This window comes from Microbacterium sp. MRS-1 (assembly GCF_000585455.1).
GTDB lineage: Bacteria > Actinomycetota > Actinomycetes > Actinomycetales > Microbacteriaceae > Microbacterium > Microbacterium laevaniformans.
Genome location: NZ_JAUF01000037.1, coordinates 1 through 55444, shown reverse-complemented (window position 1 = coordinate 55444; position 55444 = coordinate 1). Strand labels below are relative to the sequence as shown.

The 55444-nt window shown below is 69.4% G+C and carries 56 protein-coding genes, 1 tRNA gene and 2 pseudogenes; 25 read left to right on the top strand and 34 right to left on the bottom strand.

What is annotated here, in order from left to right; translation table 11 throughout:
* Positions 1-134 precede the first annotated feature (134 nt).
* Both AS96_RS08415 and AS96_RS08410 read left to right on the top strand, forming a co-directional pair.
* Positions 135-1454 carry an HNH endonuclease signature motif containing protein gene (locus tag AS96_RS08415; protein ID WP_036288264.1) on the top strand — a complete coding sequence of 440 codons (1320 nt, stop codon included), beginning with the start codon at positions 135-137 and terminating at the stop codon, positions 1452-1454.
* Between the two features lie 42 nt (positions 1455-1496).
* On the top strand, positions 1497-1823 hold the full coding sequence (locus AS96_RS08410) for a hypothetical protein (protein ID WP_036288261.1): 327 nt from the start codon (positions 1497-1499) through the stop codon (positions 1821-1823).
* 22 nt (positions 1824-1845) lie between these two features.
* On the opposite strand, the gene AS96_RS08405 is transcribed toward AS96_RS08410, so the two are convergent.
* The gene (locus AS96_RS08405; protein ID WP_036288258.1) at positions 1846-3717 is read right to left on the bottom strand and encodes a DUF2207 domain-containing protein; all 1872 of its coding nucleotides are present in this window, start codon (positions 3715-3717) and stop codon (positions 1846-1848) included.
* Between the two features lie 50 nt (positions 3718-3767).
* On the opposite strand from AS96_RS08405, the gene AS96_RS08400 reads away from it, so the two are divergent.
* Entirely contained in the window at positions 3768-4196 is a 429-nt protein-coding gene (locus AS96_RS08400) for a MarR family winged helix-turn-helix transcriptional regulator (RefSeq protein WP_005049698.1), read from the top strand.
* Between the two features lie 19 nt (positions 4197-4215).
* Here the strand turns inward: AS96_RS08400 and AS96_RS08395 are convergent, their stop codons facing one another.
* Positions 4216-5247, bottom strand: coding sequence for a DUF2804 domain-containing protein (locus AS96_RS08395; RefSeq protein ID WP_036288255.1), 1032 nt, complete (start codon positions 5245-5247; stop codon positions 4216-4218).
* 118 nt (positions 5248-5365) lie between these two features.
* Positions 5366-5821: an Hsp20/alpha crystallin family protein gene (locus AS96_RS08390; RefSeq protein WP_036288252.1), complete on the bottom strand. Its 456-nt coding sequence runs from the start codon at positions 5819-5821 to the stop codon at positions 5366-5368.
* Positions 5822-6118: 297 nt separating this feature from the next.
* Here AS96_RS08390 and AS96_RS08385 point away from each other — a divergent pair, with 297 nt between their 5' ends.
* Positions 6119-7108 carry a hypothetical protein gene (locus tag AS96_RS08385; RefSeq protein WP_155947542.1) on the top strand — a complete coding sequence of 330 codons (990 nt, stop codon included), beginning with the start codon at positions 6119-6121 and terminating at the stop codon, positions 7106-7108.
* Positions 7109-7196: 88 nt separating this feature from the next.
* On the opposite strand, the gene AS96_RS08380 is transcribed toward AS96_RS08385, so the two are convergent.
* Positions 7197-8702: an L-serine ammonia-lyase, iron-sulfur-dependent, subunit alpha gene (locus AS96_RS08380; protein ID WP_036288250.1), complete on the bottom strand. Its 1506-nt coding sequence runs from the start codon at positions 8700-8702 to the stop codon at positions 7197-7199.
* A 63-nt stretch (positions 8703-8765) separates the two neighbouring features.
* On the opposite strand from AS96_RS08380, the gene AS96_RS08375 reads away from it, so the two are divergent.
* A complete protein-coding gene (locus AS96_RS08375) occupies positions 8766-10655 on the top strand; it encodes an amylosucrase (RefSeq protein WP_036288248.1) in 1890 nt (629 codons plus the stop codon).
* Between the two features lie 20 nt (positions 10656-10675).
* Here AS96_RS08375 and AS96_RS08370 read toward each other — a convergent pair whose 3' ends face one another.
* From AS96_RS08370 to AS96_RS08355, 4 genes are all read right to left on the bottom strand, one after another.
* Positions 10676-11200: a DUF4395 domain-containing protein gene (locus AS96_RS08370; RefSeq protein ID WP_036288247.1), complete on the bottom strand. Its 525-nt coding sequence runs from the start codon at positions 11198-11200 to the stop codon at positions 10676-10678.
* A 150-nt stretch (positions 11201-11350) separates the two neighbouring features.
* Positions 11351-11423 (bottom strand) — tRNA-Arg (locus AS96_RS08365).
* Between the two features lie 40 nt (positions 11424-11463).
* Complete coding sequence (locus tag AS96_RS08360; protein ID WP_036288234.1) at positions 11464-12066, bottom strand: asparagine synthase; 603 nt, start codon at positions 12064-12066, stop codon at positions 11464-11466.
* A 61-nt stretch (positions 12067-12127) separates the two neighbouring features.
* The gene (locus AS96_RS08355; protein ID WP_036288230.1) at positions 12128-12412 is read right to left on the bottom strand and encodes a DUF5684 domain-containing protein; all 285 of its coding nucleotides are present in this window, start codon (positions 12410-12412) and stop codon (positions 12128-12130) included.
* Between the two features lie 138 nt (positions 12413-12550).
* Between AS96_RS08355 and AS96_RS08350 the strand changes: the two genes are divergently transcribed.
* Positions 12551-12751 (top strand): hypothetical protein, encoded by a 201-nt coding sequence (locus AS96_RS08350; protein ID WP_036288227.1) that lies wholly within the window; start codon positions 12551-12553, stop codon positions 12749-12751.
* A 75-nt stretch (positions 12752-12826) separates the two neighbouring features.
* Here AS96_RS08350 and AS96_RS08345 read toward each other — a convergent pair whose 3' ends face one another.
* The gene (locus AS96_RS08345) at positions 12827-13807 is read right to left on the bottom strand and encodes an aldose 1-epimerase family protein (RefSeq protein ID WP_036288223.1); all 981 of its coding nucleotides are present in this window, start codon (positions 13805-13807) and stop codon (positions 12827-12829) included.
* Positions 13808-13823: 16 nt separating this feature from the next.
* Complete coding sequence (locus tag AS96_RS08340) at positions 13824-14654, bottom strand: sulfurtransferase (protein WP_036288220.1); 831 nt, start codon at positions 14652-14654, stop codon at positions 13824-13826.
* Positions 14655-14799: 145 nt separating this feature from the next.
* On the opposite strand from AS96_RS08340, the gene AS96_RS08335 reads away from it, so the two are divergent.
* Positions 14800-16419 carry an MFS transporter gene (locus AS96_RS08335; protein WP_036288217.1) on the top strand — a complete coding sequence of 540 codons (1620 nt, stop codon included), beginning with the start codon at positions 14800-14802 and terminating at the stop codon, positions 16417-16419.
* Between the two features lie 10 nt (positions 16420-16429).
* On the top strand, positions 16430-17275 hold the full coding sequence (locus AS96_RS08330) for an NAD-dependent epimerase/dehydratase family protein (RefSeq protein WP_036288214.1): 846 nt from the start codon (positions 16430-16432) through the stop codon (positions 17273-17275).
* Positions 17276-17416: 141 nt separating this feature from the next.
* Here AS96_RS08330 and AS96_RS08325 read toward each other — a convergent pair whose 3' ends face one another.
* Positions 17417-18013: a PadR family transcriptional regulator gene (locus AS96_RS08325; protein ID WP_005049672.1), complete on the bottom strand. Its 597-nt coding sequence runs from the start codon at positions 18011-18013 to the stop codon at positions 17417-17419.
* A gap of 372 nt (positions 18014-18385) precedes the next feature.
* On the opposite strand from AS96_RS08325, the gene AS96_RS08320 reads away from it, so the two are divergent.
* Together AS96_RS08320 and AS96_RS08315 are read left to right on the top strand one after the other, a co-directional pair.
* Positions 18386-19087: a GTP pyrophosphokinase gene (locus tag AS96_RS08320; RefSeq protein WP_036288210.1), complete on the top strand. Its 702-nt coding sequence runs from the start codon at positions 18386-18388 to the stop codon at positions 19085-19087.
* Positions 19088-19112: 25 nt separating this feature from the next.
* The gene (locus AS96_RS08315) at positions 19113-19694 is read left to right on the top strand and encodes a J-domain-containing protein (protein ID WP_036288207.1); all 582 of its coding nucleotides are present in this window, start codon (positions 19113-19115) and stop codon (positions 19692-19694) included.
* Between the two features lie 78 nt (positions 19695-19772).
* Here the strand turns inward: AS96_RS08315 and AS96_RS08310 are convergent, their stop codons facing one another.
* Entirely contained in the window at positions 19773-20750 is a 978-nt protein-coding gene (locus AS96_RS08310; RefSeq protein ID WP_036288192.1) for a Gfo/Idh/MocA family protein, read from the bottom strand.
* A gap of 96 nt (positions 20751-20846) precedes the next feature.
* Here AS96_RS08310 and AS96_RS08305 point away from each other — a divergent pair, with 96 nt between their 5' ends.
* From AS96_RS08305 to AS96_RS08295, 3 genes are all read left to right on the top strand, one after another.
* Positions 20847-22157 (top strand): O-acetylhomoserine aminocarboxypropyltransferase/cysteine synthase family protein, encoded by a 1311-nt coding sequence (locus AS96_RS08305; RefSeq protein ID WP_036288189.1) that lies wholly within the window; start codon positions 20847-20849, stop codon positions 22155-22157.
* Between the two features lie 76 nt (positions 22158-22233).
* Positions 22234-22833: a flavin reductase family protein gene (locus AS96_RS08300; RefSeq protein WP_036288186.1), complete on the top strand. Its 600-nt coding sequence runs from the start codon at positions 22234-22236 to the stop codon at positions 22831-22833.
* A 501-nt stretch (positions 22834-23334) separates the two neighbouring features.
* Positions 23335-23691 (top strand): DUF7882 family protein, encoded by a 357-nt coding sequence (locus AS96_RS08295; RefSeq protein ID WP_036288183.1) that lies wholly within the window; start codon positions 23335-23337, stop codon positions 23689-23691.
* Between the two features lie 5 nt (positions 23692-23696).
* Here the strand turns inward: AS96_RS08295 and AS96_RS08290 are convergent, their stop codons facing one another.
* The 3 genes from AS96_RS08290 to AS96_RS08280 all read right to left on the bottom strand — a co-directional run bounded on the left by AS96_RS08290 (position 23697) and on the right by AS96_RS08280 (position 24747).
* Positions 23697-24002, bottom strand: coding sequence for a hypothetical protein (locus AS96_RS08290; protein ID WP_036288318.1), 306 nt, complete (start codon positions 24000-24002; stop codon positions 23697-23699).
* A 93-nt stretch (positions 24003-24095) separates the two neighbouring features.
* A complete protein-coding gene (locus tag AS96_RS08285; protein WP_036288180.1) occupies positions 24096-24422 on the bottom strand; it encodes a DUF7882 family protein in 327 nt (108 codons plus the stop codon).
* Positions 24423-24471: 49 nt separating this feature from the next.
* Positions 24472-24747 (bottom strand): hypothetical protein, encoded by a 276-nt coding sequence (locus AS96_RS08280; protein ID WP_005049635.1) that lies wholly within the window; start codon positions 24745-24747, stop codon positions 24472-24474.
* 146 nt (positions 24748-24893) lie between these two features.
* Here AS96_RS08280 and AS96_RS15260 point away from each other — a divergent pair, with 146 nt between their 5' ends.
* Entirely contained in the window at positions 24894-25049 is a 156-nt protein-coding gene (locus tag AS96_RS15260) for a hypothetical protein (protein WP_016464229.1), read from the top strand.
* A 30-nt stretch (positions 25050-25079) separates the two neighbouring features.
* Here the strand turns inward: AS96_RS15260 and AS96_RS08275 are convergent, their stop codons facing one another.
* Entirely contained in the window at positions 25080-26186 is a 1107-nt protein-coding gene (locus tag AS96_RS08275) for a fatty acid desaturase family protein (protein WP_036288177.1), read from the bottom strand.
* A 160-nt stretch (positions 26187-26346) separates the two neighbouring features.
* On the opposite strand from AS96_RS08275, the gene AS96_RS08270 reads away from it, so the two are divergent.
* The 4 genes from AS96_RS08270 (at position 26347) to AS96_RS08255 (ending at position 29154) form a co-directional block, all read left to right on the top strand.
* Complete coding sequence (locus AS96_RS08270) at positions 26347-27264, top strand: ROK family protein (protein WP_036288174.1); 918 nt, start codon at positions 26347-26349, stop codon at positions 27262-27264.
* A gap of 69 nt (positions 27265-27333) precedes the next feature.
* Positions 27334-28122 carry an alpha/beta fold hydrolase gene (locus AS96_RS08265; RefSeq protein WP_036288171.1) on the top strand — a complete coding sequence of 263 codons (789 nt, stop codon included), beginning with the start codon at positions 27334-27336 and terminating at the stop codon, positions 28120-28122.
* A gap of 88 nt (positions 28123-28210) precedes the next feature.
* Positions 28211-28618, top strand: coding sequence for a DUF4383 domain-containing protein (locus tag AS96_RS08260; protein WP_036288168.1), 408 nt, complete (start codon positions 28211-28213; stop codon positions 28616-28618).
* Positions 28615-29154, top strand: coding sequence for a hypothetical protein (locus AS96_RS08255; protein ID WP_036288165.1), 540 nt, complete (start codon positions 28615-28617; stop codon positions 29152-29154). Before AS96_RS08260 ends, AS96_RS08255 begins: the two co-directional genes overlap by 4 nt.
* Positions 29155-29224: 70 nt before the next feature.
* On the opposite strand, the gene AS96_RS08250 is transcribed toward AS96_RS08255, so the two are convergent.
* Positions 29225-30328, bottom strand: coding sequence for a Gfo/Idh/MocA family protein (locus tag AS96_RS08250; protein WP_231477181.1), 1104 nt, complete (start codon positions 30326-30328; stop codon positions 29225-29227).
* On the opposite strand from AS96_RS08250, the gene AS96_RS15710 reads away from it, so the two are divergent.
* Complete coding sequence (locus AS96_RS15710) at positions 30209-31336, top strand: HipA domain-containing protein (protein WP_155947541.1); 1128 nt, start codon at positions 30209-30211, stop codon at positions 31334-31336. The two genes, AS96_RS08250 and AS96_RS15710, sit on opposite strands and share 120 nt — an antisense overlap.
* A gap of 69 nt (positions 31337-31405) precedes the next feature.
* On the opposite strand, the gene AS96_RS08235 is transcribed toward AS96_RS15710, so the two are convergent.
* Genes AS96_RS08235 through hutU form a run of 5 tightly spaced genes read right to left on the bottom strand, consistent with a single transcriptional unit; the run spans position 31406 to position 37299 of the window.
* Entirely contained in the window at positions 31406-31981 is a 576-nt protein-coding gene (locus tag AS96_RS08235; protein ID WP_197017282.1) for a HutD/Ves family protein, read from the bottom strand.
* Positions 31978-33144 carry an imidazolonepropionase gene (gene hutI / locus AS96_RS08230; RefSeq protein WP_036288156.1) on the bottom strand — a complete coding sequence of 389 codons (1167 nt, stop codon included), beginning with the start codon at positions 33142-33144 and terminating at the stop codon, positions 31978-31980. The genes AS96_RS08235 and hutI overlap by 4 nt, the downstream gene beginning before the upstream one ends.
* Positions 33141-34442 carry a formimidoylglutamate deiminase gene (locus AS96_RS08225; protein ID WP_036288153.1) on the bottom strand — a complete coding sequence of 434 codons (1302 nt, stop codon included), beginning with the start codon at positions 34440-34442 and terminating at the stop codon, positions 33141-33143. The genes hutI and AS96_RS08225 overlap by 4 nt, the downstream gene beginning before the upstream one ends.
* On the bottom strand, positions 34439-35632 hold the full coding sequence (locus tag AS96_RS08220; RefSeq protein ID WP_051498803.1) for an allantoate amidohydrolase: 1194 nt from the start codon (positions 35630-35632) through the stop codon (positions 34439-34441). Before AS96_RS08220 ends, AS96_RS08225 begins: the two co-directional genes overlap by 4 nt.
* Positions 35629-37299 carry a urocanate hydratase gene (gene hutU, locus AS96_RS08215; protein WP_036288149.1) on the bottom strand — a complete coding sequence of 557 codons (1671 nt, stop codon included), beginning with the start codon at positions 37297-37299 and terminating at the stop codon, positions 35629-35631. Before hutU ends, AS96_RS08220 begins: the two co-directional genes overlap by 4 nt.
* Before the next feature lie 63 nt (positions 37300-37362).
* Between hutU and AS96_RS08210 the strand changes: the two genes are divergently transcribed.
* The gene (locus tag AS96_RS08210) at positions 37363-38145 is read left to right on the top strand and encodes an IclR family transcriptional regulator (RefSeq protein ID WP_036288146.1); all 783 of its coding nucleotides are present in this window, start codon (positions 37363-37365) and stop codon (positions 38143-38145) included.
* 7 nt (positions 38146-38152) lie between these two features.
* On the opposite strand, the gene AS96_RS08205 is transcribed toward AS96_RS08210, so the two are convergent.
* Positions 38153-38812: a GntR family transcriptional regulator gene (locus AS96_RS08205; RefSeq protein WP_036288143.1), complete on the bottom strand. Its 660-nt coding sequence runs from the start codon at positions 38810-38812 to the stop codon at positions 38153-38155.
* A 130-nt stretch (positions 38813-38942) separates the two neighbouring features.
* On the opposite strand from AS96_RS08205, the gene AS96_RS08200 reads away from it, so the two are divergent.
* The 3 genes and pseudogenes from AS96_RS08200 to AS96_RS14955 form a co-directional block, all read left to right on the top strand.
* On the top strand, positions 38943-40337 hold the full coding sequence (locus AS96_RS08200) for a purine-cytosine permease family protein (protein WP_036288140.1): 1395 nt from the start codon (positions 38943-38945) through the stop codon (positions 40335-40337).
* Between the two features lie 32 nt (positions 40338-40369).
* A complete protein-coding gene (locus AS96_RS08195) occupies positions 40370-41044 on the top strand; it encodes a flavin reductase family protein (protein ID WP_036288137.1) in 675 nt (224 codons plus the stop codon).
* A 346-nt stretch (positions 41045-41390) separates the two neighbouring features.
* A pseudogene (locus AS96_RS14955) lies at positions 41391-42113 on the top strand (integrase core domain-containing protein); the annotation flags it as partial.
* 355 nt (positions 42114-42468) lie between these two features.
* On the opposite strand, the gene AS96_RS08185 reads toward AS96_RS14955, so the two are convergent.
* On the bottom strand, positions 42469-42780 hold the full coding sequence (locus tag AS96_RS08185; protein WP_036288134.1) for a putative quinol monooxygenase: 312 nt from the start codon (positions 42778-42780) through the stop codon (positions 42469-42471).
* A 106-nt stretch (positions 42781-42886) separates the two neighbouring features.
* Here AS96_RS08185 and AS96_RS08180 point away from each other — a divergent pair, with 106 nt between their 5' ends.
* Both AS96_RS08180 and AS96_RS15250 read left to right on the top strand, forming a co-directional pair.
* Positions 42887-43828 (top strand): GlxA family transcriptional regulator, encoded by a 942-nt coding sequence (locus tag AS96_RS08180; RefSeq protein ID WP_036288131.1) that lies wholly within the window; start codon positions 42887-42889, stop codon positions 43826-43828.
* Between the two features lie 474 nt (positions 43829-44302).
* A pseudogene (locus AS96_RS15250) lies at positions 44303-45084 on the top strand (ATP-binding protein); the annotation flags it as partial.
* A 94-nt stretch (positions 45085-45178) separates the two neighbouring features.
* On the opposite strand, the gene AS96_RS08170 reads toward AS96_RS15250, so the two are convergent.
* The 10 genes from AS96_RS08170 to AS96_RS08125 all read right to left on the bottom strand — a co-directional run.
* A complete protein-coding gene (locus tag AS96_RS08170) occupies positions 45179-45694 on the bottom strand; it encodes a hypothetical protein (RefSeq protein WP_155947540.1) in 516 nt (171 codons plus the stop codon).
* A 59-nt stretch (positions 45695-45753) separates the two neighbouring features.
* Complete coding sequence (locus AS96_RS08165; protein WP_036288128.1) at positions 45754-45954, bottom strand: hypothetical protein; 201 nt, start codon at positions 45952-45954, stop codon at positions 45754-45756.
* Positions 45955-45979: 25 nt separating this feature from the next.
* Positions 45980-46504, bottom strand: coding sequence for a helix-turn-helix domain-containing protein (locus AS96_RS15475; protein ID WP_036288304.1), 525 nt, complete (start codon positions 46502-46504; stop codon positions 45980-45982).
* A 112-nt stretch (positions 46505-46616) separates the two neighbouring features.
* Positions 46617-47738, bottom strand: coding sequence for a DUF3322 domain-containing protein (locus tag AS96_RS08155; RefSeq protein WP_036288125.1), 1122 nt, complete (start codon positions 47736-47738; stop codon positions 46617-46619).
* A complete protein-coding gene (locus tag AS96_RS08150) occupies positions 47735-51088 on the bottom strand; it encodes an ATP-binding protein (RefSeq protein ID WP_051498799.1) in 3354 nt (1117 codons plus the stop codon). The genes AS96_RS08155 and AS96_RS08150 overlap by 4 nt, the downstream gene beginning before the upstream one ends.
* Positions 51085-51744: a DUF4194 domain-containing protein gene (locus AS96_RS08145; RefSeq protein WP_036288122.1), complete on the bottom strand. Its 660-nt coding sequence runs from the start codon at positions 51742-51744 to the stop codon at positions 51085-51087. Before AS96_RS08145 ends, AS96_RS08150 begins: the two co-directional genes overlap by 4 nt.
* Positions 51741-53192 (bottom strand): DUF3375 domain-containing protein, encoded by a 1452-nt coding sequence (locus AS96_RS08140; protein ID WP_036288300.1) that lies wholly within the window; start codon positions 53190-53192, stop codon positions 51741-51743. The genes AS96_RS08145 and AS96_RS08140 overlap by 4 nt, the downstream gene beginning before the upstream one ends.
* Positions 53193-53257: 65 nt before the next feature.
* Positions 53258-53779 (bottom strand): DUF1877 family protein, encoded by a 522-nt coding sequence (locus AS96_RS08135; RefSeq protein ID WP_051498798.1) that lies wholly within the window; start codon positions 53777-53779, stop codon positions 53258-53260.
* A 510-nt stretch (positions 53780-54289) separates the two neighbouring features.
* Positions 54290-54874: a PIN domain-containing protein gene (locus AS96_RS08130; RefSeq protein WP_036288116.1), complete on the bottom strand. Its 585-nt coding sequence runs from the start codon at positions 54872-54874 to the stop codon at positions 54290-54292.
* 25 nt (positions 54875-54899) lie between these two features.
* On the bottom strand, positions 54900-55444 hold a 545-nt coding region (locus tag AS96_RS08125), incomplete at its 5' end, for a helix-turn-helix domain-containing protein (RefSeq protein WP_231477177.1).

Here is a 55444-nt window from a genome sequence, read left to right as displayed (position 1 = left end):
GGAAGCCTCTCCGACCGGCCCTTACTCTTGCGCCGATTCCTCCCCAGACGGGGGCATCCGAGGTTTGTCCACAATGCGCCGTTGACCAGGTCTTATCCCGCTCTGATGTCGGAGGTCGAGGGCAGAATTGAGTCATGGCCACCACCGAGTCCCCCACCGCACGCGAGGAGCGCGCGGTCGTCGGCGACATCGTCGAGGCCCTCGTCGACAGGCGTCGACGCATCGCGTCGCTGCAGGCCGAGGAGGCGGTGCTGCTGCATGCGGCGCAGCAGCATGCACTCTCGCAGCGCAACGCCGCCTGCGCCGATAACGATGCTCCGGACGACATCACGATCCGGTCGATCGCCGCCGAGATCGGCGCGGCGACACGGCAGTCCGATCGCACGATCCAGTCGCGGATGGATGAGGCCTCGACCCTCGTGACGCGCTTTCCCGCGACGCTCGATGCGCTCACGAGCGGACGGATCAGCCGCGCGCACGCGGCGGTGATCGCGGATGCCGGGGCCCGCCTGACCGACGACGACGCCCGCGCCGCCTATGAGACGGCGGTCCTGCCGGTGGCCGAACGCGAGACGGTCGGAAGACTGCGTCCCGTCGCCCGACGCCTCGCCGACGCCCTTCATCCGACGCCGATCGGTGAGCGCCACCACGACGCCCGCCGCCAGCGCCGTGTCTGGATCCACGACGGCGAGGACGGTATGGCCGAGCTCGGACTCACCGGCCCAGCCCCTCTCGTTCACGGCGTCTACGACCGCTTGACACAGCTCGCACGCGCCGTCCTCGACGCACCTCGCCCCGCAGTAGCGGACGAGGACACGATCATGGCGACCGCGGATGCCGCCTCCGCGAAGGCTCCCGACACGCGACGCGTGGATGAGGTTCGCGTCGACGTCGCACTCGATCTCCTGCTCTGCGGACACGCCACCGCCGAAGCGAGCAGCGAGAGCATCGCCGCGGCCGATGCGATCCGTGCCCGCATCCAGGTCACGATTCCCGCGATGAGTCTCCTCGGCGCCGCGGATGCGGCGGCCGACCTGACCGGATACGGCCCGATCGACCCCGACCTCGCGCGGCAACTCGCGGGCACCGCCGCCGGGTGGGATCGGTTGTTCACCAGCCCGACGACGGGGGCCGTCCTCGCGATCGACCGCTACCGCCCGTCTCGCGACCAACTGCGCATGCTCCGCGCCCGCGACGAGCACTGCCGCTTCCCCGGATGCCGCCAGCCGCTCCCCCGCTGCGACGTCGACCACACCGTCGCACGCGAACACGACGGCCCGACCGCGGTGACCAACCTGGCGCACCTGTGCCGACGACATCACACCCTGAAACACCATTCCGCCTGGCGGGTCCGCCAACGAGCGGACGGCACCCTCGAATGGACCAGCCCCACCGGGCGCGTGCACGATGACCGCCCCGCGCGCACGCTCGTGTTCGAACCACCACCGTTCTGAATCACAACGGGGAGGACCCCATCCCCGTGATGGAATGTCACCATGCCCGACGACGCCATCTCCCTGACCATCGACGGCACTCCCGACCTTCCGAGCGCGATCCTGCAGGCGCTGTATCGGATCACGGGCCGTTCGACGATCGAGCTGCGCCGCAGCATCCAGCAGGGCGAGCCGCTCTTGATCGCCACCCTGTTCGGGCGCGAGCACATCGACGTCGTTCCCCGCCTCGAGAAGACCATCGCCTACCTCGACGAGCTGGGCCTGCCCTTCCTCCTGCACGAGCGGATCGACGGCGAGCGCACCACCATCGACGTGGCGACACTCCGCAGCATCCTCGAGGCCGACACCGGCGACGACGACACAGCCTGACGCCGGTTCTTCAGACGGCGGCTCAGACCCCGCCGCCGCCGCCTCCGCCACCGCCACCGCCGGCAGAACCGCCTCCGCCCGACCCGCCCGAGCTCGACGACGACGACATCGCGGCGCTCGAGAGCGAACCGATCCCGGCGGAGAACGACGATGCGTCGAAGGCCCCGGAGCCGTAGTACCAGTACGGTCCCGTCGCGCCCACCGCCGTGTACAGCACCGCAAGCTCCGCAGACCACTGCTTCTCCTGGCCGAACACGACCGCATACGGCAGCAGCTTCTCGTACAGATCCAGCTTCTGGCGCGGGTCGTTCACATCCACCGCGACGCGCTCGGCACCCGCCGGCGACTGCAGCATCCGAATGCGGTCGGCCTCGGCCCAGCGGATGAACTCCTCCAGTCCCCGCAGATGATCGCGGGTCTCGGCCCCGAGCGCCGTCAGCGGCTTGCGGGAGCACACCCCGATCACCACGACCGCGATCGCCACGCTGATGCCGATCACCGTCCACGGAAGGACGGGCTGCACGTAGGCCGCGATCGCCACGAACCCCAACCCCAGAGCCAGTCCCGCAGCCGCGGCGGCGAGCAGGATCGGCAGCCAGCGGGCGCGAAGCGGCACCGCCCGCCGCAGCCCGCGCGCGGTCAGCTCCGTTTCCGCCGCCGCGAGGATCTTCTGCGCGACCTTGGAGAACCTGGTGTCCTGCTTTCCGAACTGGTACTGCGCCCCCGGCGCCCCGCCCGGGAAGAGTCCGTCCAGCAGCATCATCCCGTCGCCGTCCGACTTCGACCGGTCGACGAGCTCCGCGATCAGCTTCGGCTTGCCCCAGCCGCGCCCGTCGGACTCCAGGATGCGGATCGAGCCGCGCACCGCCTGCTCCAGCACTTCGGCCGGGATCGCCTTCGACGGCTGCCCGAGCAGCACGGCGCTCTCGAGCGCGTCGACGATCCGTGGGGGATCGTACTCCGCGATGATCGTCGGGCGACCGGGTTCATCGGCCAGCTCGCGTCGCCGCGCACGCAGACCCAGAGCACCCGCGCCGACGGCGAGCAGCCCCGCACCCAGCTGCCCCCAGCCGAACGGGGAGGCAAGATATCCGGAGTCGAAGGTCGCGAACGTGCCGTCCGCGAACCCGACGGCGATCGTGAGGGTCTGGTGCGGCTGCACGTCGTCGGCGACGGCGGTGATGACCGTACCCGAACCGCTGATCGCGGCATCCGGGGTCGACGAGATCGACGCGCACGATTCCTTCGCGTCCTGCACTCCCTGATAGCACGACATGCGCCCCGTCAGGGATGCCGCCAACGACGCGTCCAGGTGCAGCCGAGCCGTCACACGGCCGAACGACTGTCCCCAGTCGACGCCGTTCACATCCCAGTAGAACTCGAGGCCGGAGTCACCGAACACCCACGTCACGTTCTCGAGCGTGTACGTGAGGACGAAGGTCTGCGCGCCGCGCAGAAACTCGTCCGACCGCGAGACGACCGAGAACACACCGTCCTGATCCTCCACCTCGCTCGGGCGCGGCGTGCCGTCGCCGTCCGTCACCGAGATGAGCTCGGGGCGGAGGGGCTGACCGTTGTACGAATCGGGAATCTGCCGACGGATGCCGTGATTCTGATCCGCATCCGGGAACTGCGCCACGATCGTCTCGACGACCCGCAGCCGGCTGGTTCCGTCGGCGGCCCGCGTCAGGGTGTAGTCGGCCGTCATCGACGAGAACGAGAAGTCGTCGACCCCCGCCGCGGCGACGGAGGCGACGGATGCCGGGGGTGCGACCTGTGCGGCCGCCGTCGCGGGTCCAGCCCATGCGGGGCTCGCTGTCCCGGCCGCCAGCGCGACCGCGACACCGGCGATCGCGAGTGCGGCTCCGACGATCCGTGCACGCGCGCGCCCCATGGGCTTCAGCCTATGGGGCGCCGTGCGAGTGGCGCACTACAGTTGACGCCATGACCGACCGCCGTCTCGCCATCTCCGCGTGGGAGAGTCTCTTTCGCGCGCAGCACGAGATCCTGCGCGAGATCAGCGGAGATTTCGGCGAGGACGAGCTGACCCAGGCAGAGTACGACGTGCTGCTCACCGTCGTCCGCGGTGACGACAACAGCGCGCGCCTGCGCGATGTGACCGCCAACATGCTCATCAGCCAGCCGAGCGTCTCACGGCTCGTCGACCGCATGGTCGCTCGCGACCTCATCAGCAAGTGCGTCGACCCGCTGGACGGGCGCGGCGCGATCGTCCGTGCGACCGAACGGGGCGCGGCCGCGTTCCGGCGACTCGCGACAGTGCACGGTCGATCGATCGCCGAGCGGATGTCGGTGCTCAGCGACGACGAGCTGGCACAGTTGCAGCAGCTGACGGCGAAGCTGCGCGGCGCCTGACCGTCTCGTGCCGCCCCGGCTACCACCGGTTGCGGACGTCCTCTGCGAAGCCTTCGATGCCGTCGAAGCGGAGGGCGGCGCCGTCCACAGCGACCGTACCCGACCAGGCGCCGAAGCACTGGTCCGTGCGCGACGAGATGACGCCGAGATTCGTCGCGGACTTCTTGTCGTAGAACGGCGTGAACACGGCATCCAGCCCTCCCCCATGCACCCGCCACGGCCGCAGCGGCGCGGCGAGGTCGTAGTCCCAGGCGACGGGCTCGGAGATCTTGTGCAGCGTGCCGTCGAGCACGACGGCGTTCTCCGTCGACCCCGTCCCGTCGGTCCATCGCCCTCCGACCTGGATGCCGAGGCTGCGTCCGTCTGCGAGGGTTCCCGACCCGGCGCCCCAGTTCCACGACACGACGTAGCGCCAGCGTCCTCGCCCGTGATCCAGCACCGCCCACGATCCCGCCGGCACCTCGTAGTCGACGCCGTCGAGCGTCAGCACTCCGGATGCCGGGAGCGCGACGTCCTTCACGGTGTACTGGAACCGCCGCGACGACCACGGCACCACGACCGCCAGTAGCTCGTGTCCGGGCGGGCGGCGCACCGTGATGTCGAAGGACGCGTCCGCGATCTCCGCGTGCAGGCGCCAGAGCGTTCCCCGCTCGGCGGGAGTGATCGTCGCGGCGAGATCTGCGTGTCGCGCGATGGCGATGCCCGTGCCGAGCGACGCGGGAAGGGATACCTCGCGCGACGGCAGCACCGTCACGCTGCGACCCCACGAACGCGTCGTGGCGCGATCGTGGATCCACGCTTCGTGCACGGCCGCATAGTCCAGCGACGACACCGTGAGCGAGACGATGTGCGTGGGCGTCATGACGTTCCAGTACTCCCAGCGCTTGTTGCGCCCCCACGAGCGGACGAAACGTCCGCGCCCGATGCCACGGGTGTCGATGAGCGGCGAGCGGGCGAAGCCGATCGCCGCAGGGTTGAGGCGGCCGTCGCGGCCGGTGAGGGAGACGGGTTCGGTGATCTCGCGCTCGCGCGCGACGGGGGGTGCGGTCATCGGCATCCTTGCTGACGTTCCGAGTGCTGGTGCTTCCGGCGGGGTGCTTCGACACTAGCGTGCGCGCACGAACCGCCCCGGTCCTCGCGGACACGGGGCGGCTGCGCGCGGTGCGGGATTACTGCTCGACCGGCTGCGGCTCCTGCGCGGATTCGTGCGCCTGGATCGTCGGCGCCGCGCCATCGGCGACGACCTGGACCTTGCGCGGCTTCGCCTTCTCGCTCACCGGGATCGTGACCGTCAGCACGCCGTTGCTGTAGGTGGCGGCGATGCCATCGGTGTCGATTCCCTGACCGAGGTTCAGCTGGCGCAGGAAGCTCGCGGTCTCACGCTCGCGCGTGATCCACTTCACCCCGTCGCCCTCGCTGAGGGTGCGCTCGGCGCGGATGGTCAGCAGCTGGCCGTCCACATCGATGTCGACCGAGCCCGGGTCGATGCCCGGAAGGTCGGCGCTCAGGACGTAGCGGTCGCCGTCGCGGTAGAGGTCCATCGGCATCCGGCGGGGTCCCCGGCGCGTGTCGAAGAGGCCCGACGCGATGCGGTCGAGGTCACGGAACGGGTCATACGTGGCCATTGTTCTCTCCTTGTCGTGTGTCACTGTGATGGTCTGTCAAAGTTGAGCCTCATCGACTCAACTAACTTCAGATTAGCACTCGACCCAGGAGAGTGCCAAGAGTTCACGCACGGCGAACGCGCGCACCCGCGCGCGGCGCTCACCTGGCCCTCGCGCCGGAAGCCGCACTGCTGTTTCCGGCACCACCGCCCCTTCAGCACACGGAACCCTTCCTCCCCACGTTCGGTAACAGCGCAAGTTCTCCACGAACCCGCGGACGGTGGCCACGGCATCAGGAGATGGGCCCATCATGAGCGCATGCCGCGCTCACCCCGACCACTTCCGCCGACATTGCCGCAGGTGTTCACCGCCGCCGACGCGTCGACGGCCGGCGTCACTCGCGGGCGCCTCTCGGCTCGCGACCTCGACGCACCGTTCCGCGGAGTCCACGTCCGGCGCGACACGGACGGCGACGCACCGCACGGCGAGGACACGCCGGACGAGATCGCCCGGCGCAACATCCTGGGTCGCGTCCGCGCCCACGCACTCGTGCTGCCGCCCCCTGCGTTCTACACCGGGACGACGGCGCTCGCGATCCACGGGCTCCCCTTCCCCGACGCGGATGCCGCGGCATCCGCCGACCTCGACGTCGCCGTTCCCGCGCCACACCGTGCGCTCCGGCGGACGGGCATCACCGCCGTGCAGATCAGCCCGATGCTCGTTCACACCACCGTCCGGGCGGGCCTTCCGGTCGCGACGCCCGCCTCCGCCTGGGCGATGCTCGCCCGCGAGCACACGGTTCGAGACCTGGTGGTGATCGGTGATGCGATCATCCGCGTGCCCCGCGACGGAGGGGGGCGGCGTCTGCCCGACGCTCAACACGCCGGACTCGAGAAGCTGGCCGCGGCTGTCTCCGCAGGCCGCCGTTGCGGAATCGCGAAGCTCCGTGCCGCGCTTCCCCTGCTGCGCACCGGCAGCATGTCGCCGCTCGAGACGGACTGGCGACTGTCGCTCATCGGGACGGGCCTGCCGGAGCCCGAGCTCGACGTGGAGGTGCGCGCGCCCGACGGTCGGCTGCTCGGCATCAGCGATGGCGCGTTCGTGACGCACCGGGTCGCGGTCGAGATCGAGGGCGATCACCACCGCACCTCGCGTCGCCAGTGGGTGCGCGACCTCGAGAAGTACTCCGACTACGCGAACCTCGGCTGGGATGTTGTGCGCCTGAGCGCCGCGCACATCCGACACGATCCCTCGCGGGGAGTCGCGCTGGTCCGCGCCGCCCTCGCACGCCGAGGTTGGCACGCGTGATCGGCTGCTCGGTTGACGCTTGCGCCGGTAATCACATCGCGATTTCCGGCGCGAACGCCAACTGAACCGCGGCAGGCGCTCGCGGCGCTCAGCACTCCACGACGTTGACGGCGAGTCCGCCCTCGCTGGTCTCCTTGTACTTGGTCGACATGTCGATGCCGGTCTGACGCATCGTCTCCACGACGGCATCCAGCGGCACGTGGTGCGTGCCGTCGCCGCGCAGCGCGAGGCGCGCGGCGGTGACGGCGGTGGATGCCGCGATCGCGTTGCGCTCGATGCAGGGGATCTGCACGAGCCCACCCACGGGGTCGCACGTGAGCCCCAGGTGGTGCTCCATCGCAATCTCGGCGGCGTTCTCGATCTGACGGTTCGTGCCGCCCATCACGGCCGTCAAGCCGCCGGCAGCCATCGCGCACGCCGAACCCACCTCGGCCTGACACCCGCCCTCGGCTCCGGAGATCGACGCGTTCGCCTTGAAAAGCGAGCCGAGCGCCGTCGCCGTCAGCAGGAATCGACGGATGCCGCGGCGCCGGTTCGCCTCGGCGAGCTCCTGCGCGGTGGCGACGATGTCCTCCGACCCGTGCGCCGCCTCGCCCGCCTCGCGGCCGTCCGGACCGTGTAGCCCGAGAAGCGCCGAGCCAACGAGTTCGCCGTAGGGAGTGACCGCGTTCTCCGCCCCGATGCCCGCATCGGCGAGGAAGCGCCACCAGTACATCGCGACGGCCGGAAGGATGCCGGCAGCACCGTTCGTCGGCGCTGTCACGACGCGTCCTCCGGCGGCGTTCTCCTCGTTGACGGCCAGTGCGAACGCACCGAGCCACTCACCGGGAAGCTCGCGACCGGTCGCCTCGACGCTCTCCAGCTGCGCGCGGATCGCGCCCGCGCGCCGCTTCACCTTCAGCATTCCCGGCAGCACCCCTTCGGCGTGCAGGCCCGCATCGACGCACGCCGCCATGGCGTCCCAGATGGCATCGAGCCCGGCAGCGACCTCCGCTTCGGGCCGCAGCGCCTCCTCGTTGCGGCGCGCGACCTCCGCGATCGTCAGCCCGTACGTATCGCAGACGTCCAGCAGTTGCGCCGCTGTCGCGTAGGGCAGCGGGAAGGATGCCGCGGCCACCACCGCCGGCTCACCCTCGCGCCGGATGAACCCGCCGCCGATCGAGTAGTAGGTGTCTTCGTGCAATGCGAGACCCGCGGCATCCCGCGCGACGAGCGTCATCGCATTGGGGTGTCCGGGAAGACGCGTCCGCGGCGCGAGCACGATGTCCGACCGAGAGAAGGGGATCGGCGTGCGACCGTCCATCAGGAGGTGCGCTCCGTCGACCCAATCGGTCCAGGCGCCCCGCACGCGCGCCGGATCGACGGTCTCGGCCGCGAACCCCTGCAGGCCCGCGACGACGGCGTCGGGCGTGCCGTGCCCGATCCCGGTGGCGCCGAGCGAACCGTAGAGGGCGCACTCCACCCGGAAGAGCCCCGGCAGATCCCCGACGCGGCGCGCGAAATCGCGAGCCGCGCGCAGCGGGCCCACCGTATGGGAGCTCGACGGTCCCACCCCGATGGAGAACAGGTCGAACGCCGAGACGTACGCACTCACGCGTGTGAGCCTACGCCGCCTCCCGGTCGGGCCCGCCCGATACGCTGAGACGGAGGGGGCACCATGACCGCACTGACCACGTCCGACGCCGATCGCGGCGCGGCACTCGAGGCCTGCGAGGCGGCAGGGCGTGTGGATGACGCGTTCCTCGCCCGGTTCGACGAGCAGTTCCCGCGGCTGCACGAGCTCTTCACCCGCCTCTACGGCGAGCGCGCCGACGGCCGCGAGCAGCTGGCGGCCACGGTGGCGGCGGCATCCGCCTCGTGGAATGCGCGCCCTCTCGACCTGAAGGTGCACGACGCGCAACGCGCCGCCGACCCCGAGTGGTTCCAGTCCGAGCGCATGCTGGGCGGTGTCTGCTACGTCGACCGCTTCGCCGGCAACCTCGCCGGCGTGCGCGAGCTGATCCCCTCGTTCCGCGAGCTCGGGCTCACCTACCTTCACCTCATGCCGCTGTTCGACGCTCCCCTCGGCGACAACGACGGTGGCTACGCGGTGTCGAGCTACCGGCGCGTGAATCCGAGCCTGGGCACGATGGCGCAACTGGCCGAGCTCGCGGCGGAGCTGCGGATGGCGGGCATCTCACTCGTGCTGGACTTCATCTTCAACCACACCAGCAACGAGCACGAGTGGGCGCAAAAGGCCGTGGCGGGCGACCCCGCCTACGCCGACTTCTATCTGATCTTCCCCGACCGACAGATGCCCGACGCCTACGAGCGCACGACGCGCGAGATCTTTCCCGACGACCACCGTGGATCGTTCGTGCAGCTCGAGGACGGCCGCTGGATCTGGTCGACCTTCTACCACTACCAGTGGGACCTCAACTACGCGAACCCCGCCGTCTTCCGGGCGATGGCGGGCGAGATGCTGTTCCTGGCGAACCAGGGCGTCGAGGTGCTCCGGATGGATGCCGTGGCCTTCATCTGGAAGCGTCTGGGGACCTCCTGCGAGTCGCTGCCCGAAGCCCACCTGCTGCTGCAGGCGTTCAACGCGGTGCTCGCGATGGCCGCCCCCGGCATGGTCTTCAAGTCGGAGGCGATCGTCCACCCCGATGAGGTGGTCAGCTACATCTCACCCGAGGAGTGCGAGCTGTCGTACAACCCGTTGCAGATGGCGCTGACGTGGGAGGCTCTCGCCACCCGTGACGGCCGGCTGTTGCAGCAGGCGCTGGATCGTCGCCACGAGCTGCCGCCCGGCACCGCCTGGGTGAACTATGTCCGCAGTCACGACGACATCGGTTGGACGTTCGCCGACGAGGATGCCGCGGAGTTCGGCATCGACGGTTACGCCCACCGGCAGTTCCTCAACCGCTTCTACACGGGCCGCCACGAGGGCACGTTTGCACGCGGCGTCGCCTTCCAGGAGAACCCCGCCACCGGCGATGCCCGCGTCACCGGGACGACGGCATCCCTCGCCGGAATCGAAGCCGGCGACCCGGGCGGCGAGGATCGCGTGGTGCTCGCGCACGCGCTCGCCCTGTCGACCGGCGGCATCCCCCTGCTGTATCTCGGCGACGAGGTCGCCCAGCTGAACGACTACTCCTACGCCGACGACCCTGTCCGCCGCGGCGACACCCGCTGGGTGCACCGCGGCAATCGTCCGCGCGACGCCTACGCGCAGCGCGGCGACGACACCACACCGGCCGGACGCGTGTTCCGCCGGCTCACCAAGTTGATCTCGGTGCGTCAGCAGTCTCCGGAGCTCGCCGGAAACACCCTCATCCCGTTCCATACCCCGCACCCCGCCGTCGTCGGCTACCAGCGCCCCGGGCCCGAGACGACGCTCCTGGTGCTGGCGAACGTCGGGGATGCCGAGGTCACGATCGACCCGCTCACGCTGTCGGGCTTCGAGCGCACCGCGTTCGACCCCGTGCACGACGCGAGCGTCGACCTCGACGAGGGTGTCACGCTACGCCCGCACGGGTTCGTCTGGCTGCGCGTCACGCCCGTCTGACGGGTGCGACCTGAGGGGTCTCAGGCGCCGAGCAGCCCGCCACGCGGGCGGAACACCCCGGCCCGGGCGAGCGCGAGGTAGAGCAGGCAGCCGAGGCACACGCCGAACGCCGCGTTGAGGAAGGCGGCCACGAAGGCGAGTGCCGCGGCGATCGGCAGGGCCCATGCGACGCCGGCCACGTGCAGCACGAGGCCGACCGTCACGACGACGAAGCCGATGACCTGCGCGAAGCGCGGAGGCCGCGGGTCTTCGAGGTCGACCGGCGGCTGCAGACGCGGCCGGATGGCGGCGCGGTACAGCGCGCCCCACGGCGCCGTGCGCGGAGCGGCAAAACCCCACACGAAGAGGAGATCGACCACGAGCAGCAGGACGAACGCGGGGTCAGAGACCCGCTCGGCGAGAGTCGTGCCCTCGCGAACGGCCGTCCCCAGCAGAGCGAGGAACGTACCGGCCAGCAGAAGCAGGGCGGTGATGGATGCCGCGAAGCGCGGACCCCGGGGATCGATACCGGCGGGGCGGACGGAGGCGGGAGCGGAAGTGGCCACGCAGATACGTTAGGTCGCCGCGCAGGCGCCGGGGCCGGGATCGTCACACTTCTTCACGCACGCACGCACGCGCGATCGCCGATGCCGCCAGGGAACGAGAAAGGCCCGCGGCATGCCGCGGGCCTTTCTGGTTACTGTCTCAACACAGTGTGCGCCCGAAGGGACTCGAACCCCTAACCTTCTGATCCGTAGTCAGATGCTCTATCCATTGAGCTACGGGCGCAGTTTCCGGCACCTCTTCGAGGGCCGAGGACCAGCTTAGCCTACGCATCGGGATGTGACGAATCGAGGCCCTGCTGCTTCTGCTGTGCCGCGACGCTGCGGCGATGGGCGCGCAGTTTCGGAAGGTCAACGAGCCGCAGGGCCTGCATCCGCGCCGTGCGCATGCGCTCGTAGTCGGGATCGAGGTCGGGGCGCGCCGCCTCGATCCGCAGCGTCCGATCGATGTTGCCCGCGACCTCCGTCCACGCGGCATCCCGCGCGCCGAGGACCAGCTTGCGCAGCTCTTCGGCGTCGTCGGCGCGACGGCGAAGCTCGTGGGCGACGTGCAGCGACTGCTTCTGGCGCCGGCGCAGGTTGCGCACATCGCGGCTGCGATAGTCGTGCGTCCCATCGGAGTCGGTGTGGCGGCCGCGGGCCGCGCGGCGCTGTCGTTCGGTGCGCGCCGCGTCTTCCTCCGCTTCGGCAGCGAGGGTCTCCAGGGCCTCCTTGGCCTCGGGAAGATACCGATCGAGGTCGAAGTCCTCTCCCTCGGCGAGGATGTGGACGAGGATCGTGTTCTTCAGGCTCAGGCGCGTCGCAGCGGACGCGATGTACAGCCCCTCCGCAACCACGTCACGGGTGCGTACGCGCTTCTCGTTGACCACGGCATCCCCTCCCCTCGATCCTAGGGAAGACCGACGCCGCGGCGGAACGCGCGACGGGTGCTCAGGCCGGCGACGTGTACCGATCGGAGCTGAAGCCGATGATGAAGAATCCGATCGGGGCGAACAGCAGCAGCAGCACGATCGAGAAGAAGGCGCCGTGGCCGAAACCGCGGCCGATGCGGATCGCCACGATCGGGATGAGGGCGAGGATGCCGGGGTATCCGGCCTTGCTGAACACCTTCCACATCGCCACGGCGAGCAGCACGTAGTAGGCGACGAAGAGGACGAAACCGGTGCCGCCGCCGAAGGCCGCCTGCCACCGGTTCAGAGTGCCGGTGTTGTTCACGGCGCCATCCTCGGGGCCGCGCGCGCCGTGCCACCACTGCCCGATCCGGCTACCACGGCCACCGCGCCGGCGGCAAGCCCTTTCGCGCGGCGGCGATCCTTCATACCGTGGAGGTCCGACCTGATGAAAGGAGTCGCCATGGGATTCATCGACGACGCGAAGGACGCGGCCGAGACGGCCGGCCGGAAGATCAAGGAAGGCTTCGAGGACACGGTCGACCGTGTCTCCGACAAGATCGACGAGGCGAAGGCCGACGCCGAGGTCAAGAAGGCCGAAGCCGAGCGCGACTCCGTCCACAAGCGCAACGAAATCAAGGAAGAGATCCGCGGCGACAACTGAGTCGCCGATCTCACGCCGAAGGGCCCCGACGCATCCGTGTCGGGGCTCTTCGGCGTGAGAGGGCGGCGGCTGCGCTCAGGCGTCCACGGCGGAGATGCGCCAGGATGCCGAGACCGATCCGCCGGCCGGGATGACGATCAGGCCCGCGTCGTAGTCGTAGCGATCGGCGTTGAAGGCGTCCGGAGCGCAGGTCATCGGCTCGACGGCGAGGCCGGCGCGGTGACCGGGATCGGGGCTGCCGTCGGCCAGCGGCGGGCGGTCGGCCGTGTGGATCTGCACCCAGGGGCACGCCTGATCCCAGACCATCTCCACGCCGGTACCGGACGGGTCGACCAACCGCACGGTCGCCACACCGTCCGCGCGGGACAGCCCGGTGAACGCGTGGTCGATCTCCACATCGCCGAGCACCCGCGGCGCGCGCCAGTCGAAACGATCCGAGCCGGCGACCTCGGCGAGCGCGATGGGAGCGAGCTGGTGGTCGGTGACCTCGAGCACCCGGTCAGCGGGCAGCGTCAGCGTCCACCCGTCCAGCGGCGCAGAACCGGCCACCAGATACGGATGCGGACCGGTGCCGAACGGCGCGGCATCCGCGCTCTCATTCGTCGCCGCCACAGTCTGGGTGAGACCGTCGGCACCCAACCGGTAGGTCGTCTCCACACGCACGCGCCACGGGTAGCCGGACTGCGGCACGATCACCGCCGCCAGCGTGACCGCATCGGCGGTGTGATCGACGACCGCGAAGTCGAGCCAGACGGCGAGGCCGTGCAGCGCATTCGGGCGGCCGATGTCACTGAGCGCGAGTTCGTAGCTGTGCCCGCCGAAGGAATACGCGCCGTCGACGACGCGATTCGGCCAGGGGGCGAGAGTGGCACCGCGGAAGGCGGGGCGCACCTCGTCGGCAGCGAAGGGCACGACGAGGTCGCGCCCGTCGAACGTGAGCGCACGCAGCGACGCGCCGACGCTGGCGATGTGCGCTTCGTAGGCTCCGTGACGGAGGGTCACGTCGGTCCCCGAGGCGGGAACGGACGCGGTGGTCGGGGCAGGTGTCTGTGGCATCGTCAACATCGTAGTGTCAGGGGCGGTCGCCGGTGGCGACCGGCCGGTCGGGAGTATTCGACCACTGGCTCCAGGAGCCCGGGTACAGAGCCGCGTCGTGGCCCGCGACCGCGAGCGCCAGAACGGCGTGGGCAGCGGTGATGCCCGAGCCGCAGTAGACACCGACGGGCTGTCCCTCCAGATCGGCGTAGCGGGAACGCAGCACATCGGGGGCGAGGAGCCGGCCCTCGGCATCCAGGTTCTCGGTGGTCGGCGCGTTGCGGGCGCCCGGGATGTGTCCGGCGGCGGGGTCGAGCGGTTCGACGTCGCCGCGGTAGCGCTCCGGTGCGCGGGCGTCCAGGAGCACGCCGCTGTATGCAAGGGATGCCGCGGCGTCGATGTCGAGCCTGCGGCGCTGTCCCGCATGCAGCGTCACGGCGCCCGGCGTGGGAGTCACGTCGCCGGTCTCGAGGGCCCCTCCGGCGGCGCGCCACGCGCGCAGCCCGCCGTCGAGCACCCGGGCGGGAACGCCGGCGTCCGTGAGCATCCACCAGGCGCGGGCCGCGGCGAACGAGTTCCAGTCGTCGTAGACGACGACCGTGTCGCCGTCCTCGACTCCCCAGCGGCGCACGGAGCGCTCGAACTCCGCCGGGGACGGAAGGGGATGACGTCCCTCGCTCGGCACTCCGTGAACGGCGAGCTCGCCGTCCATGCGGACGTAGACGGCGCCGGGCACGTGGCCGTGCCGGTACGCCTCCTGGCCGTCAGGGGCATCGAGACGGTAGCGCACGTCGAGGACGATCGGCGGGGTGGGGGTGCTCAACTGGGCCTTCAGCTCGGAAGGCGCAATGAGAGGAGAGACGCTCATGGGAGCGAGGTTACGCGCGTGCGCGTACGGGCGGACACGCCGAACGCAACCTTCCACAGCGCCGCGATGTCACCGCCGTCGATGCCGGACAGCGCACCGCGCCGCCCCATGGACAACACGGGGACCTCGGGTGCATACTTTCAGTATGGCTGAAGGTGTGATCGATGCGGCGCCGTCACGGCGCGAATGGATGGGGCTCGCGGTTCTCGCCGCCGGACTCGGGGTGATCGTGCTCGACGGGACGATCGTGGGCGTCGCCATGCCCGACATCATCCGCGACCTCACGCTCGACCTCACCGACGCGCAGTGGGTCTCGAGCCTGTACGCCGTGCTGCTCGCCGCGCTGCTGCTGTCCACCGGCAAGCTCGCGGACCGCTTCGGACGAAAGCTCCTGTTCCTTCTGGGCATCATCGTCTTCGTCGGCGGAAGCGTGTGGGCGGCGGCATCCGCGACCGGTGGCGCTTTGATCTCCGCCCGCGCCGTGCAGGCCGTCGGGGCCGCGTTCATCATGCCCTCGACACTCTCCACGGTGAACGCCGTCTTCCGGGGCCGCTACCGCGCCGCGGCCTTCGGGGTGTGGGGGGCCGTCATCTCGGGCGCGGCAGCGATCGGCCCGCTCGTGGGCGGTGCGCTCACCCAATACGCCTCCTGGCAGTGGGTGTTCCTCGTGAACCTGCCGCTGGGCGCCATCGTCTTCGCCCTCGCGCTGTGGGCGGTGCCCGAGACGCGCGGTGCCGGGTTCCGCCGCGGCGCCGACGTCGACGGCGCGCTCCTGTCGGCCATCGGCTTCGGCTCGCTCGTCTTCGCCGTCATCGAGGAACCCGACCTCGGGTGGTGGACACCCACGGCCGACCTGCGGCTGGGTGGCTGGGTGTGGCCCGCGACGGCGCCGATCTCGATCGTGCCGATCTGCCTCGCGGTCGCGGCCGTCGCGCTCACTCTGTTCGTCATCTGGGAGCGGCACCGCGAGCGCGTCCAGCGCGACGCTCTGCTGGACCTGCACCTCTTCTCGCTGCGCACCTTCTCGTGGGGCAACGTGACCGCCGCGATGGTGGCCGTCGGCGAGTTCGCGATCATCTTCGTCCTGCCGCTGTACCTCACGGCGGCGCTCGGACTGTCGATCATGCAGACAGGTCTGGTTCTGGCCGCCATGGCGTTCGGCGCGTTCGCCTCGGGCGCGGCCGCTCGACACCTCGCCGCACGCTTCGGCTCCCCCGGCACCGTGCTGATCGGTCTGGCCCTGGAAGTCGTCGGCATCCTGATCCTCGCCGCGATCGCCACGGCGACCACGCCGGGGTGGCTCATCGCCCTGCCGCTCGTCGTCTACGGCCTCGGCCTCGGCCTCGCCTCGGCCCAGCTCACCGGAACCGTGCTGCGCGATGTGCCGGTGGAGATCAGCGGCCAGGGGTCGGCGACACAGTCGACCGTCCGCCAGATCGGCACGGCGCTGGGCACCGCCTTCGCCGGCGCCGCCCTGTCGGTCTCGCTCGCGCTGACCCTCCCCGGAGCGTTGACGGATGCCGGGATCACCGGCCCCGCAGCCTCCCAGCTCGCCGACGCGACCCGCACCTCGGCGGGCACCCTGATCTCACAGCTGCGCGCCGAGGGCTCCGCCAGCATGCTGGGATCGCAGACGGATGCCGCCGTGCAGGCACTGTCGGCAGGATTCGCCGACGCGACCCGCTGGTCGCTGCTGCTCGCTTCGCTCTTCCTCATGCTCGGGCTCGTCGGCGCCGCGCAGCTGCGGCGGTTCGCGCGCAGTTAGGCTCGGGACCATGCGTATCGCCGTGACCGGAGCATCCGGAAAGCTGGGAACCGTCGTCGTCCGTGAGCTGCGCGCGAGCGGCCATGAGGTCGTCGGGATGGACGTCGTCGGTGCCCGCGGCGCCGGGTTCGTGCAGGTCGACTTCACCGACTACGGGCAGACCGTCGACGCGCTGCAGGCCGTCAACGACCAGCACGACGGGCTCGACGCGGTGGTGCACCTCGCGGCCATCCCTGCTCCCGGCATCCGCTCCGACGTCGCGACCTTCCACAACAACATCGCCGTCACGTTCAACGTGATGTGGGCGGCGATCCGCCTCGGGATCACCCGCATCGTCACCGCGTCCAGCGAGACGGTGCAGGGCCTGCCCTTCGACGTGCCGCCGCCCTACATCCCCGTCGACGAGGCCTATGCCGCACGTCCCGAATCGGTCTACTCCCTGGTGAAGCACCTCGAGGAGACGATGGAGAAGGAGCTCGTGCGCTGGCACCCCGAGGTGTCGGTCACCGCGCTGCGCTTCTCGAACGTCATGATTCCCGCCGACTATGCGGAGTTCCCGTCGTTCGACGCCGACGCGACGCAGCGCAAATGGAACCTCTGGAGCTACATCGACGCCCGCGACGGCGCCGCGGTCATCGCCCGCGCGCTCGAGGTGGCCCCCGCCGGCTTCGACCACTTCCTCATCGCGGCCGGCGACACCGTCATGAGCCGCCCGAACGCGGAACTCGTCGCGGATGTCTTCCCTGACGTCGAGATCCGGGGCGAGCTCGGCGTCAACGACTCGCTGTTCTCGACCGCAAAGGCGCAGCGCCTGCTGGGCTGGTCGCCGCAGCACTCCTGGCGCGACGAGGTCTGAGCCGCGCGCGAGCGGTTCAGTTGGCGCGTCCGCCGGGAATGACGCCGCCGTTGCCGGCGCGAGCGCCAACCGACGCGAGGGCACGGCGGCCCCGGCATCGAACACCCGCAGCCTGGCGGCGCGGGGACCGCGAAGCACCACTCACCGCGCGGCGACGGCGGCCTTCGCCGGTCTCCCCCGCTTGGGCCGGTCGGACGAGAGACCCTGCGCCAGCGACACGGATGACGGGCCGGAGAGCCTGTCCTCGACGTGTGCGAGCCAGCGCACCTCCGACTCGGCGGCGAACAGCGACGCCGACAGCGGCAGCGCTGCCACCACGGATGCCGGGTCGCCGCCATCCACGGCGACGTAACGCGCCGTCAGCTCGTCGAGCCGCCCCTGCGAGGCTTCGCGCTGCGCGCGCACCAGGTGCAGCACATCGACGCCGGGCAGGGTCGCTGCGAGCGCGACCTTCAGCGCCAACTCGTCGCGGGTCGTTTCTACCCGCTCCACGGGAGAGTCGAACCACTCGCGGACGGCGGCGGAACCGGCATCCGTGATGCGCCAGTACACGTGGCCCTCGGCGTCGACGTCATCCTTGGAGACCAGTCCGTCGCGCTCCAGGCGCTCCAGGGTGTTGTAGATCTGGCCGACGTTCAGCGAAGCCGCTCCGGTGCGTCGAGTGAACTCGGCGCGCAGCTGATAGCCGTAGCACGGAGCTTGATCGAGGATCGCCAACAGGCTCTGACGCACCGACATCCGCGTTCCCCCGACTCTCGATTATGTGATTTCTCAGTATATGCATACGCGGAAAATCCCCCGACGCCGCGCCAACAGGGTCGCCGACCGCCGTCAGTCCTCGGACCGCAGCCGCACCGCGAGCGCCGCCGCCGTTCCCACCGCCGCCCCGACCACGGTGTCGAGGATGCGCTCGGCACCGGCCAGCGCCGGCCGCGCGCGGCACCGAACGTCGCGAGGCTCCGCGCGACGTGGGCCGCCTCGGCCCGCACGCGGTCACCGAAGCGGGCGGGCGGGGTGGACGACGGCATCCCTCCATTCTCGCCTGGCGCTCGGCCGGATTCCCCCGGTTCGCACAGCCGGCGCCGAGGAGGGCTGGCTACGGTCGAGACCATGGAAGCGATTTCGCAGCCCCTGTCCATCTCGACCGACGAGGGAGTGACGACCTTCTCGGCCGAGCAGCTGCGGATGATGCGCGACGAGTTCCAGCGTTTCCTGCTCGAGTACCAGTTCGGCCTGCGGGAGGTCGAGACCAAGCTCGGCATCCTCCGCGACGAATTCCTGCTGATGCACGACTACAACCCGATCGAGCACGTCTCCAGTCGGGTGAAGTCGGCCGACAGCCTCGTCGACAAGATCACGCGTAAGGGTGTCGACCCCAGCTTCGACGCGATCCGCGCGGCCATCACCGACATCGCCGGCATCCGGGTGACGACGAGCTTCACGAAGGACGCCTACCGCCTGTTCGACCTGCTCACCCAGCAGGACGACATCACCGTGCGCGAGGTGAAGGACTATATCGCCCACCCGAAGGCCAACGGCTACAAGAGTCTGCACGTGATCGTCGAGGTCCCCGTGTTCCTCTCGTCGGGGCGGGTCGACGTCGCCGTCGAGGTGCAGTTCCGCACGATCGCGATGGACTTCTGGGCGAGCCTCGAGCACAAGATCTACTACAAGTACGCCGGCGCGGTTCCCGACGGACTGCTCGCCGAACTCAAAGAGGCGGCCGACTCGGCATCCCTGCTGGATGCCCGCATGGAACGCCTGCACGGACAGCTGCACGGTCCGGCCTCGGCGACGATCCGGGCCGTCTGAGCGCGCCGGCGCCTAACCTGGACGCATGAGCGAGGATCCGCGCCTGGAGGCGGCGCGCTACCGGATCGCGCAGGAGGCGCGCGCGTCCGGGGACAGTCCCGCCGCGGACGGCGCCGACGATGCACCTCCCCGCGCGCACGGCACGCCCACAGCCCACGAACGCGCGTTGTACGTCGAGACGGCCATCCAGCAGGCGATCCGCCGCGGAGACTTCGACGACCTGCCCGGCGCCGGCAAGCCGCTGGAAGGCCTCGGCGATCACCACGACCCCGACTGGTGGATCCGCCGCAAGATCCAGAACGAGCGCCTCACCGGCCTCGGTCCTGCCGCGCTGATGCTGCGCACCGAGGATGCCGAGTTCACACAGACCCTCGACACCCTGACGCGCGACGCCGACGTGCGCGCCCACGTCGAGGACTTCAACCGCCGCGTGGTCGAGGCCCGCCGCCAGCTCCAGGGCGGTCCGCCCGTCGTGACGGCCACCCGCGACGTCGACGCCGAGGTCGCCGCGTGGCACGAGCGCCGGCGGCAGCGCGCCGCGGCGGCATCCACCCCGCCGTCACCGCCCGAGCCTCGACGCCGGCGCGGTCTGTTCCGCAGACGCTGAACCGGCAGCGGTTGCGCATCCGTTGATGGTTTCCGATTCTGTGAACTCCGCAGCGGCGAGCGCACAGCACGACCCGGCTCAGCCGATCGCGGCCCGCCAGTCCTCGAGCAGGCGTGCGGTCGTGCGGGTCTGCGCCCACGGCATCTCGGGAGCCTCGGGGCGGCCGTCCCGCAGGGCCAGGATCGTCGCATCGGCCTCGACGGCCATGGGACTGGACGTCTGCGTGTGGATCCGCTCGACGGTGCCGTCGGGGCGGCGCAGCACGGCGTCGGCGGTCGAGACCACGCGACTGCCCCAGACGTTCTCGATCTCGAGGACGCCCTCCGCTGCGCGCACCACCGCACGGCGGGGAAGGTCCGCGGTGATCGCGGTGGCGATGCGCGCCTCGAACCCGCCGAACGCGACGGTGGCCCGGGCCTGCTCATCGACGGCGCCGACGACGCCGTCGGCATCCACGATCACGGGCGGGTGGTCGATGCCCGCCCACGCGGCCAGACCCACGGCGAGGGATGCCGGGTAGCATCCGACGTCGAGGATCGCGCCGCCGGCCGTCGCCGGGTCGAACAGACGCCCGTCATGAGCGTCGGCGGCGAACCCGAGCGTGGAGTCCACCGATCGCAGCTCGCCGATCGCGCCGGAGGAGACGAGCCGGCGCAGCTGCTCTGCGAACGGACCGAAGCGGTACTTGAACGCCTCGACGACGGGAAGCCCGACGCGCGCAGCGTGGGCGAGCACGGCCTCCGTCTCGGCGACCGAGATGCCCAGCGGCTTCTCGCACAGCACCGCCTTGCCCGCATCGAGCGCGGCGTGGGCGAGCTCGGCGTGGGTCGTGTGGACGGTGCCGATGTACACGGCATCCACGTCGTCGCGCGCGAGCACCTCGTCGTACGTGCCGGCGACCGCAGCGCCGTACCGGTCGGCGAACTCACGCGCCCGGATGCCGTCGCGCGCGCCCACGGCGTGCAGGACTCCGTGTTCGGCGTGCGGCAGCGCCGCGAGGAAGTCACCCGTGATGACGCCGGCGCCCAGGACCGCCCAGCGTGCTTTGTCGCTCATGGTTCCACGCTAGCGGCGCCGGTGGAGGCTCACGCGCAAGGGATGCCGCGAAGTGTTACGGCCGATCCGTCACAATCGCCCGCGCCGCCCTAATCTGTGCTGGTGAGCATGCAGCCCGATAGCGCCGACTACGGTTTCGACACCCGACAGGTGCACGCCGGCGAGGTCGACGAGCGCAACCACGGCGCGCGCATCACCCCGATCTACCTCACGGCCGCCTATCGCTTCGACTCGTTCGCGCAAGCCGAGGACCGCTTCACGGGCGCCGAGACGGGTCAGCTGTACTCCCGCAACCTCAATCCGACCCACGAGGTCGCCGAGCGTCGTATCGCCTCGCTCGAAGGAGGGACCGGGGCGATCGTCGTCGGCTCGGGCCAAGCGGCGATCACGGCGCTGCTGCTGGGCCTCGCCGGCGCGGGCGAACGCCTCGTGTCGACCGCGAGCATCTACAGCGGCACGCGCATCCTGTTCGATCGCACCTTCGCACGACTGGGCGTGTCGACCGATTACGTCCGCGACGCTGCGGACGAGGACGAGTGGGAGCGGCGGATCACGCCGCAGACGAAGGCGATCTTCGTCGAGACGATCCCCAACCCGAAGAACGACCTCGTCGACGTCGCCGCAGTCGCTCGCATCGCACAGCGGCACACGATCCCGTTGATCGTGGACAACACCGTCGCGACCCCGTACCTGATCCGCCCGCTCGAGCACGGCGCCGATGTCGTCGTGCACTCCTCGACGAAGTTCCTCACCGGGCACGGCGCCGCCCTGTCGGGTGTGATCGTCGACGGCGGCCGCTTCGACTGGGCCGGCTCGTCCCGCGATTACCCGGGACTGACCGCGCCGGCCGCCCCGGGCCGCCCCGCGCTCGTGGACAGCCACGGCGAGCGCGCACTCGAGGCCTACCTGCGCTTCGGCATCGTCAACGACCTCGGCGCCGCTCTGTCGCCGGTCAACTCGTTCCTGCTGCAGCAGGGCATCGAAACCCTGTCGCTGCGCATGGCGAAGCACCTCGAGAATGCCGAGATCGTCGCCGCGTGGCTGGCGACGCACCCCGCCGTGGAGAGCGTCGACTTCGCGGCTCTGCCCACGAGCCCCTTCCACCGCATCTCGCGAGAGCGCTTCGGCGGCCACGCCGGATCGGTGTTCGCCTTCACCGTCCGGGGCGGACGGGCCGCCGCGGAGCGCTTCTTCGACAGCCTTCGCCTCATCAGCCGTATGACGAACATCGGCGATGTCCGCTCGATGGCGCTGCATCCGGCGACGACGACGCACGTGTCGTTCCCGCCCGAGGAGCGGGAGCGGCTCGGAATCGGCGACGGACTCATCCGGCTCTCGATCGGCATCGAGACGGCATCCGACCTCATCGCCGACCTGGACCGGGCTCTCGCCGCAGCCTCTTCCTGACGGATCACGGCTCCGGACATGTCGCCGTATTGCGTCTGACGGAGCCGGCCTGCGCCAGGGCGTTTACCGTGGAGATATGACCTCGTCGCCCACCGCACCGATCGCCGTGCCGGTCGATGCCCCCGCCCACCACACCACCGACCTCACCTCACCGGGCTTCTCGTCGTCGCTGTCGGCCGACGAGTTCAAGGCGCTCTTCCGCGGCCACCCGGGCGGCGTCGCCGTCATCACCGCCGACGCCGGCGACGGACCGGTCGCGCTCACCGCGACGAGTGTCGCGAGCGTGAGCGCCGAGCCTCCCCTGCTGATCTTCTCGGTGTCGGCCCTCTCATCGTCGGCCGCCGTGCTCGCGAAGGCCGAGACGGTCGTCGTCCACCTGCTCGACGCCCACGACCTCGACCTCGCCCGCCTCGGCGCCACCAGCGGCGTCGATCGCTTCGACGGGTCGCAGCCGTGGTCACGTCTGGTCACCGGCGAGCCGGTGTACCACGATGTGCGCGCGTGGGTGCGGTGCGCCGTCATCGAGCGGATGGATGCCGGCGGCTCCACCGTGTTCGCGGCGCACGCGCTGCAGTCCCAGCTCGAGCGCGACGTCGCCCCGGGCGAGCCCGGCGACGCGCTGGTCTACCACAACCGCACCTGGCACCGCCTCGGCGAGCTCTCCCGCATCTCCTGACGCCGCCCGCCCGGGCACCGAACGCGACAGGTTACGGCGCCGGTGGCCGCGCGACCAGAAGCTCACCGCGGCCGCTGGCGACGACATCGCCCTCGGCCGCCGCGATCAGCCACGTCGTTCCCGCCCTCCGAGGACACCGCGATCTGACGATCGCGACCAACAATCTGAGGATCCCCGCGGAGATCGCCCCGTCGGCGTTTCGCGACCTCTACGTGTTCGGCGGAGCCGTCGGCACGATCACGCAGGGTCCGGGTATTCGACGAGCAACCTCGGCGACGCGACCATGATGGCGGAGCTGATCGACCGCGCCGACCGGACGGCGGTGCTCGCCGACTCCTCCAAACTCGGACGTCGGCTCTTCGCCCGGGTCGCCCCCCCTCGAGGGCGTCGACTACCTCATCACCGACGCTCCCCCACCTCCCCCTCTCGCGAACGCGCTCGTGCAGGCCGGCGTGAGTCTCGTCGCTCCCTGATCGCCGCCGCACGGCCTACAATCGCACCGTGGGCACGATCTATTACGGGGGCTCGGCTACTCCGATCCATATCGAGGACAGGGTGCTCGCACACCTGAAGGTGGTCGTGGCCACCAAGCTCCGTCGCGGCGAGAGCTTCACCGTGTCGTGGCAGCACCCCGACGGCGAGACCCGAGGCCGCAGCACCATCTGGCTGCATCCATCGATCCCGTTGCGCTTCGTTTTCGACGATCCCGAACCCACCGAGCTGAACCGTGCATGGATCGAAGAGTTGGCCCAGTCGGCGAGCACGTCCGGCGGCATCCAGCTCACCGAAGAGCAGATCGAGTCGGTCGAGGGTGACGCGGACAACGCTCCCCAGACGGTCGCCGTCGCCGACGACTGATCGCTTCAGAGTCCGCGCGCCGGAGGGAAGTGCGGGATCGGAACCGGCCGGCTCGAGGTCGACTGTTCTTGCGCCCGGAGGATCTCTTCGCCTCTTTCGACGCACTCCTCCAGCGACGACAGACGTGATCGCCGAGCACCGCCTCTGATCCAGACCGTCTCGAACCCGTCGTCCGTGCGCTCGATGTAGGCCACGACGAATTCGGCGTCGCGTGCGCTCACGCGCCGGTCGCACAACCGCCAGGCATCCTCATCGATCGGGAGGAGTTCGAGGTGGCCGCCGACATGCGCTGTCTGCGTCGTCGCCGTCATCGTCGTCACCACCTTCTCCCCCAGTGTCGGGGAAACCAGCCGGCGGGGCGAGGGGATTGACAGGTCCCCTCGCCCGTGCGACGCGCGAGGCCGTCAGCCGGTCAAGACCTCACCGGAGTAAGGCCCCTCGGGCTCGGGGACGATCTGCAACCCCGCCGTCGAGTTCGCGGCGTGCGTCAGCGCCTCCAGCCACGCCCGGTTCAGGGCGGGCTGACGGCTGCCGTGGTACGAGTAGACGATCGACGCGTGCGGGTGCAGCCAGATGGCCGTGCGCCCGTCACCGAGGCTCGTGTCGTTGCGCCATGTGAAGGTGAATGTCTCGCCGCGGCGGAGTTTCTGACTGATGACGACCTGCAGGTGCGCGAGCACGCGATCGTCGAAATCGGCTTTCACATTGCCGTCGTAACTGAACCGTCCCACCGCTCCAGAGTAACGTGCGAGTCACGTACGCCCCGATCGGCTCGATCCGTCAGGCGAGCGCCGCCGTGCGTCGGGAGATCTCCGCGCACGCCCGGTCGGCACCCAGGATGTCGGAGGCGAGCGAGGTCGTCGCATCCAAGACGGCGACGGGGATGCCGCTGCCGAGGAGCATCCGGCAGACGCTGAGGGCACCGTCGTCGATGCTGGGGAACTCGACGATGTCGGTGGAGCCGGTCTGGTTCAGGCGTTGCGCGTACGTCAGCACCGCATCCGCGACGTCATCGGTCGTGAGGATGCGATGCCCCTCGATCAGGATGTCTTTCACGGTTCGACCTCGCCGGGGATCGTCAGTACGTGGGATGGTGATCCTCAGTACAGCCGAACCGGGCGGCCTCGACGAGGGGCTTGACAGCCTCCCGCGACGATGTCAACCCCCCGCGCCCGCGCGCGCGACGAGGGCACACTGAGCGCATGGCACTCGCACTCATCCTTCTCATCGTCGGTATCGTCCTGATCCTTCTCGGCGTCTTCGTCGAGGCGGCGAAGTTCCTGCTGTGGATCGGACTGGTCATTCTGCTCATCGCGATCATCGCGTGGCTCATGCGCGTCGTGAAGCGCAACGCCTGACGCGACCGCAGCCGGCGCCGCCGTGGGCCGTCAGGCGCGGCGGTAGCCGGCGACCATCGGGCAGTCGAACGGATCGCGCGCCGCGAGGCCGACGCGGTTCAGGTAGTCGATGACGATGGCGTATGAGCGCCACACGCTCGTCTCGGTGTACGGGATGCCGGCGCTCTTGCAGTAGTCACGGACGACGGCACGAGCGCGCGAGAGGTGCGGGCGGGCCATGCTCGGGAACAGGTGGTGCTCGACCTGGTGGTTGAGGCCGCCGAACATCCAGGTGGCCCACCAGCCGCCGTTGATGTTGCGGGACGTGCGCACCTGCTTGGTGAAGAAGTCCAGTCGGGCGTTCGCATCGATGACGGGCATGCCCTTGTGGTTCGGGGCGAACGATGCCCCCATGTACACGCCGAACACGGCGAGCTGCACGCCGAGGAAGGCGAAGGCCATCCCGAGCGGCAGGAGCAGGAAGACCGGGACGATGACGACCGCGAGTCGCGTCGTGATGAGCGCCAACTCGAGTCCGCGCTTTTTCACCGGCTGCCGCGACAGCAGGTGGCGGATGCCGTGCGCGTGCAGGTTGAGCCCCTCCAACGTCAGCAGCGGGAGGAAGAACCAGCCCTGGCGGCGGGTGATGAACCGGCGGATGCCGCGGGCCTGCACGGCATCCTCGACGAGGAACGAGATCGTGTCGACCTCGATGTCGGGGTCCTTGCCCACGCGGTTGGGGTTGGCGTGGTGGCGGGAGTGCTTGGAGTCCCACCACGAGTAGCTGATGCCGACGACGCCGGCGGCGAGGATGCGCGCAAGGCGATCGTTCGCCGGCCCCGAGGACAGGATCTGCCGGTGCGCCGCCTCGTGGGCGAGGAACGCCACCTGGGTCAGCACGATGCCGAGCGCCGCCGCGATGAGCAGCTGGAACCAGCTCTGGCCCAGCAGGACGAAGCCGGCGACGCATCCGGCGAGGCAGAGGGCCAGCGCCGAGCCGACGAGAGCGTAGAAGACCGGAGCCCGGCGCAGCAGCCCGAGTTCCTTCACCACCTGCGACACCTGGGTGTACGAACGCGCGACCGGCGGGAACGTCTCCGACGTCGCGTACGTCTGTCGGATCGGGCCGAGAGTGGATGCGGGGGTGAGTGTGGCCATGACCGGCTCCGTTGATCGGCGGTCCATCGCGGGAGACGATGCCCGTGGGGCGAAGCCAAAGGCGGGTGCCGATCGCTGGCGCCGACACTACGCTTACATCTATACGGCGCCCGGCATACTCCCGGCCCCGCCCCTCTCGACGACTCCTCAAGGACGCGGCATGACTCTGGCACTGGCGATCGATCTCGGCGGCACGAAGATCGAGGGCGCCCTCGTCGACGCGGACGGCGCGATCATCGAGGGCTCGCGCCACCGCACCCCGACCGGCGCGGGCGCCGCCACGGACCTCACCGTGCTCGAGCGCGGCCTCACGGAGGTGATCGACGGATGCCGCGCGCACCCGCGGTGGAACGAGGTCGTCGCGGCGGGCATCGGCGCGGCCGGGCCGATCGACATCACCGCCGGCACCATCGCGCCGATCAACCTTCCCGCGGCGCACGGATTCGCCATCGTGGCGGCGGTGCGAACCGCCAGTGGGCTGGACGCCGTGACGCTGCGCCTGGACGGCACGTGCATCGCCCTCGCCGAGGCGTGGCGGGGTGCCGCGCGCGGGGTCCGCAACGCGATCGTGTTCGTCGTGTCGACGGGTGTCGGCGGCGGCATCGTGTCGGATGGGCGACTCGTCGCCGGTGGTTCGGGCAACGCGGGACACCTCGGTCAGATCCTCGTCGCCGACATCGACGGCGAGCCGGCGGCATCCACCCTCGAGCAGCGTGCCTCGGGACCGCACACGGTCGCCTGGGCGCGCGCCCAGGGCTGGGCGGGCACGACCGGCGAGGAGCTCGCGGTCTCGTACCGCGCGGGCGAGGACGTGGCGATCGCGGCGGTCGCACGGTCCGCGCACGCGGTGGGCGTCGGCCTCACGAGCGCGGCGACCCTGCTGGATCTCGAGCTGGCGGTCGTCGGCGGCGGGTTCTCGTTCGTGGCGGACGACTATCCGGACCGCATCGAACGCGTCGTTCGCGACAGCGCCGTCAACGCCTACGCCGGGCGGTTGAAGGTCGTGCGTGCCGGGCTGGGCGGGGATGCCCCGCTCATCGGCGCCGGCGCACTCGTGCACCGCGCCGACCTGCTCTGAATCCGCCCCCTGCGCTCCGACGCCACGCGATGTCTTGACGACGTCGAGGGTCGGTGCTTGCATCGGGCCATGCATCATGTGACCTCCGCCGACGGAACCCGACTCGCCGTCCACGACACCGGATCGGGGCCCGCCGTCGTGATCGTCAACGGCGCCCTGTCGACGGCGAAGGATGCCGCCGCGCTCGGCGCGGCGCTGGCCGATGCGGGCCTCCGGGCGATCACATACGACCGGCGCGCCCGCGGCGACAGCGGCGACACGAAGCCGTTCTCGGTGCGTCGGGAGGCGGAGGATCTGGCGGCCGTCATCGCCGGCGCGGGAGGGGAGGCGGCGGTGCTGGGCCACTCCTCCGGCGCGGTGATCGGCCTGTACGCGGCATCCCTCGTCGCCGAGACGGGCGTGCCGGTGCGCGCACTGTTCCTGTCCGAACCCCCGTTCCACTTCGGCGTCCACGAGCCGGCTCCCGATCTCCCCTCGCGCATCCAGGCGCTCGTCGACGCGGGAGATCGCGAGGAGGCCGTCGTCCTGTTCCAGCGCGAGGCGGTCGGACTTCCCGACGCGATGATCGCGCAGTTCCGCGCGACCGACGCCTTCGCCGGTGTCGTGCCGCTGGCACAGTCGACCGTCTACGACGCGACACTCGCGCGCGAGCTGTCCACGCCGACCGATGCCATGCTCGCCGTCGACGTCCCGGTGACGATCCTCTGCGGTCAGCAGACCTTCCCGTTCCTCAGCGCGGCGGCCGAGCGCCTCGCGGCGGCGATGCCGCACGCCGAGCTGATCATCTCGCCGGAGTCGATCGGTCATCGACTCGATGCGCACGCGGCGACACGGATCCTGGCGGCGCGGCTCGCCTGACGCGCAGCCCGCCCGCCAATCCGTTCGGCGTCGAGCCTCGAACAACCTCCGTCACGACACCGGTCGCGACCCGAACAGGAGGTCCGTCATGAACTCGTCACCGAACCGTCTCGTCGCCACCGTCTTCGGCGCCGTCTACCTCGTCGTCGGCGCCCTGGGCTTCGCCGTCACCGGCGGCGTGGGATTCCTCGCCACCGACGGCGGACTGCTGCTGGGGATCTTCGCCGTGAACCCGCTGCACAACATCGCGCACCTTCTCATCGGTGCCGCGCTCGTGATCGCGGGCCTCAGCGGCGTGCGCGCCGCCAAGACGGTCAACGCTACCATCGGCGCCGCCTATCTGCTGCTGGGCGTGGTCGGCTTCTTTCTCGTCGGCACCTCGGCGAACATCCTCGCGCTGAACGTCCCCGACCACTTCCTGCACCTCGCCAGCGCGATCGTGCTGCTCGGTGTGGCTCTCGGCGCCGAGCCCGGCGCACGGTCGGTCACGGCATGAGCGCGCCCTCCCGCGCGGCGGCCGCTCCGGGAGCCGCCCTGCGCGCCTGGACCGTGCCGCTCGCGTGGGGGGCGGGCCTGGTCTCGATCGGCATGGGCGCGGCCGCCATCACGGGTGAGGCGTCTTCGGGCGCGGCCCGCGGGTCGGGAGTCGTCCTCGCCGTGGCGGGACTGCTGTGGCTGGCCTGGGGTGCGGCAGCGCTGAGCGCCGGCCGCCTGCTCCTGCCCCGGACCGCGGCGGCGTCGACGCTCGTCACTGTCTTCGGCGTCGCCGCGCTCGTCGTTCTGACCGGAGGCCGCGCGAGCATTCTGGCCGCCGCGGTCGCGGTCATCCTCCTGCTGACGGCGGCCGTGATGATCATCGCCGACGCTCGCCGGCGCGTGGCACCGGCCGGCGCGATCCGCACGGTTCCGCTGCTGCTGGCCGCCGCCCTCGTGGCCGTCGTGGCCACACCGGCACTCGGCGCCGTGCAGGACGCGGCACTCGTGCGCCCCGACGGCACCGTGATGATCGTCGATCCGCACGCCGGCCACTGACAGGCGACGAAGAGGGGTGGATGCCGGTGCTCCCGGCATCCACCCCTCTCGGTGTGCGCGTGGCCGCGGCTCAGGCCAGCGTGCTCTGGAAGGGGTCGAACCCCTCGGGCAGAAGCGGCACGTCGGCGACGGTGCTGTCGATCGTCAGCGTCTCGCCGGTACCGGCGGACTCCTGCGCCGACAGCATGACGTCGAGCACGTGATAGCCGAGTTCGCCGGTCGCGACATGCGGCCGTCCGTCCGCGATGGCGCGTGCCATGTCGAGCACGCCGAGGCCGCGACCGACGACGGTGCCCTGCGCCGGGATCTCGACCCACTCCTGCTCGAAGCGCATGCCGTCACGGATCACACCGAGCGGCTTCACGTACGCGATGCGTCCGGTGAAGGCGTTCGGGTCGGGCAGCACGATCGTGCCCTCGGAGCCGTGGATCTCGATGACGCCGTGTCGCTCCAGCGCCGAGTCGAAGCTGAGCAGGTGGGTGCCGTGCTGTCCGCCGGCGAAGGAGGTCAGCACCTGGACGGTCGAGGGCACCTCGACGGGGAAGGTCTCGCCCGCCCGCGCACCGGTGTGGATCTGGCGCGTCGTCTGCCAGCGCGAGCCGCGCGCCGTGACGCCCGCGACCGGACCGAGCAGGCTCACCAGCGCCGAGAAGTAATACGGCCCCATGTCCAGGAGAGGTCCCGCACCCTGTGCGAACAGGAACGCCGGCTCGGGATGCCACAGGTCGGGCCCCTGCGTCTGGAACGACGTCTGCACGAACAGCGGCGTGCCGATGACGCCCTCGCGGATGGCGCGCTTGGCGGTCTGGAAGCCCGGGCCGAGGATCGTGTCGGGGGCCGAGCCGATGCGCACGCCGGCCGCCTCGGCCTGCGCGAGCAGTTCACGCGTGCTCTCACGGTCCAGGCCCAGCGGCTTCTCGGTCCAGACGTGCTTGCCGGCGGCGACGGCGGCCTTCGACACCTCGACGTGCACCGCCGGGATCGTGAGGTTGACGACGAGGTCGACGTCGGGATTCGACAGCACGCCCTCCCCCGTGCCCCAGCTGGGCACGCCGTGCTCCTCGGCCTTGGCCTGGGCGCGTTCAGGCAGGAGATCGCCCACGGCCACGACCTCGACGTCGGGGAACGAGGTCAGGTTCTCCAGGTAGGTCTGGCTGATGACTCCGGCGCCGATGACACCGACGCGCAGGAGTTCTACCCCGCAGGCGCATCACCCAGGCAGGAGGAGAACCTGACGTCGCTTACCGAGGAGGAGATCGGCGACCGGATCCGACAAATCCGTCGAGACGACTCCGACTGGCTGCAGCATCGCGCAGTCGAGGAGGGGTTCTCGCTCGGCGGCGCTCAGGGGAAGTTCGCGCTCACCCTCCGCGGTGACCGGTGGTTCGAGCCATCTGGGCGGCAGCCGTCGACACACATCTTCAAGCCGGGCATCCAGCTACTGCCCGGCTCCGACGTCACCGAGCACATCACCCTGCAAGTCGCGCGCCTGCTCGGGATCGATGCGGCCGCATCCGTGATGGCCGAGTTCGACGGCGAGCACGTCCTCATCGTGGAACGCTTCGACCGCTTCGACGACTATGGCACCGTCGGCCGACTCCACCAGGAAGACCTCGCGCAAGCCACCGGGACCTCGCAAGTTCAGAAGTACGAGTCCGATGGCGGCCCCGGCTACCGCGACATCTTCACCGTCTTCGACCGGAACCTCAGCGCGGCCGACGCCAAGACCGCCAAGGAGCGGTTCGCGAAACTGCATGTCTTCTCCTGGATCATCGGTCACAACGACGGCCACTCCAAGAACTACTCCCTCACCCATGTGCCCGGTCGTAGCGTGCTTGCCCCCTTCTACGACCTCAACAGCTCACTCCCGTTCACGCAGCGAGCGCAAGTCCTCGCGCATGACCCTGCAGTGTTCGACAACGTCGAGCTCGCCTTCGCCGCCGACGGCGCGAACACCCTCGGCACTTTCAACTCCGACAGCATCAGACGACTCGAAGCCGACGCCGGGCTTGACGAAGGGCACCTGCGGGAGTTCGCCCTCCAGATCGCCGCAGGCATCCAACCCGCCGTCGCTGTCGTCACCGAATCGCTCCCCGATCGGCTGAAAGAGCTCCCTGCCGTCGCGCTCTACCCGCACGCAACCTACACGCAGACCCGTAGAGTCAGCGACACCCTCACCTGAGCGGGCGGGACTGCTGCACGGGGAGGTGACACCGTGACGCGCCACGAAAAGGGGTTGCCGTTTCCGCGACTACCCCGTGGCCCGAACGACCGTCGCCTCGGCGACAGATCCGTAGCCGCTGAGGATGACGGTCCGGTCGTCGTCGACCACGATCGCGTCGCCCTCCTCGAGCTGCTCGCCGCGGTATCGCAGTGTCGGGCACAGCGCGACGACGACGACCACCTCCTGGCCGGCGCGACGGCGCAGCGTGCGGGCGCCGGTGACGTAGCTCCGCACCAGCTGACCCCCGCCGAACGCGCGGTCGACCATGAGGTTGAGGTCCCGCGCTCCCGGCGCATCCTCGATCGAGGCGACGTCAGCCTCACCCGGGAAGGCGACGACGTCGAACTGCGAGACGTCGCGCGCCGCTCCGGACAGGCGGAGGTGGATGCCGGCGGGCGTGAGCGGCATCAGCAGTCGGTCGATGCCATCGAATCGTGAGAAGGGCGCGGCCTTGTCGACGGTTGCGATGCTCACCCGCCAGGCGATGCGATCTCCCTCCCCGTCGCCGATACGGCCGGTTCGCGCGGCGGCGACCTCCTCGGTGACGCCCGCGCCGTTGCGCCAGGCGACGGGCGTGCGATCGCGCTGGCGTCGCAGGATCACGGCGCCGGCACCACGGCGCGCCCGCCGCGCCACACGGCCGCGGTCAGCGGCACGCCGGGGCGGTAGGCGAGGTGGGCGATCGAGGGCGCGTCGAGCATCTGCAGGTCGGCGCGAGAACCGGGGGCGATGACGCCGACGGCGTCGCTGCCTTCGACTCGGCCGACGACGCGCGCGGCGCCCCGGGTTGCGGCGAACACGGCCTCCTCGATCGTGAGGTGCATCTGCAGTACGGCCGTCGCGACGCACAGTGCCATCGAGGTCGTGAACGACGTGCCGGGGTTGCAGTTGGTGGCGAGCGCGATCCGGCCCCCGGCGTCGAGGAGTTGCCGGGCGGGTCCGAACGGCTCGCGTGTCGACAGGTCGCACACCGGCAGAAACGTCGCAACGGTGTCGGAGCCGGCAAGAGCGTCGATGTCGGCGGCGTCGAGGTGGTTGCAGTGGTCGACGCTCGCGGCGTCCAGCTCGACGGCGAGCGCGACGCCGCCGCTGCGGCCGAGCTGGTTGCCGTGCACGCGCAGCGCGAGTCCCGCGGCAGCGCCCGCGCGCAGGATCTCCCGCGACTCGTCGACCGTGAACGCGCCGGTCTCGCAGAAGACGTCGATCGCGTCGACGTAGGGGCGGACGGCGGCGAGCATCGGCCCCGTGACGAGGTCGATGTAGTCGCGGCGGTCGACGCCCGCCGGGACGATGTGCGCGCCCAGGTAGGTGACGGTGTCGGCGACCTGCGCGCCGATGCGCGCGCTCATGACCTCGGCCTCGACGTCGAGACCGTATCCGGTCTTCGTCTCGAGGTAGGTCGTGCCCTGCCGCTCCGCCTCACGTCGCAGTGAGTCGGCGCGCGCGAAGAGCTCATCCGCCGTCGCGGCGCGGGTCGCGTCGACGGTGGAGGTGATGCCGCCCGCGACGTACGGCGCGCCCGCCATCCGGGCCTCGAACTCCGCCCCACGGTCGCCGGCGAAGACGATGTGGGTGTGCGTGTCGACCCACCCGGGAAGCACGGCGCGGCCGCCGGCGTCGGTGCGGGTGTCGGCCGCTGGGGCGGATGCCGCGGATCCGACCCACGCGATGCGACCGCCGTCGATCACGACGGCGGCATCCGTGAGGCGCCCGTACTCGCCGCTGTGGGTGGTCAGCTCGCCGATGCCGGTGATGAGCTCGCTCATGGGAACCTCCGGAGTGCGTCGTGCAGCAGCTGGGCGGGGCTGGTGCCGTGGGCGAGGCGCCCGCGCGAGGCGACGGTGTGCCCTCCGACGATGACGCGACGTGCGTCGGCAGCGGTCGCGGTGAGCATGAGCTCGGTCGGGTGCGACCCGAGCGTGCGCGCCGACGCGGCGTCGATCTCGACCAGGTCGCACGGCCCGCCGGGCTGCAGCGGCGCGACCTGCCAGCCGAGCGACCGGTAACCGTCGGCGGTGGCCGCACGCAGGATCTCGGCGGGGGCGAACCGGCCGCGCGCTCCGTGCGCGAGCCGCTCGTGCATCTCGAGGCCGCGGGTCTCGAGGAACGGGTCGACGACGGCGTTCTGATCCGACCCGACGGCGAGGCGCGCGCCGGCACTCAGCAGCTCGCGCGCCGGTCCGATCCCGTCGCCGAGGTCGGCTTCGGTGGTGGGGCACATGACGATGGATGCCCGGGCCTGTCCGAGCAGCGCGATGTCGCCGCCGGTGAGGTGGGTGGCGTGCACGGCGGTGGCGCGTGCCGACAGTACGCCGGCCTCGCTCAGCAGCTCGGTGGGCGTGAGACCATACGCGGCGACGCAGTCGGCGTTCTCCTGCGGCTGCTCCGACAGATGGACGTGGAGGGGCACATCGGCGGTGAGCCCGGCGGCGATCTGCGCGATCGCGTCGCGCGGCACCGCCCGCACCGAGTGGACCGCGGCCCCGAGCCGGGCGCCGTGGCCGACGCGGTCGCGCAGCTCATGCCAGCGATCGAGGTAGGCGCCTGCGGACCCGTCGCTGAAGCGCTCCTGCTTCGGCGCGAGCGGACGGTCGATGCCGCCGGTGAGGTAGGCGGTGTCGAGGAGGGTGAGCCGGATGCCGACGCTCTCGGCGGCGGCGGCAACCGCCCGCTCCATCTCGTGAGGATAAGGGGTGCCGTCTTGCCGGTGGTGCACGTAGTGGAACTCCCCGACGGCGGTGTAGCCGGAGGTGACCATCTCGGCGAAGACGGCGCGCGCGAGCTCGAAGTAGCTCTCGGGATCGAGCCGTGCCGCCGCTGCGTACATGCTCTCGCGCCAGCGCCAGAAGTCGCCGCCGTGCGCGTGGGTGCGGCCGCGCAGCACGCGGTGGAAGGCGTGCGAGTGCGCGTTCGCGACCCCGGGAATCACGGTACCGAGGACGACGTCGTCGCCGCGCGGAGCGACGTCCGTCTCGACCGCGGCGACGAGGCCGCCGGCGTGGGTGAACCGGACGCGCTCGCGGACGCCGTCGGCGTCGACGACCCGGTCGCACCAGATGTTCACTGCAGCTCCTCCAGCACCGTGACGAGCGCGTCGATGCCGACGAGGCAGTCCTCGGCCTCCGCGAACTCGGCGGGGGCGTGCGAGATGCCGGTGGGGTTGCGGACGAAGACCATCGCCGTCGGCACCGTGCCGGCGAGGACCCCGGCGTCGTGCCCGGCGCCCGTCGGCAGCACCGGCACGTCACCCAGCGCCATGCGTAGCCGGTCGCGCACGCTCTCATCGAAGCGGACGGCGCCGCTCCACGACTGCTCGGCGAACTCGGATGCCCCGACACGGCGCGCGATGTCGGCAACGAGGTCGCGCACGTCGGCGTCCTCCTCGGCGCGCGCGTCGAGGCTCAGCTCCACGCGCGACGCGATGACGTTCGTCCCGCCCGGCACCGCGCTCACGCGGCCCACGGTCGCACGCGCGTCGCCCGCGGCGAGCGCCGCCTGCTCGATCTCGAGCACGGCGCGGGCTGCGGCGACCATCGGGTCGTCGCGGTCGCCCATCGCGGTCGCGCCAGCATGGTTCCCCTGCCCACGGAAGGTCAGCATCCATCGCCCGTGCGCGAAGATCGAGCTCGCGACGGCGACCGGGCTACCCAGCTCGATGAGCCCGCGCCCCTGCTCGACGTGCACCTCGACGAAGACGCCGATGCGGCCGAGCGCCTCATCGTCGCGCCCGACCTGCCGCGCGTCGAATCCGACGCGCTCGGCCGCCTCGGCGAAGCTCACGCCGTCTTCGTCGCGGAGCGCCCGCGCCCGGTCGGGGGCGAGCTCGCCGGTCATCAGCCGAGAGCCCATGCACGCGATGCCGAACCTGGAGCCCTCCTCCTCCGCGAACGCGACGACGGCCAGCGGACGGGTGAGCCGACTGCCGGCGGCCTGCAGTCGCGCGACGGCATCGAGTGCGACGACGATGCCGAGTGGCCCGTCGAACTCGCCGCCGCCGGGCACACTGTCGAGGTGGCTGCCGGTGACGACCGCGTCGGGTCCGGGTTCACCGAGCCACGCCCAGATGTTGCCATTGCGGTCGTGCTCGACGGAGAGCCCCAGCGCCTCGGCACGCTGGACGAACCAGGCGCGCATCTGCAGGTCGGGCTCCTGCCAGAGGTGGCGCGAGTATCCGCCGCGCACGGGATCGACGCCGATGCCGGTGAGCTCGTGCAGCCCCGTCAACCGGCCGCCCGTCACCAGGCTCGAGGTCATCCCTGCTCCCACATCGGCACGCGCAGGCCGCGCTCACGGGCCACTTCGGCGGCGCGCTCGTAGCCCGCGTCGACGTGCCGCATGACGCCCGTGCCGGGGTCGTTGGTGAGCACGCGCTCGATCTTCTCCGCCGCCAGCGGTGTGCCGTCGGCGACCACGACCTGGCCGGCGTGGATGCTGCGGCCGATGCCGACGCCGCCCCCGTGGTGGAGGGACACCCAGGTCGCGCCGCTCGCGGTGTTGAGGAGGGCGTTCAGCAGGGGCCAGTCGGCGATGGCATCCGAGCCGTCCGCCATCGCCTCGGTCTCGCGGTACGGCGAGGCGACCGAGCCGGAGTCGAGGTGGTCGCGGCCGATCGCGACGGGGGCGGACAGTTCACCGGAGGCGACCATCTCGTTGAACTTCAGGCCGGCGAGGTGGCGCTCCTTGTAGCCGAGCCAGCAGATGCGTGCGGGGAGACCCTCGAAGTGCACCTTCTCGCCGGCGGCGGTGATCCAGCGGCGGAGCTTCTCGTCGTTCGGGAAGAGCTCGAGGATGGCCTTGTCGGTCGCGGCGATGTCGGCCGGGTCACCCGAGAGCGCCGCCCAGCGGAAGGGGCCGAGGCCTTCCGCGAAGAGAGGCCGGATGTAGGCCGGGACGAAGCCGGGGAAGGCGAACGCGCGATCGTAGCCGCCGAGCTCGGCCTCACGGCGGATGGAGTTGCCGTAGTCGAACACCTCGGCGCCGGCATCCTGGAACTCGACCATCGCCTTCACATGGGCGGCCATCGAGGCGCGCGACAGGCGAGTGAACTCCTCGGGGTCGTCGGCGGCAGCGCGCTGCCAGTCCTCGAGGGAGACCTCGACGGGCAGGTAGCTGAGCGGGTCGTGCGCGCTGGTCTGGTCGGTGACGATATCGACGGCGACGCCGCGCGCGAGGATCTCCGGGAAGATGGTCGCGGCGTTGCCGACTAGTCCGACCGACAGCGGGCGCCGCTCGGCCTTGGCGGCGAGCACGCGCTCGATCGCGTCGTCGAGGTCGTCGGTCATCTCGTCGAGGTAGCCGTGCTCGACGCGGCGGCGCAGGCGGCCGGGGTCGACGTCGACGATGAGGACGGCGCCCTCGTTGAGGGTGACGGCGAGCGGCTGCGCGCCGCCCATGCCGCCGGCGCCGCCGGTGAGGGTCAGGGTGCCGGCGAGCGTCCCACCGAAGCGCTTCGTCGCGACCGCGGCGAACGTCTCGTACGTGCCCTGCAAGATGCCCTGCGTTCCGATGTAGATCCACGACCCGGCCGTCATCTGCCCGTACATCGTGAGGCCGAGGGCCTCGAGGCGGCGGAACTCTGGCCACGTGGCCCAGTCTCCGACGAGGTTCGAATTGGCGATGAGTACGCGCGGCGCCCACTCGTGGGTACGGAAGACGCCGACGGGCTTGCCGGACTGCACGAGCAGCGTCTCGTCCGACTCGAGCGTCTCGAGAGTGCGGACGATCGCGTCGTACGCCTCCCAGCTGCGCGCGGCACGTCCGGTGCCACCGTAGACGACGAGATCCTCGGGGCGCTCGGCGACCTCGGGATCGAGGTTGTTCATGAGCATCCGCAGCGGGCCCTCGGTCTGCCAGCTCTTCGCGGTGAGCCGGTTGCCTCGGGCGGCGCGGATGGTGCGGGTCTCGGATCCGGGAGTCGTCATGCAGACAGTGAACCCGCCTCGCGCCGCTTCATGTGGGGATGCCGTGGGGTTATCGTCTCATATATGGGACAGAGTCCGCCGTCCGCCGTGCCCGCCGCCCGACAGGCGCTGCGCGTGCTCAGCCATCTCGGCGCGCAGCGGGGGCCCGTGCCCGCTTCGGCCGTCGCCCGCGACCTCGGCATTCCCCGCTCCGCGTGCTACCGCATCCTCACCGCCCTGGTCGATCACGGCTATGCCATCCACTACCCCGAGGACCGCCGCTACGGCCTCGGCTACGCGGCCTACGAGCTGAGTTCCGGGTTCAGCCGGCAGGCGCCCCTGTCGCGCCTGGGTGCCCCCATCCTCGCCGCCCTCGTGGACCACGTCGGCGAGACGGCGCATCTCGGGGTGCTCGACGGCACCGACGTCATCTATCTGCTCGAGCAGCGGGCGCCGCACCGGCCGGTGCTCATCACCGACGTCGGCGTGCGCCTTCCCGCCCACCAGACCGCGACGGGCAGGTCGCTGCTCGCGTGCCTGCCCGCGACACAGCTGCGGGCCCTCTACGTGGAGGATCCCGTCGACCGCCGCAGCGCGCGCCCGTTCCGGGACCTGCCGCACCTGCGGCGCACCCTCGGTGAGGTCACCAGGGCGGGCTTCGCCGCCGAGAGCGGCGAGGTCAGCGACGGGTTCGCGTCGGTCGCCGTCGCGATCCGCGACCGCAACGGCTGGCCCGCGGCGAGCCTGGCGGTCACCTTCCCGCATGGCAACGTGCCGGAAGAATCCTGGCCCGACCTCGCGCACCGCATCGAGCGGTTCGCGAGCGAGCTCGGCCGCCGGCTCAGCGGCGCCGCCCCCGCGCGGTAGCGGGCGCTCAGGCCGACTGCGGGATGCCGACGGTGCGATGCGCGTGGCGCACGAGGTAGTCGTTGAGGGCGAAGGACGCCGCCACCGCGCGGACCGCGTCGCGCTCGATGATCGACGTGAGGATCTCTGTGTGCGCACGGGCGCCTGCGGCGATCTCATCCTGCTCGTCGTCGATGTTGACGAGCCAGAAGCGGCGCGAGAGGGTCTGCAGCGGCATCATCGCGTCGACGAGGAACTCGTTGTGGGTCGCCTTCGAAATGAGCTGATGCGTCTGCTTCACCGAATCGGCGTAGCCCTCGAGCGTGAATTCGGCCGCCTGCAGGTAGGCGAGCATCTTCCCCATCGCGTCACGCTCGGCCCTCTTCGCGCGCACGCACGCGAGTTCGACGGCGAGGGCCTCGAGGGGGCGACGGATCTCGAGCAGCCGCAGCTGCGACTCGACCGTGATCTCCGGGACGAACACGCCGCGGTTCGGGTGGATCTGCACGACGCGGTCGCGGGCGAGGCGCTGCAGTGCCTCGCGGACCGGGGTGCGACCGAGGCCGGTGGCTTCCATGAGCGACGCCTCGGACACGAGGGTCGCCGACGTGATCTGCTGCGAAGTGATCATGTCCTCGATGGCGTCGTACGCCTGATCGGCGAGACTCTTCTGTGCCACGGTCACCATCCTTCGCTCGCCCCGGGCGGATTCCACATTTTACAGGGCCGTAACAACAACCCTCTGGCATACGACCGGTATATCGGTAATGTGGCGCCCACGCGGCTCACGGTGAGCCGCCGATTTGAGGAGGAAAGACATGTCGACCGACGCGCAGTTGCACGCGGGTGAGGCCATCGAGCATCGCACCATCGACTGGATCCCCCCGACAGAGCGCCACGGGAGGCCGGGGTCGCTCTTCTTCGTATGGTTCGCCGCGAACACGTCCATCACTGCCCTCGTGACGGGCGCCCTGTTCGTGATCCTCGGCAACTCGCCGCTGTGGTCTATCCCGGCGATCATCATCGGCAACGTGCTCGGCGGTTGGGTGACGGCGCTGCACTCCGCGCAGGGTCCCAAGCTGGGAGTGCCGCAGATGATCCAGAGCCGTGCGCAGTTCGGTTACTATGGCGCGATCCTGCCGCTGGTGCTCGCCCTGTTCATCTACCTGGGCTTCTATGCGACCGGTCTCGTGCTCGGCGGGCAGGCGCTCGGATCGCTCCTGAACGTCGACCCGAAGGTGGGCGCCGCCATCTTCGCCGTCTTCTCCACCGTGCTCGCGATCATCGGATACCGCTGGATCCACCGGGTCTCGCACTTCGCGACGGTCCTGAGCGGTGTCGTGTTCATCGTGCTGCTGTTCGTCATCCTCGCCGCTCCGCAAGCCGCCGCTACGCTCGCCAGCGGGGAGTTCGCGCTCGCGCCGTTCATCCTCGGCATCTCGCTCTCGGCGTCGTGGCAACTCACCTTCGGCCCCTACATCGCCGACTACAGCCGCTACCTGCCGGAGTCGACGCCGCAGCGCGCCACGATCGGGTGGACCTTCCTCGGGAGCGTCCTCGGCGCCTCCCTCGCGATGAGCATCGGAGCGCTGGCCGCCGCGGTGGGCGGCGCCGCGTTCTCCGATAATCAGGTGCTGTATCTGGCCGGCCTCCTCGGCGGGTTTGGCTGGATCGTGTCGATCACGGTCGTCATCGGCAAGCTCGTCGGCAACACGCTGAGCTCGTATGGCGGGTTCATGTCGCTCGCGACGATCGTGACGGCCCTCGGCCGGAAGGACGTCGTGACCGCGCGCTCCCGCGCCGTGTACGTCGTGATCATCTCGGCGATCGCCTACGCGATCGCGGCGCTCGCGACCGACAACTTCCTCGGGAACTTCACGAACTTTCTGCTGTTCCTGCTGTACTTCATCACGCCGTGGTCGGCGATCAACCTCGTCGACTTCTACCTGATCCGCCACAAGGAGTACGACATCGCGGCGCTGTTTGATCCGAACGGCCCCTACGGCAAGGTCAGCGGTCTCGCTTTCATCGCGTACTTCGCCGGCATCCTCGTGCAGATCCCGTTCATGAACAGCTCCCTGTACGTGGGCCCGATCGCCAACCTGTTCGGCGGCGCGGAAGTCGCGTGGCTCATCGGCCTCGTCGTCTCCGGCTTCATCTTCTACTGGTTCAACCCGGCCCGCCGCGGCTCGCTCGCGACGCGCACCCGCTGAGCCGACCCCTCCCCATCAGAAAGCGCCGCACCATGAAGTTCGATCCGGCTCGCGAGAAGAGCCCCACCCCGCATTCACCCTTCAAGGGACTGACCGTCCCGCGTCCGATCGGCTGGCTCTCGAGCGTCAGCAGCGAGGGCGTGGAGAACCTGGCCCCCTACAGCCAGTGGCAGAACCTCACTTTCGACCCCCCGATGGTGATGTTCGCGGCGAACCAGTACCCCGACGGACGTCGCAAGGACACCGTCATCAATGCCGAGGAGACCGGCTGGTTCGTCTGGAACATGGCTACCTGGGCGCTGCGCGACGCCGTCAACATCAGCGCGATGGCGCTGCCGCCGGAGGTCAGCGAATTCGACCACGCCGGCGTCCCCCGCCGCGCCGCCGATCTGTCGGCAGCACCCATGGTCGCCGAGAGCCCCTTCCACTTCGAGTGCAAGTACCTCTCGACGCACCGCCTCAAGGGCAACTCGACGGTGGGCACGATCGACGTCGTCTATGCGACGGTCGAACGCATCCACATGGACGAGAACTCCCTGACCCCCGACGGACGCGTCGACATCGCCAAGGTGCGCCCGATCGCCCGGATGGGCTACTTCGACTACACCGTCGTCGACTCGACGTTCGAGATGCGCGTCCCCGGCGCGGACTCGGACGCCCAGGCCGGCCTCGGCGGCGAGCCCATGGGCTTCTCCGCCGAAGGCTGACTCGCGGATCCGCCGACTCTCCGCCGCGCGCCGACCCCCCACCACCGGCGTTTCCTCTGGACACCCTGCGGCACCCCGGGCGAGTAGGTGGATCCTCTCCGCGACGCCCGCGTGCGCTCCCCCAGCGCCCGCGGGCGTCGTGCTGCGCCCACGGAAGCCGACGAGGGGAACTGGTGCATCGGTGGCACGTTCGACGCGTTTGACCGAGTGAATCGGCCTGACTTTCGTTCCTATCGGGAGCTTTGTCCTGTCATCTCGCAGGACATCGGTGACGCTTCTGCATGAGGACATCCGTGACACTTCCGGCGGTCTTGGTGGTGTCGCTTCGGCCGGTGTGATGGGGTGAGTGACTCCGTCTGAGCCCGTTGATTCTCGTGTTCGCCTCGCCATCACGCAGTGGCCCGATGATGCCCCGCGCGGGGCGGTGAGTACGTTCTGCGCCGAGCGCGACATCTCCCGCAAGACGTTTTACGCGATCCGCAAGCGAGCCATCGAAGAAGGGCCGGCAGCGGCGCTCGAGCCGAAGTCACGCCGTCCGAAGTCGAGCCCGTCGATGCTGACCGACGAGGTCAAACGGCAGGCGATCGGTGTGCGGGCCGCGTTGGAGCAGTCCGGGCTGGATCACGGTCCGATCAGCGTGCACGACAAGATGCGCACGCTGAGGATGGACCCGGTGCCGTCGACGGCGTCGGTGGCGCATCGATGACCACTCCCGCCTCGCGGTGGCGTCCCACGTCGCCGCCGGCGAGACTTCGGCGTGCACGTCGTCGCGAAAGGCATCGCCGCGCACGGCGTCCCGCAACGCCTGCTCACCGATAACGGTGTCGCATTGAACCCGTCACGGCGCGGGATCGTCGGACAACTCGTCGACTACGTCACCCGGCTCGGGGTGAAGCCGATCACTGGGAAGCCCTACAAGCCGACCACGCAAGGCAAGAACGAACGCTTCCACCAGCCCCTGTTCCGATACCTCGACAAGCAGCCCGTCGCGGCGACACTCGCGCAAATGCAGGCGCACGTCGACGAGTTCGACCGGATCTACAACACCGAACGTCCCCACCAGGGGCTGCCCGGCCACCACCGGATGGCGGCGTCCCCCACGCTCGGCGTTTGCGAAGGTCAGCGGCTCGTTCGCCCAGTGGGCGCATCAAGCGATAGACGCAAAGTCGACGTGATGAGGTCGTCGGTTCGATTCCGACAGGCGGCTCCGGCGAACAGCCCCTGACCTGCGGAAACGCAGGTCAGGGGCGGTTCGGGTTCTGGTGGTCGCGCGATGCACTGGCCTCACTGCTCTGCCCGACACCGACGTCGCTCTGCTCTGCGACGGACCCCCTCGCCGGCCGAGCGCTGGGCAACGCAGCATGGCATTGCGTCGCGACCTGGCGACCGCTCGGCGGGGCGCGATCGTCTCGTGCGTTGGCGGACTACGGGAGCTTGGACGCGAGAACGTCGGCCGCCAGGATCTCGGGTGCTGCGCCGAGGAGGTGCTGGTTGGCCATCAGAGCTGCGACGATGGCGCCGTTGGCGTGGGCGTCGCGAGCGGCCTCGTCGGGGAATGCATCGAAGATCCAGAAGGTGTCGGCGTGGGTCCTGACCGCGAACCAGACAATCGTTCCTACTTCTTCGTTGGCGAGTGCGACAGCGCCGGCGAGCAGATCGGCGACCGCGTCGTGCTGTCCATCGGCCGCGACGATCTTGGCGACGAAGGCATACGGAAGTGATGTGGGTGTGGACATGAGGGACTCTCCTTGAGTCTGGGTTCTTCGTGGGACGAGTTCAGCGTATGACGAGCGAGGGCCGGTGGGGAGTGGCGTATACGGCAGTATTGCTATTGTTTACGTCATGCGTATCGGACTGATCGCGATCGACGGCTGCTTCGGTTCGGCTATCGCGTCGATCATCGACATCGTGCGGGTGGCCGACGGAGCCCGCGGCGATGTCGACCCGCGGATCGACCCGATCGAACTCGCCATCCTCGGACCGAAACGGCGAGTGACCACGACGGCATCGATGACCCTGACGGTGGACCACCCGCTGTCGGAGTCCGGAGAGTTCGACGTGGTCGTCGTCCCTGCGCTTGGAACCCTTACGGCCGCCGCTACCAACGACGCCCTCCAGAGCCGAGATGCTCGTTCGGTCATCGCCTCGCTCGGGCGCCTCGACGAGGCGACCACCCGGATCGCCGCGGCGTGCACCGGCGTGTTCGCCGTCGCCGAGACCGGACGGATGCATCATCGGCGGGCGACCACCAGCTGGTTCCTGGGGCCGGAGTTCCTGAAGCGCTATCCGACCGTCGCCCTCGATCTCGACACCATGGTCGTGGTCGACGGGAACCTCGTCACCGCCGGCGCCGCGTTCGCCCACATCGACCTCGCGCTCTCACTCGTGCGATCGATCAGCCCCGACCTGGCCCAACATGTCGCCAAGCTCCTCATCATCGACGAGCGCCCGTCGCAGGCGGCCTTCGTCGCCTACGAACATCTCCGGCACGAGGACCCGATCGTCGTCGAGTTCGAACGCTTCGTGCGCGCCCGCCTGGACGAACCGTTCAACGTCACCTTCGTCGCGCAGTCGCTCGGCACCAGCCGGCGCACCCTCGAACGACGAGTCCGTGCGGCGCTCAACCTCACTCCGCTCGGCTTCGTCCAACGGCTTCGCATCGAACGAGCTCGGCACCTCTCAGCAACCACGGACCTCACCTCCGCCGAGATCGCGCTACGGGTCGGCTACGCGAACGCCGAGACTCTGCGCTCCCTCCTGCGTAGGGAGCGACGCCGTTCCTGACCTATCGCAATGCATGTAGCCGGTGTGCTAGTGCTCGACTGGAACCACCTCTCAGCACGTCGCGTTGACGCTCCCGCGTCGCCCCTGGACGACACACTCGACACGCCCGCAGCACAGGCCATGTGATGTGTCCCGGCTTCGCGGACGGTCGGGGTTGGGTGGCTGTGATGTCGCTGCGTTCTCGTCGAGAGGATCAGCAGACCCGATCAGAGCCGATTGGGATAGGACGCGAAGGCGGTCAGGTCAGGGCGGCCGAAGCCGGCCGGCGGGGTAGCGTCGGTCACGTCGAGGTCTTTCGGATGGATGGCGTAGAAACCTCCATCGTCGGGAGATCTCGACGTCTATCTGCGGACCGACGCGCCCGGCCGACCTACACCCTCATCTGGGAAGAGCCTGGTTTGGCGCAGGCACCGGTCAGATCTATATCGCCGACGCACTGAGGCATCGCAAGAGAGCCAGGAGCCTGACCCGGTTTCCATCGACATGGCTCTGCGCTCAGTTGTCGCGGCGACGTCGGTGCCGATCCTGCCGCAGGTCGTCGACCGCCTCCTGGAACCAGACCGCACAGCGGACGAACGCCTCGCCGAGGATGGGCGGCTCGCCGGTCATGCACTGCGCCGGCTGGTGCACGGAGATCTCGCGGGAGTGTTCGACGGTCCCAGCACCGTGCAGTTCGACCCGACCCTGCCAATGCTGTCGCTGGACCTGTCCCGGGTGACGGAGAACTCCGCGCTCATCTCCGTGCTGATGACGTGCGCGAGCGCGTGGATGGAATCCGCGCTGCTGGACCCGGCGGGCGGACAGAGATGGGTGATCTACGACAAGGCTTGGCGGCTGACTTCCTACGCGAGCCTGCTGCTCCGCATGGACGCGCACTGGCGGCTCGCGAGGGCGTTGGGTATTGCGAACATGTTGATCTTCCACAAGCTCAGCGACCTGGACACCGTTGGCGACTCCGGCTCAGCGATGCGCGCGCTCGCGTCTTCGCTGCTCGCCAACGCGGAGACGCGCGTGATCTATCGGCAGGAGAGCGACCAGATCACCGGGACCGGAGCGATGCTCGGGCTGACCGGCACCGAGCGCAAGCTCATCCCCGGCCTCGGCACCGGCAAGGGCTCTGGCGCATCAAGGAAAGGTCGTTCCTCGTGCAGGCGCAACTACATCCCGCTGAGCTCCAGGCGTTCCAGACAGACACACGCCTGATAGGCGAAAGTAACGGGTTCCGCGGAATTCGTTCGGATTCTCGGGGAACCTGAGTATCCAGGAGCGGTTTCAGGATAGTTGGATTGATGGGTTCCTGGAACCTGTGCCCGCATGCGTGATGAGTTCGGAACCTGCCCGGTTGCTTATCTATTGCCGGGCGAGGTCGCGACGGCGGAAGCCGGCGAACCCGACGAGCAGGAAGAACAGGGTGACGAGGCTGATCCAGACCAGCCCCCACCCGTCCGCGTCGCTGTCGGTGACGTTGGGAATCTGCCAGAACGGGCTGATCGCGAGGACCCAGTCCCAGAGCTTGAAGGTGGGTCCGAGGAGGGTGAGCACGAACGAGGCGAGCACCCCGACCCAGGCCGCCAGCGGTACCGCGGGCCGGGCACCGATGACGGCGACGGACACGGCGATCACCGTCCACACGGCGGGGATCGTCGCGACGGCTTGCAGGATCGCGTCGCCGAAGTCCACACCGATGTCCGCGTTCGACGCGAGCGTCGCGATCACCAGGCCGGCGATGAGCACGTACACGGCGGGAGCGATCAGGGCGATGAGAACGTTGCTGCCGTAGTAGCGGGGTCGGGCGATCGCGCCGGCCATGAGGGGTTCGACGCGGTCTTCGAGCTCTTCGGTGCGGACTTTGAGCATGGACTGCACGCCGGGGATGGAGGCGAGGATGCCGACGAGGCTGAGGATCGTGACGAGGAACGCGGAGATCAGCTTGTTGCTGCGCGGCTTGCCGCCTCCGCTATGGGTATCCCCCGCTTCACGAGCTTGACTTCCTCGTGGAACTCGAGCTCGTCGAGGATCGCCGAGCTCCAGGTCGGTCGATACGCGCCCTCGATCGCGAGGGAAAGGAGGAAGTCACGCTGCAGGCTCGGCCACAGCACGCTGGTGTCGAGGGTCGCCGTGAACACGACCCCATACTGTCAGTCTGCGAAGTCAGAGCCGGGTAGCCCGCCTTGCGGCGACCGCCTTCCTCGCCGCCTTGAGGTCCTCGAGCGTCTGCTCGATGTTGTCTTCGTCGACAGCGTCGCGCGTCGCGGCGAGCATGTCGTACTGACGCTCCCGCCGGCGCTCTCGGTACTCGAGCAGATCCGAGAGGAGAGCGCGTCGGTGCGTTCCCGCCTTCTCAAACGGGATCTCGCCCTCGTCGAGGAGCTTCACAATGGTCGGGCGGCTCACGTTCAGGAGATCCGCTGCCTGCTGGGTGGTGAGCCGTGTTGTCTGGGGTACAACTGACACGGCAAGCCCGCTCTGCATCGCGTCCACGATCTTGCGGAGAGCGAGGTAGACCTCTTCCGGAAGCTCGACCTGGTCGCCTGGACGCGCCCCCGCAAGGAAGTACCTTGGCTCGGGAAGAGCCCGACCGCCGGCCTCATGGGCGGTGAGGAAGTCCAGCACAGGGGCAAGCTCGACTCCCCTGCTGGGAAGGTACGTCTCTTCAACGACAGCAGCGCGAGACAAGGAAATCACCTCAATACACGTAAACGCAGGTGGTTGCGTTTGTTGCGATTAAGGTACCACGCGTCACCGACAGGTCGATAGGAGCGCGCTGGGGCAACGATCAGATGCCTCGTCAGGACACCCCGAGCCGTGCGAGCGCGTAGCTCCACGGAATGCGCTCCTGCTCGAGGCGTATGTTGCCCTCCGCGCTCAGCGACTGGAGAGTCGCGCGCTCATCAGGCGTGAGCAGCTCGAACACGCCGACGTTCGGATCCGGATCGGTCCCCCACAGATCACGGTGGTCGAACAGAGTATCCATATCCATCAATGCTGACGTTGCGTTCACTCCCCTGGCTCGAAGTCGGTTGAGTATGGCGAATCCGTGCGAATCGAGATCGCCCCAGTAGGTGACCGTTTGCGCCCACGGGAGGCGGGCGACGAGATCGACGCGGTGACCGCCACCGTGCACTGCTACTGCTTGGGGCACATCCGGCATCGCGAGCAGGGTGGCGAGGTTTTCGAACACGAACACGCGCTCGGGTCGGATCGTGCTTGCCGCAAGGTCGTCGACGGGCGCCGACAGATCGGTGAGCCCCTGGAACGAGAGCGACGCATCGAGAGCACGGATCCGTATGAGCGGTGACGGCTCGCGAAGACCCAGTCCGGGCGCTCCGGTTCCCGCCCGATGCAACGCCTCGACGAGTCCGCGGCGAGATTCGATCCATTTGGTGTGGATGCCGCGGATCGGCAGTTCCCGCACCAGGTGGCCCGATTCCGGGTTCTCGCGCAACCAGGCCAGCACATGGACGAGCCTGTCGAAATCGGCGCCATCGAGATCGGCGATCGCGCCGGCATGGGCGCGGAGCACACTGCTGGCGTCGGAACCGGCCAGGCCTCTCAACTCGTCAAGTCGCGCCACCAGAAGTCGCCAGCCATCCGTCTCGCCCGCCGCTCGAGCGATCGAATCCGTACCGCGCAGCACCGCGCGAACGGGGACTTCCTGCGACCCGATGCGTGACCAATTGCGGACGACCCACTCGAGCTCGATACCCGAGTCCTCGCTCACGCCGCGCCAGGCGTCGACCCACTGTCGAACCCGATTGAGATCGTCCAGCGCCTCCCGCTCCGTTGGCGGGCGGAGCGGAACGTCGAGCACGACATCGGTCTGCTGCTCGGCGGCCCAGGTGCGGGCATCGCGGTCGAAGAGTTTCTTCGCTCGCGCGCGCAGGTCAGACGGTGTGACAAGCGTGGTCACGCGCGCGACTCCGCGTGCGGCGGGGTGGCGACCTCAGGTTCATCGACCGAGAACACCACGTTCGCCAGCTGTGAGGCGTTGCGATCGGGGTTCGATACCGACGTGATCGCGCCCACGTACGGCTCGAGCGTCTGCAACAGCTTCTGCGGTGTCGCGAGGATCATGTGGAATCCGAACTCTCGGAACACCTCCATCGCGTTGCGCGTGTATCGGCTGTCAGCCTTGTCGAACGCCTCATCGAGCACGATCGACCCGAACCTCGGAACCTCGTCCTCTTCTTCAGTCAGCTGGTACCGCAGCGCTGCCGCGAGGCAGAAGATGACGAGCTTCTGCCGCTGACCACCCGACAAGCCCTCTGCGGAGTCATACACCCGCACAACGCGGCCGGCGACGTCCTTCTCCCGCGCGAGGAAGCTCACGTGAAGCCTCGTGTCAAGCACTCGGTTGCGCCAGTCGATGTCGACGCGGTCCTTGGATCCGAGTCGACCGATTACGCGCTGCAGCACGGCGAATCGTTGCTCGGCGCCGGCGGCCGACTCGTCGGCCCAGTTGCCTTCCACGATGCGGCGGAGGTCGGTGAGGAACTCCTCGACCTCCGGGGTCCGCGTCGTCTTCACATCGATCTCGAGGAAGCGGTCCGCTCCCTCGAACGGGGACCGTCCCAGGGATGCGTTGACGGGGAGGATTCGCTCGCGGATGAGACCCGGAGCGTCGCGGAGGTCGCTGAGCAAGTGTGCGACGACGTCCTGCGATCGTTCCCGCAACAGCTTGCGGAACTCGGACTCCTTCTCGGGCAGGCCGCGGGCGAGGATGCCGTCGCGCAGTTCCCGGTAGCCGTAGCGGTCGCGGATGTCAGCAGTCAGCTCTGCGGATGCAGCGGGCCACCCGAGCCGAAACTCGGCGGCGCGCCCGGCGAAGCTGGCCTCAGCATCCGCTGCGCGGCTGGCCGCGGCGTCCTTCTCCTTCGAGAGTGCCGACTGCACCTTTCGCGCGACTTCGTCCACCGTCTCCAGGCTCACGGAGCGTCGCTCGGCTCGGAACCGGCCCACGAGGGCGTCGGCGATCCGCTCCTCGACCGGTATATATGGGGTGGCCTCGAGTTCGGCGACGTGTGCCTCGATGCTTTCGACGTGATTGCGGGCGACAGCGTGGGCTCCGAGCGCCCGTGCGTGCTTCGCGTTCGTTTCGTCCAGTCGCTGGGTCGCTCGCTCCGCGGCCTCCTGTGCTTCGCGGAGAGTCCCCGATTCGCTGGTGAGCACCCGGAGATCGTCGCGCTGGGCCGCGGTAACCGCCATCGCGGATGCGAGGTCCACTTGGTCCCAGCTGAACGTCGATACGCGTGTGAAGACGTCGCGCCGACTGACAGCGTCCTGACGAAACGAGTCGGCCTCGTCGTCGCGGGCGGATGCTTCCTCCATCGCCGCCATCGCTTCCCGCCGACGCTCCAGCAAAGCCTCGAGCCGCGCGTGGGTGTCGCCGCCCAGCACCCATCGAGTGGCATCACCGGCCTCGTGACGGTCATCCTTCTCATACCTGCGTGAGTTGCGCTTGACCAGGCCGCCGATCGTGACGCCACGCTCGACGTCATCGAGCTCGTCGGGGTGCGAAACGCAGGTGTAGTCGAACTCGGAGGCCATGCGCCTGCGGACGTAGGACGCGAAGGGCCCATCGCTCACCGCGAGGCGATGAACGAGCGAGCGGGCATCCTTAGGGCGACGCGGCTCGTCGACGGCGTGCGGGACCGCTTCGATGACGAGCCGGACACCGAGTGTCCGCGAGTCGGCTGCCCGACGTGCGGCGACAAGATGTTCGTCCCGCACGAGGAGCGTCGACGCAAACAGGGCGAGCACTCGCTCTGCCGCGCCGCGCCAGGCGGAGTGCTGCTCGGTGACCGAGATCAGCTCGCCCGCAAAGGGGAATGCCGATGCCGGCACGCCGACAGCGTCCGCGAGGAATCGTCGTGCACTCAGAAGCTTCTCGTCGAGGTTGCTCCGGTGATCTCTCAGCGCCTGAATCTGCCTGGTGACTTCGTCCAGTGCCTTACGCGCCTGACTCGCGGCGTCACGCACCTCATACGACACAGCGGGGATGTCGCGCGCAACCTCGGTGACGGCCGCGGCAAGGAGCTCCGCAAACTGCTCGGGGTCTTCGGGCATTGGTGCGCCGATGCGCACCAGCTCTGCGGTCAACTGAGCTCGATATTGCCTAGTGACGTCCTCGGCACGCTGCGCACTGTCGACCCGCTCCTGCAGAAGCTCGACGCGCGCGCCGCCCTCGTCCCGGACCCGCGCCTTCGCGGTTTCCAGCGCCTCTGCCGCCAACCGCTGCTCTCGCGCGACGTCGCTCAGGTCGCTCTCGGCGCGCGCCAGCGCGGCGCGTGCGGGGCCCGCGGCTTCCTTCGCGAGCCGCAACTTGAGTCCCGCTGTGAAGGGCTCGACCCCGTCGTGCAGATCGGAGATCCCCGCCATCTCAGCGCCGGCCAGGTCGAACGCGGTGATCGCCTCGTCGACCTTGCGGAGCGCATCAGCCTGCTTCCTCAGGTCGACCACGTGCTTGTGCGCGGCATCGAGCTCCATGAACTGCTCAACGGCGGTCTCGGCCCGCGCGAAGGTCCCCGGCTGGTCGAGCATGAACCCGCGGAACAACGCGTCGAGGGTGCCGAGGTTCTTCGCTGATTGTGTCTTGTGGAGAAGCTGAAGCGTCGCATCTCCGCGGAAGCCGAACTGACGGATGACCCGCTCGTGAAAGCGTCCGTGTCGCCCGCCGGTGGTGATCAGCGCCTCGGGGAAGGCTTTCGACATGCGACGCGCGTCGATTCCGCCTTCGACGTGCGGCTTCACGTCGAGAAGCTCCATGTGACCTCGGGTGAAGATCCGCGCGTCCTTCAACGCGGTCGGTTCGGTGCGCGTGCCCGGTGCGTGGAACACGCGCAGCAGGACGACCGGTTCATCGCGGAGATTCTCGTAGCGCAGCAGGATGCCGCTCCAGGTTGCCCTCGAGCGCAGGTAGGTCGTGGTGGCCCGATCGGCAGTCTCGTCAGCTTCCTTGCTCCAGGCGCCACGCACATAGCTCATCAGCGTCCGATCGCTCTGCCGGGAAGCGCCATCCTGAGCCGCCGCGTTGAGACGCAACCACCTATCGGGGGTGAGGACGGCGGCAATCGCGTCGAGTAGCGACGACTTGCCCGATCCGGATGCGCCGGTGAACAGGTGGCCGACACGCGCGACATCCACGGCGACGTGGCCGGCAAACGTGCCCCAGTTGACGAGTTCGATCTGGGCAAGGCGCCACTGGCCGGGCCCGGTCGGATCGACCTCCGGCTCGTCGGTGGGGAAGCTCAGCATCGTCATTCTGTGTCATCCTCGGCATCCGTCGACGGGGCAGCGGATTCTCCTCCACCCTCTCGGGCGATCCGGTGGTACTCCGATGTGATCGCGCGGATCTGGTCGGCATCGACGAGCAGTCGGAGCACGGGCGAAATCTCGGCACGGGCATCGCCAACGGCGTGCAATACGCGGAGCTTGTTCTGCATCTTGTTCCACGACGAGTTGACGCGGCTCGCGAAGTCCTTCTCATCACGGTCCGGGGTGCGGAACACGGCGAGCTGCTCGAACACCTCCGCCTGCCCGACGATCACCCGACCGCGACCCTCCTCGCTCAGCAGCGTCTGGCGCAAGACGAGCAGCATTGCGGTGTCGAGGAACGTCAACGCCTCAGACCGCACTGCCTTCGGGGCGTCCTCGGACGGAGCGTTGCGGACGAAGGCGAACTCGTTGTCACGATCGATGACCAATTCGAGGAACAGGTCGGCAAGCCGGGAGCGGAGGACAGCCTCGTCGGTGAGCAGCACTGCCCACAGTTGCGCCTCGCGCGCGCCGGAAAGATACGGGCCACGCACCAGACGCAGCAAGACCCGGCGCGTGCGATCAGGGAGCTCGCCGGCGTCGCCACGCCAGAGGCCAGTGTGCTCGTCGGGGGCGACATCCGCCGTGGTCGATTCGGTCATACCACCGCTCCTGTGAATCGGTGCGCGGCCACAATCGCCGCACGCGGAACTCCGTCGGCGCCCTGCCAAGCGAGTACCTCGGGCTCATCGTCAACGGTGCCCTGCTCGGCGGCGATCGAGAGAAGTCCGATCACGCTGCCGACCCCCTGCGTCGCGGGGTATCGAGCAAGGACATCTGCGACGGTGCACGAGGGCACCTCGGCGAGCAGGTCGTTGACGTTCCGGGTGAGTTCGTCGAAGTCGATCTCGGTTTCGCGAGCGATCGCCCGTAGCTCCTCGAGGCTCGCGAGGGATGTCGTCTGCGTGACGATCTCTTCGGTGGCGGCGAATTCGGCGGGATCGTGAAGGTCGATCCCCCCGACGCTCGACAGCGCGACAGCAGAGAGATCCAGCGTGAGGAACGTCGGATGCCAAGGACGCGTATGCGCGGCGGCTTCCACCCCCGCGTGCTGAGCCTCCCGCAGAAGAGTTCTCAGGACCCGGTCGCGCTGGTAGTCCTGCGACTGCACGTAGCGGCGGAGCGCCCGGGCGAACAATGTGATGACGTCGTGGATCTCCGCGCTTCGTCCCTTGAGCGTTGTGAGGAAGGCGCGCAGTGCCCGGCGCTCATCCGAGGTGAGGTCGCGAGCGAATCCGCGGTCGAGGATGCGGCGGATGTCGGCCTCGAACGCCGCACCGAGTGCAGGGTCAAGGACGAGCTGGGAGAAAGCAGCGAAACTGCGGCCTGCATCCGAGTCGGAGATGTGGTCGATTCCGCGGAAGACTTCGTCGACGACGGCCGCCTGAGAGACATCGGACTCGACGATCTTCGCCCTCAGCGATGCATTCAGCATCTCGAACTCAGCACGCACCCGAGCAAAGTCGTCCGGCACGTCCGCCGCCTGGGCCAGCACGTCGCGAACGCGTTCGATCGCCCGGTCTTCATCGATCGCGGACTCGTCACCGGAACGCAGGCTCTCGATCCGCCGCTCAATCGACTCGATCTCTTCCTCGAGCAGAGCGATGCGCGCTGACACGTCAGGATCGGTGTCGATCGCGAGGCGACGGACCTGCGCCGCAAGACTCGCAAGCCGAGACTCGGTCACACTCGAACGCGGGGCGGCGCGACCCTGCAAGAAGCGGATCCCGGCGATCGCGTCCGGGGAAAGCTCGAGCGTCTCACCCCGCGCTTCCGATGACGGCCGACGCACCAGGAAGCCGGCCGATCGCCACTCCCCGCAGTACCCCTTCGCAGTCAGCGGCAAGATCAGTCCCTGCGCACGGAGCCGCTCGAGGTCAGCATCGATCCGCTCGTACAGCTCCTCAGCGTCGACTCGGCGCTCGTCTCCACCCAGGTGGGTGCCGAGAAGACCGGCGACCACGGGTGCGCTGTCGGCTCGAAGCAGCTTCCACGCCGCATCGCGCTCAGCAAGCTGAGCGAGCTCGAGAACCTGGGCGACGGCGGGCACGCGTCCATTGTGAAGGAACACACCGACATCCGTCGACGCGGCGGCGGCGGATAGCTCGGGCTGAGTCACCCGATGAGGTAGACCATCCCGCGACCGTCTGTCGCGAGCGACTCGACGAATTCCTGTGCCCACGTGAGGTAGTCGAGGACGTAGCGGAGCTCGTCGTCATCGTCGGCTCCGTGCCGGCTGCGCCAAGTGCGCGCCCACGTTCGCACCTGGTCCTCGTCGATCGCACAGAGGTCGTCCCGAATCGCCGGCACCTCCTCCGGCAGGATCGTCCTCACCCACGGGTCCCAGCCCATGTCGTGCATCGTCACGTTCCCCTCGAACATCCGGCAGCACGAGCCGGCGGCGGGACTTCCGGGCCCCGAGCGCGCGAGGGACTGCAAAGCGGACCATGCCTTGTCGAGATAGAGCATGTCGCACTTCGGTGAGACCTGCTCGAACGTCGCGACACTCACGCTCGCGTGCGGCTCCAGGCCCCATGCGTCAGCGAGCGGGTCGCTGGAGAGGATGCTGTGCGGGTCATCGACCGCCTGCTGAGCGCGGTCGGCATCGAAGGCATAAGCGTAATAGCGGATTCCCATGCGGCCAGCATCCCGACGTAGGCGCAGCCACGATCACCGCATCCCACGCCATGGGGAGAACGCGCCCGAATCCACCGCTGTGGAGGAACGGAGGCCTTCGCATGGCCCCGCCCCTAGAGACCGAGGGATATGCCCTCGCGGTCTCACGGGCAGCGGCACTGAACCTTCGCCCGGTCCAGCCGCAACCGAGCAGGTTGATGAGCGGGGACTCATGATTGAGCTCAGATCGCCCGGAACGGAACGCTTCGCAAACGTGGCAGAAATGGCGGATTTCGTGGCAGGCGCGAAATAAACAGCCGTTGATCTGGGGTTTTTCTGCGGAGACGGAGAGATTTGAAATCGCGCCGTTGGTAATCGAGGTCAACTGAAACCGCGTGATCCTGCGGGTTCTGACCTCGCCGGCATCCGCTTCGATCAGGTCAGTTCGGTTCGATTCGTGGCAGAAACGTGGCGGGTGTTCGGCGCGAAATCACGTGGCTGCACCCGCTCTTCAGTCATGCGAACTGGAGACTACGCGGACGCAGCTTCGACGATCATCTCGACGGCTTCGCTCATGCCGTATCGGTCGCGCAACGTGTCCAGGATCTCCTCGACGGTGAGCGTTGCACCGTAGCGGCCGGAACGACTCGCGATCTCCTGCACCGCGGCGAGCGCGAGCCGCGGGTTGAGCGCGACAGTGTTCTTCGCGAACTCCCTGGCGCTGAGCACCTGGATGCCCGGCGGAATCCGGTCGGCGGGGAAGTCCTTGAGATTCTCGGTGACGATCGCGCCGGCTCCCGCGATGACAGCCGCAGCGAGCACATGCTCGTCGTCGGGATCGGGCAGCCCGAGAGTACCCTCGAGCGGTTGCCACCCATCAACTTCTGCGTCGGCGAACTCTCGGCGCATCGCGGCAATGAGGGTCGCGGCGCGGCGGGCAGCCTCCGCACCAGGCATCCCACGCTTCACAAGCTTGGCTTCCTCGTGGAACTGGAGTTCGTCGAGAATCGCCGAACTCCATGTGGGTCGGTAGGTGCCCTCGATGGCGAGGGAAAGAAGGAAGTCGCGCTGCAGGCTCGGCCACAGCACGCTCGTGTCGAGAGTGGCCGTGAACATAGCGCAATCCTGTCAGGCGACGATCTCAGGCTCGGACGGCCCGCTTCGCTGCGACTGCCTTCCGGGCCGCTTTGAGGTCCTCGAGCGTCTGCTCGATGTTGTCTTCGTCGAGGGTGTCGCGCGTGGCGGCGAGCATGTCGTACTGGCGAGCGCGGCGTCGCTCCCGGTACGCGAGGAGATCCGCGAGGATGACGCGGCGGTGCGTGCCGGCCTTCTCGACCGGGATCTCACCTTCGTCGAGCAGCTTCACGACTGTCGGGCGGCTCACGTTCAGCAGATCCGCCGCCTGCTGGGTGGTGAGCCGTGTCGCCTGCGGCACGACGGACACCGCCAGCCCGCTCTGCATCGCGTCCACGATCTTGCGGAGCGCGAGGTAGACCTCTTCCGGAAGCTCCACCTGGTCTCCTGGGCGTGCGCCCGCGAGGAAGTACCGCGGTTCGGGAAGAGCTCGACCGGCGGCCTCGTGAGCGGTGAGGAAGTCCAGCACAGGAGCGAGCTGGTCGCCCCTACTAGGCCGTGTTGCTAAATGCTGTTGTGGGGCGGGTGGGCGATCCTTGAGGTGTGTCGCGA

What these genes read in the sequence shown, in the direction of transcription:
- AS96_RS08275 (WP_036288177.1), bottom strand. Translation starts at nt 26,186, where the DNA reads ATGGCCACACTCACCCCCGCATCCACTCTCGGCCCGATCCGACAGACG.
- AS96_RS15260 (WP_016464229.1), top strand. Translation starts at nt 24,894, where the DNA reads ATGGCACTCGCACTCATCCTTCTCATCGTCGGTATCGTCCTGATCCTT.
- AS96_RS08150 (WP_051498799.1), bottom strand. Translation starts at nt 51,088, where the DNA reads ATGACGATGCTGAGCTTCCCCACCGACGAGCCGGAGGTCGATCCGACC.
- AS96_RS08270 (WP_036288174.1), top strand. Translation starts at nt 26,347, where the DNA reads ATGACTCTGGCACTGGCGATCGATCTCGGCGGCACGAAGATCGAGGGC.
- AS96_RS08205 (WP_036288143.1), bottom strand. Translation starts at nt 38,812, where the DNA reads ATGGTGACCGTGGCACAGAAGAGTCTCGCCGATCAGGCGTACGACGCC.
- AS96_RS08310 (WP_036288192.1), bottom strand. Translation starts at nt 20,750, where the DNA reads ATGAGCGACAAAGCACGCTGGGCGGTCCTGGGCGCCGGCGTCATCACG.
- hutI (WP_036288156.1), bottom strand. Translation starts at nt 33,144, where the DNA reads ATGAGCGAGCTCATCACCGGCATCGGCGAGCTGACCACCCACAGCGGC.
- AS96_RS08320 (WP_036288210.1), top strand. Translation starts at nt 18,386, where the DNA reads ATGGAAGCGATTTCGCAGCCCCTGTCCATCTCGACCGACGAGGGAGTG.
- AS96_RS08135 (WP_051498798.1), bottom strand. Translation starts at nt 53,779, where the DNA reads ATGGGAATCCGCTATTACGCTTATGCCTTCGATGCCGACCGCGCTCAG.
- AS96_RS08385 (WP_155947542.1), top strand. Translation starts at nt 6,119, where the DNA reads ATGCCGCGCTCACCCCGACCACTTCCGCCGACATTGCCGCAGGTGTTC.
- AS96_RS08195 (WP_036288137.1), top strand. Translation starts at nt 40,370, where the DNA reads ATGAAGTTCGATCCGGCTCGCGAGAAGAGCCCCACCCCGCATTCACCC.
- AS96_RS08375 (WP_036288248.1), top strand. Translation starts at nt 8,766, where the DNA reads ATGACCGCACTGACCACGTCCGACGCCGATCGCGGCGCGGCACTCGAG.
- AS96_RS08325 (WP_005049672.1), bottom strand. Translation starts at nt 18,013, where the DNA reads ATGTCGGTGCGTCAGAGCCTGTTGGCGATCCTCGATCAAGCTCCGTGC.
- AS96_RS08315 (WP_036288207.1), top strand. Translation starts at nt 19,113, where the DNA reads ATGAGCGAGGATCCGCGCCTGGAGGCGGCGCGCTACCGGATCGCGCAG.
- AS96_RS08345 (WP_036288223.1), bottom strand. Translation starts at nt 13,807, where the DNA reads ATGCCACAGACACCTGCCCCGACCACCGCGTCCGTTCCCGCCTCGGGG.
- AS96_RS08290 (WP_036288318.1), bottom strand. Translation starts at nt 24,002, where the DNA reads ATGACGGCGACGACGCAGACAGCGCATGTCGGCGGCCACCTCGAACTC.
- AS96_RS08400 (WP_005049698.1), top strand. Translation starts at nt 3,768, where the DNA reads ATGACCGACCGCCGTCTCGCCATCTCCGCGTGGGAGAGTCTCTTTCGC.
- AS96_RS08180 (WP_036288131.1), top strand. Translation starts at nt 42,887, where the DNA reads ATGCGTATCGGACTGATCGCGATCGACGGCTGCTTCGGTTCGGCTATC.
- AS96_RS08405 (WP_036288258.1), bottom strand. Translation starts at nt 3,717, where the DNA reads ATGGGGCGCGCGCGTGCACGGATCGTCGGAGCCGCACTCGCGATCGCC.
- AS96_RS08185 (WP_036288134.1), bottom strand. Translation starts at nt 42,780, where the DNA reads ATGTCCACACCCACATCACTTCCGTATGCCTTCGTCGCCAAGATCGTC.
- AS96_RS08340 (WP_036288220.1), bottom strand. Translation starts at nt 14,654, where the DNA reads ATGAGCGTCTCTCCTCTCATTGCGCCTTCCGAGCTGAAGGCCCAGTTG.
- AS96_RS08145 (WP_036288122.1), bottom strand. Translation starts at nt 51,744, where the DNA reads ATGACCGAATCGACCACGGCGGATGTCGCCCCCGACGAGCACACTGGC.
- AS96_RS08220 (WP_051498803.1), bottom strand. Translation starts at nt 35,632, where the DNA reads ATGACCTCGAGCCTGGTGACGGGCGGCCGGTTGACGGGGCTGCACGAG.
- AS96_RS08265 (WP_036288171.1), top strand. Translation starts at nt 27,334, where the DNA reads ATGCATCATGTGACCTCCGCCGACGGAACCCGACTCGCCGTCCACGAC.
- AS96_RS08200 (WP_036288140.1), top strand. Translation starts at nt 38,943, where the DNA reads ATGTCGACCGACGCGCAGTTGCACGCGGGTGAGGCCATCGAGCATCGC.
- AS96_RS08210 (WP_036288146.1), top strand. Translation starts at nt 37,363, where the DNA reads ATGGGACAGAGTCCGCCGTCCGCCGTGCCCGCCGCCCGACAGGCGCTG.
- AS96_RS08130 (WP_036288116.1), bottom strand. Translation starts at nt 54,874, where the DNA reads ATGTTCACGGCCACTCTCGACACGAGCGTGCTGTGGCCGAGCCTGCAG.
- AS96_RS08330 (WP_036288214.1), top strand. Translation starts at nt 16,430, where the DNA reads ATGCGTATCGCCGTGACCGGAGCATCCGGAAAGCTGGGAACCGTCGTC.
- AS96_RS08335 (WP_036288217.1), top strand. Translation starts at nt 14,800, where the DNA reads ATGGCTGAAGGTGTGATCGATGCGGCGCCGTCACGGCGCGAATGGATG.
- AS96_RS08415 (WP_036288264.1), top strand. Translation starts at nt 135, where the DNA reads ATGGCCACCACCGAGTCCCCCACCGCACGCGAGGAGCGCGCGGTCGTC.
- AS96_RS08255 (WP_036288165.1), top strand. Translation starts at nt 28,615, where the DNA reads ATGAGCGCGCCCTCCCGCGCGGCGGCCGCTCCGGGAGCCGCCCTGCGC.
- AS96_RS08260 (WP_036288168.1), top strand. Translation starts at nt 28,211, where the DNA reads ATGAACTCGTCACCGAACCGTCTCGTCGCCACCGTCTTCGGCGCCGTC.
- AS96_RS08350 (WP_036288227.1), top strand. Translation starts at nt 12,551, where the DNA reads ATGGGATTCATCGACGACGCGAAGGACGCGGCCGAGACGGCCGGCCGG.
- AS96_RS08410 (WP_036288261.1), top strand. Translation starts at nt 1,497, where the DNA reads ATGCCCGACGACGCCATCTCCCTGACCATCGACGGCACTCCCGACCTT.
- AS96_RS08390 (WP_036288252.1), bottom strand. Translation starts at nt 5,821, where the DNA reads ATGGCCACGTATGACCCGTTCCGTGACCTCGACCGCATCGCGTCGGGC.
- AS96_RS08300 (WP_036288186.1), top strand. Translation starts at nt 22,234, where the DNA reads ATGACCTCGTCGCCCACCGCACCGATCGCCGTGCCGGTCGATGCCCCC.
- AS96_RS08395 (WP_036288255.1), bottom strand. Translation starts at nt 5,247, where the DNA reads ATGACCGCACCCCCCGTCGCGCGCGAGCGCGAGATCACCGAACCCGTC.
- hutU (WP_036288149.1), bottom strand. Translation starts at nt 37,299, where the DNA reads ATGACGACTCCCGGATCCGAGACCCGCACCATCCGCGCCGCCCGAGGC.